This is a genomic window from Winogradskyella sp. SM1960 (assembly GCF_020179375.1).
In the GTDB taxonomy this organism is placed as follows: domain Bacteria; phylum Bacteroidota; class Bacteroidia; order Flavobacteriales; family Flavobacteriaceae; genus Winogradskyella; species Winogradskyella marina.
The window spans coordinates 230,686-288,356 of the sequence record NZ_JAICBG010000003.1 but is presented as its reverse complement, the minus strand read 5'-3'; the positions used below and the strand labels follow the sequence as shown (position 1 = coordinate 288,356).

The window sequence follows — 57,671 nt, the reverse complement described above, 5'->3', positions numbered from 1 at the left end:
AATAAAAGAAACAATAAAAAATCACGTATTTAGCAATAGGTAAATCTCATTTAAATAGTTGGTTTTATGGCTGTTTAAAGCAGAATACGAATTCAATTTCAGTACCAATGGCAAGGTTTTTTTCATTTTCTAAGTCATTGATTTTAAAGAAATAATTACATCCATATTTTTGATTGAAATGATTAAGTCGATCTTGGGTTATCTTCAACCCGATTGACTTCTTTTCAAATGATTTTCTTACAATGTTTTGCTTTGATTCTTCACGACCAATACCATTGTCTCGAATTAGTAAAATAACGGCGTTTTCTGATTGCGATAAAATTAGATCTATGTGCTTTTTACCTTTTCGCAACATTAGTCCGTGCCATATAGCGTTCTCTACAAATGGTTGTAAAATCATTGACGGAAGCCATATACTTTGGAGGTCTATATTTTCTGGATTTTTGATTGTAAAATTTATGTCTTCTTCAAAGCGAATATTCTCAATACTGACATAAAGTGCCAGGATGCTCAATTCTTCTTCTAAACTGATTTTTTCCACGTTACTGCTTTCTAAAATACTCCGAATAAGCTTTGAAAATTTGTTAAGGAAATAAACCGCTTTTTGTTTTTCATTATCAATCAAAAACACCTTAATGGAGTTAAGTGCATTAAAAATAAAGTGGGGATTCATTTGATTCTGTAGAGAGGTGAGATGCAGATGATGAATCTCATTTTCAAATTTAGACTTTAAACGTGAAACGCGTTCTTCTTCCGCTTTAGCCATCACGCTAATATTTTCAATTTCTTTTTCTTTTAATTTTTCTTCGAGAATTTTATTTTGCTCTTCTTTGATTTGTTCGTTTTCTATGGATTTTTGGAGTAATGTAAAATTGATTTCCTTAACCTTATAGGCCAAACCAAGAGCGAACACAAATTGCTCAACAAAAATGCCTATATAGAAAAACGTAAAGGGATTAATAGCAAAAAGCTCCCATCCCATAATTGGGAAGAAAAGCGCGATCATTGCTAAAACGATAAAAAATCCTCCGCCCATAATAAAAAAATATTTCAATTTACCTGGAATAGAACAGGCTCTAAACAGCGTATAAATCGCAAATAAAAACAGAATGGGCACAAACACATAGATATAAAAATTATCAAATAAACTAGAGTTATTGGTAACCATAGCGTAAACAAAAATAGAGGTACCTGCTAAGAAGGCGATACCAACAACTTTTCTGATAAATATGTAAAATGCGTAGAGGTACTTTTTAACATCTAAAAAGTAAAGGAAAAACAGAAAATAAGAACAATTATAAATCACTTGGGTGTACCAACGTAGCGATTTGAAGCGTGTAGCGAGAAGTTGATCTCGCCATTCAATATCATAAGGACTTATGAGTATAAAATAAAATAATAAGAAAAATGTGTAGATTGTATATAACAAAAAACTTTTCTCCTTTGAGTTATAGCCAATAATTAGACTCATTACACCAAGGATGGCTAAGGCGGATACCGTAAATTGCCAAAAGAAAAGTGAGGGTACAAACTCCATTCGTATTATATTTTATCCAAAAAAGCTAATTTTCTACTTCGTGAAACCGGAATTTTTTTATGATTGTCTAAAATAACATAGCCATCTGTTTTTAAGTATTCATTAACCTTTTTTAGATTAATAACATAGCTATTGTGGACCCGAAAAAAATCATCATCAGGTAAAATGGACACAATTTCTTTTAATTTTTTGGAAACAAACAAAGGTTTTTTATCTACCATATGGATTTTGCAGTAGTTGCCATCACTATTGCAATAAAGAATATTTTCTGTATTCACAAAAATTAACTTGCCTTCTGTAGGAATGGCAATTCTTTTTTTGGTGTTTGCACTCAAGCGTTCTTCCAGAGCGTCATAAGTACGCGTATTTAATTTATCAGCCTTGATCTTTTCAATCGTTAATACCAAATCATCAGAGTCTATGGGCTTCAATAAATAATCCATAGCATTCTCTTTAATAGCCTTAATGGCATACTGGTTATAAGCCGTTATAAAAACCACACGAAAGGTTCTATTTTTAAAGTAATCTAAAAATTTAAATCCATCCATTTCTGGCATTTCTACATCTAGAAAAACACAATCTGGATTATTCTTCTGTAAATAAGCAATAGCTTCGTTTGGTTTTGTAAAGGTCGCCATAACCTCCACGCCTTGGCAAAAATTAGCAATCTCCCATTCTAAACTTTTTATAGCCTTAGGTTCGTCGTCAACAAGAATTATTTTTATCATTTCGATGAATTTTTTAATGAATGGTTTTCTAAGTTACTAAAAAAATAGAGGAACCTAAATATAATTGTATGGCTTGCATAAAACACACTGTATTTAGCTTAAATCCGCGGATGTTTGGTAATCGTACAAATTAGACCAATAGTCGGTATTTCCAATTACATTCAAAATCATGTAGGTTATAAAGTTCTTAGCCCCATTGACACAATTCATCTTTGAATATCAGCCATATATATGAACATTTGCTTTTAAAACAATTATGGACACAAACACAGACACACCCCAAACACATTCTGTAGAAACTTCAAATGATATGAATGAATCCCTTAGCAGTGAAGAAAAAAATATTGCAGTCATCTCCTACATCACTTTAATAGGTCTGATTATCGCTTTTGTAATGAACAATGATAAAAAGCACGCTTTTCCTAGTTATCACATCAAACAATCTTTGGGTTTAGGCCTTACCGGATTAGCCTTAGGTGTGGTTGGAATGATCCCCATTTTAGGATGGATCGTCAGCTTCTTGGGAATGTTTATAATGCTTTATTTATGGGTTGTAGGGCTTCTCAATGCTATTAATGGAAAACAAAAACCAGTACCTTTTCTCGGTGCGAAATATGAAGAATGGTTTAAGAATATTTAATAACAACGCAATCCTTAAAAAATCATGTTAAAGAACTACAATACAACAAAACACATCAAAAATTTCTTCCATAAAAAGCATAAGTTATGCCTCATCTTGGCTGCGTTGTTTTTTGGTACATCATTAATAGCTCAAGCCCCTGAACTGGTTAGTTCAGAAGCATTCCATCCTAGATTTTTAACGGAATATGACGGATTATTGTTTTTCTGCGCTCAGGATGCCGATGGCAAAGAATGGTTGTGGAGTACTGATGGCATTACTACCGTTAAATATACAGGATCTGCAACAGAAGAACATCCTGGTACTCAACCTCATAGTTTAACTGTATTAAATGACCAATTAATTTTTAGTGCTGTTTACCGTGAAGAAGAAGAAGGCAATTGGAATAGAGAACTTTTTAAATTTGACGGAACAGAACCCGTTCTTATTAAAAACATAAACCCTAATGGAGCGAGCGCTCCTGGTTATGGGGATCCTGGTATATTTGATTTTGGAAAACTTAATGACAAACTTTATTTTACAGCAGACAATGGCAGTGTTGGCTCGGAACTTTGGACTACTGACGGAACAGAAGGTGGAACACATTTAGTAGCAAATATAGCTCTGCAATTAGATCACAGCTACGCTCATTCGTTTGTGGAGTATAACGGTAAGTTACTTTTTACCGCTAAATACTATTATTTCGATAGAGGACTTCATATTACCGATGGAACGACTGAAGGGACAAGCTTGGTCAAGGACATCAGTTCTGGATCTGGCACTACTCAAATTAGAGAGCTTACTGCATTTAACAATAAAATATACTTTGCAGCAACCGGAGATTCTTCGGGAAACGAATTATGGGTAACAGACGGTACGGAGAGTGGAACTCATATGGTCAAGAATATTGGTTCATTTAGCTCTGGAAGTAAGCCTTCTGATCTTACAGTATATAACGGAAAGTTATATTTTTCTGCTGAAGATGAAACTTACGGACGGGAACTTTGGGTATCCGACGGTACGGAAGCTGGTACGGAATTATTCATAGACTTTAACACAGGCGTAGGTGGTGCTGGTGAACCTCTATCTGGTGATCCCGTTAACTTCATAGAAAATGACGGCAAACTCTATTTTGGAGCAAGTAATGAAGAAGGCCATAACAGTGCGCTATGGGCAACAGATGGTACTGTTGCGGGTACGGTAATGGTCAACGAGTTTAATCATAACCCATTACCGGTATTTTCCTATGATGATAACGTGTATTTTGTAGGTCCTGGTGGTACTACCACCTACAGAAAAGACCTTTGGGTGAGTGATGGTACCTCTGCAGGAACCCAAATTGTTGAGCCAGATAATACCACATCGATTTATTCTCCAATCTATATTGGCAACAATGACCATTTGAAATCTAGTTATAAAATAGTCAATGGAGTATTTTATTTTACAGCTAATTATGGCACCACTGATTCTGCTAATCAAAACAGAAATAAACTTTATAAAATAGATGCCTCTAGTTTAAGTGTTAACACCCCTAAAATAAGTGAATTTTCGGCCTATCCTAATCCTGTGATTGACGTCTTGCATTTAGATATTAATGCCAACCATATTCAAAAAATAAATCTCTTTTCTATCACTGGTCAATCTTTAAAAAGTTGGGATGCACAATCCGAAATCGATCTATCTCAATTTGCATCCGGAATATATTTTGTAAAAATCACTACAGGTGATAACCAAACTATGATCAAACGGGTAGTTAAGAATTAATGCCACCTATATTAAAAGACTTTTCGCCAATTAAAAATCAATGTACTTAGCCAAAAATTAATATTATGGAAACTCAATTTTTTTATCACGTTAAGCCTAGTGTTTACTTGCCTCTTTTCAAATACCACAAATGCCCAAGACATAGATACCAACATTGGCGTAATGCCTGCTTACGGTACCGAAATTGAAAAACATTGGTATTGGTGCCAAGCTTAAACGCAATGGAAATATTACGCCGTTCGCAGAGCTCAAATACGTCATTATAGACGGAGGACAGCTTGTGCTCGCAGCCGGTGTTAGATTTAAGATATAAACTAATTAAGAATACAAATTAAAAAAAGTATAACCCCAAAAATTAAAAAAAATGAAAACAATTAACGTTAAATTCAAATCCTTATTAATGCTACTTTTTGTATGCTTTACCGTTGCCAGTTGCAGCAAAGACGACGACAGCGATACACCTCCCGAAGAAACAACCTTTCAGGTTAGCATAAGCGCTTCCCCTAGTGAAGGCGGAACCATTTCTCCAGAAAGCGGAGAATTTGAGGAGGGCCAAGAAATAGCTATTACTGCCACTCCTGTTGATGGCTGGGAATTTAAAGAATGGCAGGGAGATGTAACAGGCACCGATAATCCCATTCAACTTACGGTAGATGCCACTAAAACCGTAACAGCAGTCTTTGAGAGTCTGCCCTTATTTTATTTGGCCGATAATGGCGTAACCGTAATGGCGCCTGATGCGGCTGTGGGAGATACAGGTGTTATAAATGGGATAACGTATACTAAACGTACGGCTGACCAGATTACTCCCGGCAACGCCAATACTACCTGTACAAGTGGTATAGAAAGTATGAGAAATTTATTTATTGGTGATAGTAATTTTAATGAAGACATAAGCAGTTGGGATGTGAGCAGCGTAACAGTTATGGCAGCCATGTTTCACAATGCCAGGTCATTTAACGGAGATATCAGTCATTGGGATGTGAGTAACGTAACACTCTTAGACAACATGTTTTATGGTGCCGAAAGCTTTAACGGAGACATTAACAGCTGGGATGTGAGCAATGTAACAAGTATGATGGGCATGTTTAACGGAGCCAAGTCTTTTAACAGTGACCTCAATGACTGGGATGTGAGCAGTGTAACAAATATGGACGGTATGTTTCGTGATGCTGAAAACTTTAACGGAGACATCAACAGTTGGGATGTGAGTAACGTCACAACCATGAGAACTATGTTTAATTCTGACACTAATACCAGCGAATTTAATCAGAACCTCAATAACTGGGATGTGGGCAACGTAATTGATATGAGCTATATGTTTCGAGGTGCCATCAACTTTAATGGAAATATCAGCAATTGGGATGTGGGCAACGTAACGGATATGAATATGATGTTTCTTGGTGCTGGTAATTTTAACCAAGAAATCAACTATTGGAATGTTGGTAATGTAACAAATATGGATGAGATGTTTAGAGATGCCACCAATTTTAATCAAGACCTTAGCCTCTGGTGCGTAGCAAATATTGCATCCGAACCAAGTCTTTTTGCCTTGAACAGTGCTTTAAGTAATGAGCATATACCAGCATGGGGCAGCTGCCCGTAAGCCTAAGATAAGCTATGTGGCGCATCTTTATCCTTAGGTGCGCCCATAAAATAGCGGTTAAACTGAAGGCGCATCCATGTATATTCAACAGTCTTTATTTCTATTTATGCTAACTCGTTTTCTGTAAATATAAATGACATAAGACCGCTTTGCTGTTAGACAAAAGAACCAAGACCTAATTCTAACACACTGGTGGCAAGCTTTATTAAAATTAAAATTTTTCTGCTTTAAATTGAATTTTCCAGTAGTTTGGCCTTATGCCTCAAAACTCTTGAAACCAGAAATTTAAATAAGATTTTAGTAGCTTAATTATTTTTAGTCGGACACTAATAATTATAAAAATCATTATACATTTATTAGTAAGCTTGTACCTTTGTAACATGAATATAGGATTAGTACTTTCGGGTGGTGGTGCACGAGGAGCCGCTCATATTGGAGTGATTAAAGCTTTAGAAGAACACGGTATTTTTCCCACTCATATTGCTGGAGCAAGTGCAGGGGCTATTGTAGGTGCTTTATACGCCGCTGGTGTACCATGGCCGGAAATATTGACGTTCTTTAAAACAACACCGCTTTTTCATACCAAACGATTTGCTCGAAAAAAACCCGGATTTTTAAATTCCGACAACTTCTATAACGATCTTAAATCCTATTTGCCAGAAGATAGTTTTGATGCTTTAAAAAAACCCTTATTTATTACTGCTGCAAATATCGTTGATGGCACATCAAAAATTTTTAGCAAAGGGCAACTCATTAAACCGATTATAGCGTCCGCTTCTTTTCCTGGTGTTTTTACACCTACTGAAATAAACGGGAAGTTTTACGTAGATGGAGGTACCCTAAATAATTTTCCGGTAGAACCATTATTAAACACATGCGATAAAATTATTGGTGTCTGTGTAAACCCATTAAAAACGGTGAGTATGAAAGATTTGAAACATTCTTACTCAGTAATAGAACGTGCATATAAAATAAAAGTGGCGGCAGAATCCTCAACTAAATTTCCAAATTGTGATTTAGTTATCAATCCTCAAGAATTGGTAAATTACAGCACTTTTGGAATGAATAATATGGACGCCATTTTTAACTTGGGCTATACAGCAACACAATCTGCCCTTGAGGAAAACAAAGAATTATTCATATCGTAAAATAGGATAATCACTCTTATTATTTTCAAAGTAAACCTTTGAACACTGCCTGTATTAAAACGGTTTATGTCCTCATAATTTCAACTGAATTATAGCCTTTTTTTTAGGGGTCTAAACATTAAATCATAAGTTGAACTCAAGTTTAAATTATTTTAGAAAATCAGCATCCTTATACGCTGGGTTTGGATAGTTATAAAAGCCTTCATTGGTTGCAACTCCTAATTTATTTTTATCAATAAAATTTTCTTTTAAGTAGGCTACGGTTTTTAATTTTAAGTCGTCCTTCGTTTTTTCTGCCGCTATTTTATCAATATTATATGCTGTGGTTATACCCACAATGTCTAGTATACCAAATGGGCCAACGGGTGCTCCTGTAGCTTTCATCCAAGTTTTGTCAATGGTTTCTGGCTTAGCAACTTCATTTACCAATAAACTTGTAGCAGCATTTAACAATGGCACCAATAAAGAGTTTAGAATATAGCCAGGTTGCTCTTTATGTAAAGGTAATGCGAGCATACCAATCGCTTTTGCAAAGTCAACTACAGCATCAAAAACTTTAGGGTCCGTTGTGTTGTGTCCCATAATTTCTGCTGTATTATGAATCCAAATTGAATTCGCGAAGTGTAACGCTAGAAATTTAGAAGGTCTCCCTGTGGCTTCTGCAAAATGACTTGGCAATAGTGTTGAAGAATTGGTTACAAAAACCGTTTTATCAGGTGCTACTTTTGCTAGCTTGGTATAAAAATCTATTTTAATTTCTGGATTTTCTGGTACAGCTTCGATAAGTAAATCGGCATCTTTAACTGCCTCTAGCAAATTTGATGTGTAACTTAAGTTTTGAAATGTTTTATCTAATTGTTGCTGAGTTGCATTTAGGTCTCTTTTAAATGCTTCACCAAGGCTACTGAATTTTGCTTTTGCTTTACCTAAAACAGCATCATTAATATCATAAACGGTGACGTTAAATCCATGAAATGCAGTTTGAAATGCAATTTGATATCCTAAAACCCCACTTCCTGCTATGGTTACATTTTTATAGGTCATTTTTTTATCGTTTTTAGTGTATTTCGATTCTACGGAAAATAGATTTCGATGTCTATTTCTTGAGTCATTATATCAATAGATGACACAAAAATAGGACTCTCAACAATGTTGCGTTATGACTTAAGTCAGTTACCCCAAAAAAAAATGCCCTAATCTAATAGGTTAGATAAGGGCAATTTTATACAAGAAATGAACGTATCCATTTCATATTAGTTTTCAAAAAAAATAAAATATTACTAACTCAGTATTTTTAATTGATTTTATATTGGTTTGAAACTTTTAGTATTATAATTACTTATTTCAAATCTTTAAACGATTAATTATAATTAAGACCTTCTAAAGGACTGATAACAATTGTACCAGAGCCTTGATAGATATTATCATCTTCATCTATAAAATCACCTGAAAAATTGAGTGTAAAACTAGTTACACCAGTAGCAATTGTAGTACCTGACAATTTAACATTTGAAAAATTTAAAGTACCAGAAATAGATTCATATATTGCTGAAGACCCGCCAGGTATTATAATCAACCCTGTCTCATTATCACCGCTGTTATCATCAGGGTGAGCAAAAGGATACAATGCCTCTCGGTTATCACCTAAATTAAACAAACCATAAATCATTTCCGATGAGGTATTATTAAGTATCGACATCGATATCACCATATTATCATCACCATCACCATCATCAGGATTTGATCCATATACTGCCGACACATTAAAAACGTCCTCTTCACCTTCTTGAGGAGGGTTAGGTATAGATGCCGAAAGCTCAATAGTTTCAGAAGCACCCACCAACTCTATATCATAGGTGTGGTTGCCTCCAATTGTTCCACCATTATCATCATTTGGATTATCATCATCACTACTACAAGCTGCAAATGAAAACATTAGGCTTATAAATAGGACTTTTAATACATTATTTTTTACTTTCATCATAGGTTTTTTTTTTAAATATTAAATTTTACACCAGCAGCAATAACTAGTTGACCGCCATCAATTATAACATACTTTAGCTCTGCAAATGGCAAGATATTACTACCAATTTCGAAGTTAGCACCTCCTCCTAAATTAAGCCCAAAGCGACCATCAGAAGCCGAAAAATCACCACCAAATCCAACAGCGTCATCGTAAGACACCTTAACACTTGAGTAGTTAAGTCCGCCTAGACCATAAACACTAATGTTTGATGAGTCTACAAAGTAATAATTGACATTTCCGTTTAGTTCAAACCAATTAACTTTTACTCCAAATTCATCTTTAGGTAAAAAATAGGTAAAGCTTGGTGCTATAGTTAATTGGTCGGCAATAGGAAATTCTGCATTGACACCTATACCAATATTTTCTATCTCAGTACCATAAGCTAAGTATCCGCCGAGTTTTGTTTGGTCTTGTGCATTAGAAACGAATGGAGCGAGAACCGCAATAAACACTCCTAAACAAAGTGATTTTAAAGTCATAATTTTAAAGTTTAATTAAAAAGATTTACAGCGATAAACATGAACTAACATACAGTTAAACAACTAATTTTTAGACTCATAATAAACGCCAATTAATATTTGTTTTACGTTCAAATATCTAATTTATAACTGTACCTATAAAGAACCTTTGTATAAATGACTTAAAATAGTGTACTAATAGTCGTATTTTGGATATACTATGTATTTTTCTACAATTCGAATGGAATACACCTCTCAATACAATGCTTAAGCAATTAAAATATAAACACCTATATTGAATGTGATTGTTACAGACAACAACCCTAAGTCCATTATCAGTTTAGAATAGAGTATTACTAACTTTAGTACCGAAATATCTTCTGGGCATTCCACTTGGCAAGCTTCAGTATTGGTGCAATGCCCAAAACCTTCTTCTTCCATTTGAATTACCATGGCAACCACGCGTTTGCTCGTTTCTGTTTGTCCTCGTTATTCTGGCATTGCTGTTTTGGGATTACGCTATTATGAAGTGATTGAAGAGGTGACTTGCGAATTAGATCACAAGATTGGAGGCTGTGTACTTAAGTTACAAAGAACTATATGGCTTGTTTTATTGTTCATTACATTGCATCTGCTTTAATAACAACGCTTTTATTTCAGTAGACGGGATGTCTTGGTTAAACTTTATCTGAATGGTCTTTTTACCTGTTTTGTAGCCTTTATCCTCAATGACTTTACGTAGCTCCTCCGTTAAGGCATCAATTCCAAAACTCACATGTTTTTTAGCTAATGAGAATCCTGCCACAATACCGTGATATTTATAAATTGGTACGTTCCAACTGATACCACCTTCGGCTTTAGGGACTGTGGTTTCAATAAGGGTTTTAAGATTTATCATCACCTCACGGGATTCTTCAGGAGAATTATCTATGAACTCATTTATTGTACTTGGTTTATTCTCTTTCATCATTTATGATTTTAAGCCATACGAAGTTATTGATTTTATTTTGAAGCCTTTGGTGCTTTAAGAGCTACCTCGTATTTTTTTTGTAAATTTGTGTATGCTTTAGGGGTATTCTGAAAAGAATTGAGAAAGACCCTTTGAACCTGATACGGCTTACACCGACGTAGGGAAAAGCAGAAAAAGACTTCTTTTCTAAAAGGTGGTCCTTTTTTGTTTTCAGTTTTTTCTTAAAGCTATTTTAATTTTAAAAAAAATAGATCACAATGGAAAAATCACTTTGGAAACATATTCAATCGGTTAAAAAACAATCTCCTCTAGTCCATAACATCACCAATTACGTGGTAATGAATACTACCGCTAATGCATTGCTAGCTGTAGGAGCTTCACCTGTTATGGCTCATGCTAAAGCTGAAATTAAAGATATGGCAGGCATTGCAAATGCTATATTAATTAATATCGGCACATTAGACGAATATTGGTCTGAAGCCATGCTGATGGCTGCAGAAACTGCCCATTCACTTAACAAGCCATGGGTACTTGACCCGGTAGGTGCAGGTGCGACACCATACAGAGATGAAATAATTCAACAATTATTACAATTTCGCCCCACGGTAATTAGAGGTAATGCATCTGAAATTTTAGCCTTATCAAAATCCAACACCGCTGCGACCAAAGGTGTAGACAGCACCGCCTCGAGTAATGCTGCCATTGATGAAGCACGCAAATTGGTGGAGCAGTATGGTTCTGTAGTTTGTATTTCGGGCGAAACAGATGTCATTCTAGATGCTAACAAGCAAATATTATTAAAGAACGGCCATGCTATGATGACTAAGGTGACTGGCTTGGGCTGCACAGCTTCAGCACTAATTGCCGCTTTTGCAGCCGCCGTAAATGATAAGACAGCAGCTACTACCGCTGCCATGGCTTTACTAGGAATAGCGGGAGAGCTTTCTGAAAAACAATCCTCAGGTCCAGGCAGTTTACAAATGCATATATTGGACAAGCTTTATACTATCACGGAAACTGAGTTTAACGCTCATCTAAACATTTCCATATCGTGAAAACACCGTCCACTTTTCCATATCAACTTTATCTCGTTATTTCCCAAGCAGATTGCAAAGGTCAAGATTTTCTAGATGTAGCAGAGCAAGCTATTTTGGGAGGTGTAGATGTTATTCAATTAAGGGAAAAGAATGATACACTGGAAACGTTTGTTCATAAAGCCACGCAATTAAAAGCATTAACCGATAAGTATCGTATTCCCCTAATCATCAACGATAATCTTGAAGTTGCCCAAAAAGTTGATGCCATAGGTATACATGTCGGTAACACGGATATGAATCCCTCAGTAATTAGAAATCAATGGTCTACCTCCAAATATATAGGCTATTCTGTAGAGTATCTTAAGCAGCTTGAAACCGCTCAAGTGGCCTTTTCTGATTACTTAGGCATTAGTCCTGTTTTTAGAACACCAACCAAGACGGATACTGTCACCGAATGGGGACTTGACGGTATTAGAACCATTAAGCAACTTACAGATAAACCTTTGGTTGCGATAGGGAGTATTAACCTCGGCAATGTAAAATCGATAATAGAAGCCGGTGCGGACTGTGTTGCCGTGGTTTCCGCTATATGCAATGCACATGACCCTCAAAAAGCCGCATTTGAATTAAAAACTGAAATCTTAAGATGAAGACTCATAAATACCCATCTGTATTAACCATCGCCGGATTTGATGGTAGTGGCGGAGCAGGAATCCAAGCCGATATTAAAACCATTTCCGCATTGGGCTGTTATGCCACCTCTGTATTAACGGCTTTGCCTGTGCAAAACACTCAAGGTGTAAAAAACATATTTTCTATACCTATAGCAGCCGTAGCCGAACAACTTAACGCCATTATGGAAGACATTGTTCCAGATGCCATAAAAATTGGTATGGTACACACCCCAGAACTTGTTGAGGTTATTGTAGAAAAATTGGAAAAACACAAAGGGATTCCTATTGTATTTGACCCTGTGATGGTCGCTACAAGCGGGCATCGACTTATTGAAGAAAAGACAATAAGCACCATCATTGAAAAGCTGTTGCCTATGGCAGACCTCATTACCCCTAACATGGACGAAGCGGCTATTCTTTCAAAAGTAAACGTAGAGACCTTAAACGATATGACGTTGGCCGGAGAACGTATAAAGAAATTAAACTGTAAACATATTTTATTAAAAGGTGGTCATCAACAAACAGAGGTGATTACATCACTGTATTTAGACGCATCGGATACCAGTCATTCTTTTGAATTTAATAAAATTAAAACCCACAACACTCATGGTTCTGGTTGCACATTGTCGTCAGCCATAGCTTCATATCTCGCTATAGGAAAAAGTATGTACGAAGCGGTGGCTCTTGGACAGCAATATGTCTATAATGCTATAAAACACGGTGCTGACACTAAAACAGGACAAGGCAACGGTCCTTTAAATCATTTTTTTAACCCTCAAATACTTATTAAGAATGAAATGGTCTGAAAACACGTGGCAATCTATTGATGAGATTTTTAAGTCTATTATAGATATGCCCTTTGTAAACGAATTAGCAGACGGCAGTCTACCCCTGGATAAATTTCAGTTTTATATGCTACAAGATTCCTATTATCTAGAGCATTTTGGAAGAGCCCTTGCCATAATTAGCTCTAAAGCCAACACTGTTGAAGATACTTTAGCCTATCTGCGCTTTGCGGAAAATGCTCTTGTTGTAGAAAAAGCCCTACATGAATCTTATTTTGAAACCTTTGGATTGGAGGATAAAGGAATCATACAACCTGCTTGTCATCATTATACTCATTTTCTAAAAAGCACAGCAGCACTAGAGCCTGTTGAGGTTGCCATGGCTGCAACACTACCATGTTTTTGGATATATAAAAAAGTCGGAGACTATATAATTACCAATTATAAATCTGAGAATAATCCTTTTAAGGAATGGATTGCTACCTATGGAGGAGACGATTTTGCTAAAGCGGTAAAAAATGCGATAACTATATGTGATAAAGCTGCCGCAAATACAACACCCTCTATACGACAAAGTATGACTGAAGCCTTCATTACCGCATCTCGTATGGAATATCAGTTTTGGGATGCAGCTTATAACATAAAAACATGGGACCAATTCTAATTTTCCGCGTGTGCTTTTCTTTTTATTTCAATGAATGAAAACCAATTGAATTTCCTTCGGTATCCATAACAACAGAAATAAAACCGTGTTCGCCTATAGCCATTTTTGATTGAAGAATTTTACCTCCATTTTTTTCTACGCGAGACTCTGGCTCTTTACAATCTTTACAACCAAAGTACACCATACTACCATTGGCAGATGGCTCTGCGCCTTCCATTTTTACCAAAGCTCCAGCAGCTCCGTAATTTTCCATATCGCTAGGAAAGCTTTTCATCGTTAAATCATCTGATGTTGGATCTTTTAGATCTTCTAAGGTTATTTCTAATACGGCTTCATAAAAAGTAGCAGCTCTATTAAGGTCGTTTACATTAATTTCGAACCATACTACAGGATTGTGATTTTTCATGATAATCAAATTTTAATTATGAGTCTCACAAATTTCAAGAAATGTGCGCACTAAAAACTTGTCATAAGGCAAGTTTTATTTCGAACTTGAAATTTCTTTTCTAATTCTACTCAAAGAGGTGTCTGTAATACCAAGATAGGTCGCAATATATTTAAGCGGAACTGCTTTAATAACCTGAGGTTTGACTTTCATCAGTTCTAAATAGCGCTGAGAGGCACTTTGGGTATGCATGTTTACGGCTCGATTTTTTGCTTCAAAAAGTTGGCTCGTCATCCACATTCTGCCCCATTCTGTAAATCCTACAATGGAAGTAAACAGTTTTTGAAACGTATTAAAATCAATTTCCCATACTTCTCCATCCGTAAGTGCTTGCAATGTCTCTTTTGATGGCACTCGAAGGAATATAGATGCCACTTCAATTAAAATGTCGCTAGAGCCAAAAAAATCAGTAGTGATTTCATTTCCGTTATAATCCACAATATACGACCTAAACACCCCTTTTTCGATTAAGTAATAGGCATTGCTCGTTTTTCCTGCCTGTAGAACAACCTCATTTTTTTTTAAATGTGATTTTTTTATGTGCTTGAGCACTAGTTTTTAAATCGTCCTTACTCATAGCAGGATGTTGGTATATTTTTTCAAAAAAGGAATCGAGCATTATGCTATAATTTCTTTAAAAATACGCAAAATGAAGGTGTTACCACCTAAGATTTCTTTTTTTACAGGAAGACCTTAGTTAAAACTATAAGATTATAGTTGTGATTTATTGGCAGCTCGTTTAATTTCGATTCCAAATACTGATCCCTATTTTTAAGCGCTGTAGGAAACCTAGCTTTGACACCTTAATTGGTTATAATTTTTTAGATCCTTGCGACTATTACAATTGTAGCGCCATTGACTTTTAAAACCCATCTATCTTATAACATCCACAATGTTTCCTTTACACCTCGCAAGGCTCTTTCCGGATGAGCTAAAAGATATAAGGTCCGTTTTATTGAAAGAAGTCGCTTCTAGGATGTTACCCTTTTGAGTATCTACACGCTTAAATTTCTTGTTTTCTAACAACCAGAGTTCATCTTCGGTTGCAGCAAAACTTTTTAAATTCTTAGTAGAAATGGTTCCGGTTATATTTCCGCTAGTGTCTATTAAACCTACTCCTTTAGTACCAAACACAAGCAGTCCATTAGGATAAAACTCGCTAAATTTTATAGTCCCTATTCCTAAGTCTTTCGTAGAGAGGTACGATAATTCTTCTCCTGTTTTTGCATTAAAAACATAGATTCCTTTGGATACAATATCTACTAGTTGGTTGTTATTTTTATCAATCATAAATGGATTGAATTGTTTAGAAATATCAGCGCTATTTTTAGCCTTATCAGTTTCAAAAATAGTTTCACCGGTACGTACGTCTATTGCTTTGATTATAGTGCGATTTAAATTACCTCTTGCTTTTACATAAAAAATATCCTCGAACATGTCATCTTGAAGGGTTGTCCATTGTGCCCCTAACACATTGTGCACCTGAGTATCAATTTTATCTTGGTGAATATCAATAATCATATACCCTTTTTTACCTCCAATTCCCCATACGCCTTTTTTATTGAACATTGTAAAATAGCACAGTTTACCATCTTCGTTAAAATGAAGTTGACGAGGAATTAATCGATTGTATTTATTTGAAGTCTCCTTTGAATTGCCAAAATCTCCACCTACTGCTTTGTCCAATGCCATTAAACCTCTCAGTCCTTTAGATACATTTTGGGCAGTAGACAAGCCTTTTTTTACATGGCCATCGCGTTCTTTTCCGGTCTGTAAATCAATAAGTGTAAGTTGTAAATACGGAAGTACTAAAGTATTATCTACAACAGTGGCATAGTTAGGGATGAAGTCTCCAGAATATTCTACAGTCCACATTAGTTTGCCTGAATTGCCATCTACTGCCACTACTTCGGGTGTGGTGGTTAGTAAGTCTAACCCTCCTTCCGTTGCTGGTATCGTAATTGCTAGCAACTTGTCGGTTTCGGCATTATATAATACCTCGCCTATACCTCCTTTAAAATTCTCTTGTGTCCAAAGGATGGTTCCTTTTCGAATATCAATTAAACTCAAGCCATTTTTTCCATTTATGATGATGGCATTTTTTTCAGGAATATAGTTAATTAATCTATCAAGAAAGCGATCTTTGGTAAAGAGGTTATTGGCACCAGAGGCTGCATCTCGTGTAGTGGTTTTATGCACTCCCTCACCTACGGCTCCAGTGGCGTGCGCGTTTATAACCGTTTCGGCTACGCTAACTCCAATATCTAATTGGTCACTTTCCCAAATTAGAGAACCATCGTTGAGGCTAAATGCCTTGATTTCTGTTTTCTTATGCTGATAATCTACAGTCATAAAAACCGCTTCGTTGCCAAAGAGAAAATAGCCACTTCCTGTTGGGATAGTTACTTTATTTAAAAAGCGGCCAATTTTGAATTTATATCTGCCTTCTAACACCTTGCTATTGGTCGTTGTATTCCAAACTGAATAGCGATTTACGTTTTCGGCAATCATATATTGGTCGTCATATGAAAAGTCAATAAACTCAGGAGAAAATCCAAGGTCAAACTGAGTCGATTTCATCACACTTTGACCGAAAACAAATGATAGTGACAAAAATGTAAGACCTATAATATGTAGTATTCTTATTCTAAAATTCATATAATTATTGTTTTTTATATACAACGTACATTCGATTTTCTGATTTTGGCCGAACTTGGACACCAACAGTCATTTTGTCGTCTTCTATACTATGTATAAGCCAATTTATACTTCGGTCTCCCTTAGAAAGTGTTAAAGTATCCCCATTCAACTCCCACTCAAAAGTGTTTTCTTTGGCTTCACAATCTTGATTATATCTTACTTCTTTTGCAACATGCTCTTCAGTAAATACGCTGTGGTTTGGTTTACAATCTGGGTTCGCTTGTTTATGGGGAGCCAACCAGCCTTCGCCGTTATCTCCCATTAATGTCCCTTGAATTTCCCAAGTCCCTATAAGTTGCTTTTCATATGGCGACTGTGCAACACCCTTATACGAGGCCATCGCAAACACCAAAAGACAAAGCTTTATTATGTTTCTGTTTTTATTTAAAGTTTCCATTTTTTATTAAGATTTGTGACATTAAAAGCCTGTTTTTAAGGTGCTGCAATCGTAATGGTTCCTGAACCTGATACGATTTCATCATTTAAAGAATTAGAGAAAGTCCCTTCAAAGTGAAGTGTAAAAGAAGCGATTTGATTATCCTCACCATAAACGTTGACAGAATGTTCTTCAAAGTTTTCTAAGGTTGCTGAATATTGTTGCGCTGTATAAATTTTTTCTGAATTCCATGGTTTAATTCTAATACCCGTAGGGTTAAACGTTGTATTGGGTTGATTTTGTGTATCAAGAATAAACGCTACTCCTAAGTTAACTTTCTGTGTTTCATTAAGTAGTATAGCTAGATGCTTCTGATTTGTATCTTCATCAGTATTGATAAATGAAGCATAATAAAATGTATCTCCCGTATATTTTGGTAGTTCTCCTGTAAATGTTTCTCCGTTTTCTAGAGTGATGTTGTAGGTATGGTGTTCTGTAGAACTTAGATTGGGATCACTGTTTCCATTGTCATCACTATTGCAAGAAAAAAGAAAAAGTGAAACAATTAAAATTGTTGTAACAAAATATGTTTGTTTAAAGATTTTCATAGGTTTTAAGTTTTATTTAAATTTTGAAGAAAACCGGCAAGCAATAGACTAATTCAACACAGGAATGCCTGCCGTTTATCTTTCTTTTTATGTTTGGTGAAGTTCCCGGACTCTACTATTGGCGTTGTTTATGTTTTGCTTAAAAAACGGTATAATTACTTACCCACATAGCACAAACTAAAAACGTATGTAGATGCAACGTTTGTAGTACCACCTTACGATGTTCTTCTTGTTATTTTCTGTGAGGTCGTTTCCGTTTTAGCGTTACCAAAAAGAATTCTCTGGTGCCACAAATTGTCCGTTGGTTACAGTGATTTTTTCTCCTTCAGGATTATAAGCCTCAAAACTGAACGTACCTTTAATGACGTCATCTGTATTGCTTACTATTGTTAGCGTACCGTTTATCTCGGAGTTATTGCCACCAAAATGTGTACCTGAGTCGGTCATTTCATCTGTATGCATAGAGATCGTAGCATTAAAAGCATCTTGATTATAAGTGTTTGTTAGTCCTTGAACAATGGGATACTCACCTGGTTCTGGTAAGGCCAATGTTTCGTTAGAGTTTTGTTCAATAGAGATTCTCCATATATTATCATCTAATACAATGGCTTCATCAAGTGAAATCTTAAGGTATTTAATATTGTATTGGTTATTGAGGTGATAGACAACCTCCCCTTCCATTGCGGTGTTTTCAAAATCTGATACATCAAAAGCAATACGACCATCATTCACCGTTATAGTGGTATCTGAATTATTGTTACCATTGGCGTCATCGTCTTTACTACAAGAATAAATAAAAAGTGATGCGACTATAAGTAATGCATAAATGGGTGTGTGTTTAAAAAAATTCATAGGTTTTAAGTTTTGGCCTCTTTTGAGGATTTTATATATTAAAATTGGATTAAAAGATTGATTTAAATTTACGGTAAGCACTACGCTGATTTGTTTAGAATAGGAGTGCTTACCGTATATCATTATTCTGGTAAACAATATATTTCTCCTGCTACATTATCAAACGTAACATTAGATACGGTGACGTTGTCAAAATCGTAACCTGTTCCGTCATAGAACGCACAATTTTGCAAATCCTTAAAAATGGTATTAGACACCGTTAGATATGGTTTTGCCCACATATATATGGCTCCTGTATTTTCGATATTGCCTACTGGAAAATCTCCTTTTGCTTTTTCAATTATCGCATGGTCAATACTGCTCATTTCATCGGTATAGCCCCAATAAATACCTCCCCAACTTTCGTCATTATAAGGTTTTAGGTGTACCGGATCTGACGCTGTTCCTTGTATTTTAAAGCTTGTACTTTGCGTAGGTAACATCGGGGAAAATTGTAAATATGCGCCAGGTTTAAATAGCATCTCTACACCTGCCTCAATGACTAAATGACCATCTTTTTTACCATGAACCCTACCCTCTACCAAATATGGCACGTCTAATTTTTGCCATGTAACTGATTGCTCTTCAATCTCATAATAAGATGTTGTGACATTTAGAAAGTCTCTTGCGTTACCTGCATACGAAGATGTATTATTAAAAATATGAGCCATCTCTGCAGTAACTTTTACCGGTACATCTGCATTTCCTGTAATAACTAAGTTTGAAGTCTCTACATTAAAGTCTTTAGTAACGCCGTGATAGTCTAATCCGACACTACCACCATGGCTTATTTCCACATGGTTTAGTGTTAGTGCTTGAGGATCAGTTCCCGAAACTCCTCTTAGTGCCAAACTTCCTTCATAAATAGGAGAGGTAGTGGTGAGGTTCTGCGAGCCTGCATATTCAATTATAGTATGCTCTATGAGGTTATTGGGATTGTGAGCATCAGCGAAAAATACACCTCGCCAATAGCCATTTTGCTCAGATGTGCCCGTTAAGATAACTGGATCCGTTGCAGTTCCCTTTATTTCAAATAAATTATCATCGAGATTCACATATAGTCCAGCATGATTTTCAAAAGCAATTACCACACCGGGTTCAATTTTTAAGCTTCCCTCTACACTTGACCAGCAACTAATGACATAATCTAACGGACGTTGTAAATCGTTGGTTAGCACTCTGTCTTCATTAAAATAGTCACAATCCAACATAATGGGAGGTAACTCTACTAATGTGTCATCGCCTTGGTCATTAACTGCGTCGTCGTCGCTGCTACATGCAAATAACATTAGTCCCGTAACCACAAGCGTTGCTAATCTAGAAGATTTTCTAAAATATCTTTTCATAATTCTAATTTTGATTTAAGGTTTGCCTATTTATACTTTTAGAAAAGAGAAGTAAACATGAAAAGGAAAAAAATATTAAAGTTTTTTAATACGCACCTTAACTTATAGACAAGCCAAGCGGGTTAATTATGTGCCTCTACTAAAAAAGTTTACCTTTGTAAGGTTTACTTTTTCATCAATGACGCATTAATGGTTAAAGATCAGTATTTAGTTGATAAGCTTAAGCAAAATGATTTGAAGGCTTTAGATAGCATCTATCTTACATATAAAGAAGAGTTTTTTTTATTTGCTCGTACATTTTCTATCGCTTCAGAAGATATTTCAGATCTTTATCAGGAGACTATTATAGCTTTATATGAAAATGTCCAAAGTCAAAAATTAGAACGCTTAAGTAGTTCTTTAAAAACCTATTTATTTGCTATTGGGAAGTTTAAAATCTACAAGCATTTAAAAAAGAGTAAAAAGATTTATCACGAAGAAAATATTATTCATGTTTCTGAAGAAATGAAGGTCTTTGAAACAGAAACAGCGGACGAACAACAGTTAGTATTGCGAAAATCTTGGAAAGAACTAGGAGATAAATGTCAACAAATTTTAGATCTCTATTACTATAAAGGTATGGTCTTAGACGACATACAAAGCACTTTAAAGTACTCATCAAAAGATGTGCTAAAAAGCCAAAAATCAAGATGCCTAAAACAGCTGAAAGCATTAGTGAGAAAAAGATATGAATAAGGAAGAGTTAATAGAAAAATACTTCAGTCATCAACTCTCTGAAAAAGAATTTGAGCAATTGCAACACTATTTGCAAGACGATGCCGAATTGCGGAATGAGTTTTATCAGGAACTGAACATTAAATCTGCCATTGCACAAGAAAAGCACGATGTTTTAAAGGGTAGATTACAAAACCTTGATAAAAAGCCCTCGGGCATACCTCAATGGTATTTATATGCTGCTGCGATTGCGATTTTTGTTGCAATTGGTTCGCTCTTTATTGATACAACATCCAATGATTACCATACCTTATATACAGAAAATTTTGAGGTTTATCCCAACGTCATAGATTTAAACACTCGAAGTGATGTGCCATTAGAGCGTGCCGAAAGTTCAGCTTTTGCCCTTTATGACGACAAAAAATTTAACGAAGCTGCAATCACTTTCCATGAGCTCTATGCGACTAATGAAAAGGATTATTTTAAGTTCTATGAAGGGGTTAGCCTTTTGGCAAACCATAAAATTTCTGAAGGTATTACTGTTTTAGAAAGTTATGCATGGGAGGCGAATGAAAGCAATTTTTCTATACCTGCTTTTTGGTATTTAGGATTGAGTTATATGAAACTGGAAAACGTATCAGAATCTGAAAAGTGGCTTACGAAAGTTGCACACTCTGAAAGCCAATTAAGCGCGTCTGCACAACAATTAATCGAAACCTTAAATTGATGCTTCTCTTTGCTTATGACGTCTGTAGAAAAACGCAGCTAATCCCAAAATAAGTCCAGTAGCCAACAGCATATACTTTATCCAATTATCATTACCTGTTACTACGGGAAGGGTATCACCATTTACAACAAAACCGGCCCAATAATAAGGGTGTGATTTCATAGGGTTATTTTGCATAAAATCTCTTTTAGCATAAGCTAAAGCCTTCGTTTTATCTTTCCCACCTTTTAGATAGTGATAAAAAGACACCATTATTTCTGAAGTCTCTTCATCTGGGACGGCCCATAAACTATAGACACTCGATCGCACTCCAGAATACGTTAAAGCTCGCGATAAACTAAGTAAGCCTTCACCGTTAGATAATTTACCTACACCAGTATTACAGGCACTCAACACCACTAACTCGGCAGGAAAATACATGTTGTATAGCGCAGAGAAATTAAAGAAATCGTTATTATGAAAAACCAGACTTGATTTGGTATGCTCGTTTTCATTTAAAACAGCGTGCATGGCCAAATGGTAAATTTTATAGGCATTTGTATGGTTCATAAAGTTGTCAATGGAAGCTTTATCATCTAAAAACAAATCGCCTTCAAACGTGGCTGAAATATTTTTAGCTTCATTTCTGGCTCCTTGTATTTCTTTAAACCTATGGTCTCGTAAATTTACTTGATCGTTATTATTTGATTCATATTGCGGTGCAAATGCAACGAGTAAGTTTTTATCGCCTTTAGATTGATTTGGGTTTGTCTTAAGAAAATACCATAATGCCAAGGAATTTGCATATTGAATTTTATGCGAATTTAAAAGTAAAGCAGTCTTATTTTCAAGCACTTCAAACGGCAAATAATGTAAAACATCATCAGGTATAATGGTAAGGGTTTTATAGCGAGCAACCTCGTCTTCCAAAGGTTGTATTAATTGCGAATACAGTTCCCGCGCCTGCGACACTGTATTCTTTTGCGGGTTTTGCAAAGCCCTATTAAATTTATCTAGTTTTGCCTTTAGTGTGTCTGTTTCTGATAACTGAAATAATTGAACGCCATTCTTCGAAATACCTATGGCATAAGCGAACTCAAAACCTAAAAAATATTTTATGAGCAACTCATCTTCAGAAAGGTGATTCTGTACCTTTTTCAGACGTATTTCTTCTTTATAAAAAGACTGAAGAAATGGATGCTCGGCAGCTAAAGTTGCATCTATTTTTGCTATTGCATCTTGAAGCTCTTGTGGTGTTGTCTTTTCAGTTTTGTTTTCCTGAAAATTTTCAAGCTGAAATTTCAATAAGTTATGTTGGTCTAGTAAACTATCTTCTACAGCTATAAATTGAAAATGCTTCCGTTCAAACTCATTTCTCAATACTTGCGAATTATTACCTTCTATCTTAGCAAGTATCGTTCCCGACAACGGTATTTTTAAAGCTTGATGCATTTCATAAATACCTTCATTAATAGCCTTATTATAAAAATTTAAGTTGGTATTATATTCCCCATTTTGATAGTACAAACCAAAAACTTCAGCAGCCAACTCATAGAGATATTTGGCTTGTTGAGCATCTGCTTCTTGTTGGGTTTTGTAAAACATTTCCTTGTAAAAAGCTGCCGAATTTTTAACTGCCATAACAAAAAAAGAGCTGTGGTGCTGTTCAAAAATTTCAATCGTTATATCTTCTACTGAGTTCACCTCTTTTTTAGCCAAAACTGTTAAAGCTTTACGTATGGTTTTATTGGCCTCTTGTAGCTGGTTTAGTTGCACTTGCAAGTTCCCCTTTTTAATCAAAATATTAACTACGTTTACCATTCCGATAGGCGTGGTATTGTTTATATCCAACGATTTATCTAGATAAGTAATTGCTGCTTTATATTGCTTATTTTGAGTCGCTAATTTTGCTAAACTGCTATTGGTTAGCATCTCATAGTAGGGTTGTTGATACTTTTGTGAAATCTGTAAGGCACGTTGGAGTGTTACATTAGCATTTTGATCTAATTTTTCTAGAACATACGCATCGCCCAACTCAATTAATGTCGCTAAGTAATGATGGCTGAATTGTTGTTTTTCTTTTGCAGATAACGCAGAAAAAAAGGACGTGAACTGCGCTAATTGCTGTTCTGCTTTAGTCAACTGCTCAGAAAAGGTATAATAAATTACACTTAACCTAAATTTACTAACCCTATTGGCAACTTGCCGCTTCGTATTTGGCAGCTTATTTAAGGTGGAAAACAACGCTTCTGCCTTACTCGCATCACCATATTCTATATACATCTTCATCATGTTCCCATAAAGGGTTATAAGATATGACGGGTCAATATCTCTATCTTTTTCCCAATATTCTTTAGCTTTTTCATAGCTTTTTAGACGTTCAGAAAAAAAACCTATATGTTTATAAACGGTAGCTAAATTGTTATAAGCCAAACCTAAATCAAAATTTTTATCGGCTTCAAATGTTTTATAACTTGCAATAGATTGTTGATATAGGTCAATTGCGTCGGTGTAATTCTTTAAGCGGTCATTAATATATCCTAAGTCGTAAATGTAATCTGCTTGTACTTCTTTATCTACTCTTGTATTCATAAAAGCCAAGCCCTCAGTTCCTTTTTCTAGCGCAGCTTGCCAGTTGCCCGAATAGGCTAACGAATGGTATATACGGCTAAACAAGGTTACTTTATAGGTGTCTTCAGCAGAAGTTTCATATGTCCCTAAAGCGTCTTGCGCCTGTTGATATAAAACGATAGCTTTTGCATATTTTTCTTGCTCCTCTTCTAAAAGACCTTTGCAGTAAAATTGTTTACTTTGAATTAAGTGAAACAACTCATTAATTTTGGGTGTTTTTTGTTGCAATTCTTCTATAACCTCATAAGCCTGTTTGTATGCTTTTTCTGATACTAAGCTATCCACTTTTTTCAGTGTTGTGTGACTAGTAGTATTTTGAAAAGCGAATAGACTTTGGGTAAAAAGACCAATAAGGAGTAGGGAAAGTTTTGTTTTCATATATAACATTTAAGCCTTAGTAAACACCAAGAATTTATAGCTAACAATAAAACAAATATAAAAATACAGGTTTATTAACTCTCAAATTTGCAAATGATTATGAAAAATATATTAATAAAATAGAACCTAGTTTATTAAACTCATAGCTCTATTTAAACCTAGCGCTAACCCTATTGTACTTTTACAGCTCTAGGATTGGGTGGTGATGATAACTGTTATTAGTTTACCATTCTAAAACTTCTCGTTTTAACCGTGATTTATCTAAATCAAAAACCATACTGCTAAAATGACAATGAAAATAGTTGTTAAAAAGCGTCCAACTTATTTCTGGCCATTCGTTTTTATCCGTACACATTTCGGTGAGCTCATTCTCAAAAATGGTTTTCCAATAGTTCTTCAATGCCTCTTTTGGTTCTTCAAAATATAAATAGGACTCTAAGAGGTAACTGTTGTACTCAACTACACTATTTGGAGTCATAGGATCGTCCTCTGGAAAGACTTTGTTAACCCAATCGTAAAAAGGTTGTTTTCCTACAATGATTACGGCGGTTCTATTTATGTTTGGAAAGGTTGTCATTTACTTAAGGATTTAATTAGGGCTTGTGCGCCTATTGGTTTTCAAATTTTTGTTTCATTGTGGGATTGCCACGCGTCAACTTTTTAATGGTTAAGTCTTCAGCTTTGTTGTTGGCCAAACGCAGATTATTTACTGAGGACAGCAAATTATCTTTGGTTTTTTGCAGGTGGTTCATGGTTTTATCAATCTCTTTAATAGCTTCCCCAAATTGACGACTAGCCAAATCGTAGTTTCTTGCAAAACCAGTTTTAAAATCGTTTATTTTTTCTTCAAAATTAGTGATATCTACATTTTGATTCCGCATGAGTGTTAGTTCGGCTTTGTACTGTAATGATTTCATGCCTGCATTACGCAACAAGGATATGATAGGGATAAAAAACTGCGGACGTACCACGTACATTTTGTCGTATTTGTAAGAGACGTCTACAATCCCTGTGTTGTAAAATTCGTTATCGGCTTCTAATAAGGACACTAATACGGCATATTCGCAGCCTTTTGCTTTTCGGTCTTTGTCTAGTTTGGCAAAGAAATCTTCGTTTTTCTTTTTGGTTGCGGTTTGGTCGTTTTCGTTTTTCATTTCGAACATAATAGAAATGACTTCGTTGCCATTTATATCTTGTTCTTTGTAAATATAATCGCCTTTGGTACCGCCAGAGGCATCATTATCTTTTTCGAAATAGGCATTTTGAAAGGCGGTTGCTCGTAATTTATTGAATTCGGTTTCGCAGTGCTGCTCTAGTGTTTCGCCAATCATTTTGGTGGATAGCTTTTGCTTGTAATCTTTAAGGCGTTCTATTTCCTCTTCTTTTAGTTTTAAGGCCTCATCTTTGTGTTCTAATTTATTTTTGAATTGTTCTACTAAAGACTTTTCTAAAAGTTCTTTTTCGGTGTCTTTGCTCTTTAAATCGTTTTTGAGCTGGTCTCTTTCTTTTTCTACCTCTCTAACGGCTGTAGACAGTTCTAATGTTTTTTGGATGTTGGTGTTTTCTATTTTAGCTTCTAAGGCTTTTATTTCGGCTTCTTTTTTAGATAATGCTTCAGCCGCATCCTTAACTGCATTAGATAATTCTAATGATTTCTGGGTTTCTGAATTCTGGATTTTAGATTGTAAGTCTTGAATGAGTTTCTCTTTTTTAGAGACCTCATCGACCAATTGCGCTTTACTTTTATGGGTTAACTCTTCTATTTCGCGCTGTTTTTGAGCTAATTGGCCTTGAAACTCATTTTTTAATTCCGCGGCTTTTAATTGAATGGCTGCTTGCTTTTCTCTTTGAGCGACTTCTAAACGGTTGTTGACTTCCTCTTGAAATTGTTGGTCGCGCACTTGTTTTACAATGTCTGTATACACCGAATCGTCTACTTTAAAAACTTCTTTACAGTTGGGACATTTTACCTCAGCGTTTTTACTCATAATGTTTATTTTATAATTCCTTATTAAAGGGGGTATTAGGTTTGTGATGCTTATGTCTATAATACCACTTCTGTTTTAATATTCTTGCTTCTTTTATACGAATAGTACAAAAGTAAAGTCTAAAATGGATAAAACCCTAAGCATTGTGAACGTATTATTATTTCCTTTTAGTAGCTCTATTTGAAAGCGATTTTTTTGTTTAGTAGTGGCACTTCTAATGGTTGAGACTTCTCGACTGCGCTCGAAGTGACAGCTTCTGCAAATTGTTTTACTATCAGTTTAAGTTGCTGTTTTACTACAGATACCTGATATAGTGCCATTAGTAACTTTAGTTTATTGAAAACTTAAAAATAAGTATAACTATTGTTATTTGAATACTGATTTCCGTAATTACTTTTAAAAGCTAATGTATTATTATAGAAAAAAGGCCTTTTACACTTTTTTAGTGTAAGAGTTTTTTTGTGTTTTAAAGATTTTGAAAGAAAATATAATATCTTGGCAGTAGAAACAAATGACCTTAACACTAGCTAAACATGAAAGCGACTATTTCACAACCTAAACACAGCACCTTAGTTCCTATACTAATTATTGCAGGCTTATTCTTTATTTTTGGTTTCGTTACATGGATTAATGGTGCTTTAATCCCTTTTATGAAAACCATAAACGAGCTAACAGATGCACAGTCATATTTGGTGGCATCGGCATCTTATATATCGTTTGTAGTGATGGCCTTGCCAGCGTCTTATATTATAAATAAAATAGGATTTAAAAAAGGCATGTCTTTAGGTTTAGCCATTATGGCCATAGGTGCTTTGGTTTTTATTCCTGCGGCTAATGCGAGAACTTATTGGATGTTTTTAGCCGGAATTTTTATACAAGGGATGGGAATGACCTTATTGCAAACGGCATCTAACCCATATATTACTATACTTGGTCCTATAGAAAGTGCCGCAAAGCGTATTGCTATTATGGGTATTGCGAATAAAGTCGCAGGAGCCCTTGGTTCGGTTATTTTTGGTGCCATTTTATTGTCGGGAATCGACGATATGAAAGCCCAATTAAGCACTGTAGATGCCGCCGAAAAAGCAAGTATCTTAAACACCATGGCAGATAGTGTTATCACACCATACATTATTATGGCTGTTGTGTTATTTATACTAGGTATTTTAATACGAAAAGCTCCGTTACCAAATGTAGAGCCCGAACCTATAGAGGTTCCAAAAGATGGTGAAAAATCTAAAACCTCTATTTTTCAATTCCCGCATTTATGGTTAGGCGTTTTAGCGCTATTTCTTTATGTTGGTGTTGAGGTTATCGCTGGAGATACTATTATAGCTTATGGGATAGCCTTGGATATTCCTGCTGAAACGGCTAAATTTTTCACCTTGTTTACTTTAATGGCTATGGTAGGCACATACGCCCTGGGTGTCTTTTTAATCCCAAAATATATAAGTCAGGCATTGGCACTAAAACTAAGTGCTGTATTAGGCATTGTATTATCGTTTTGTATTGTGTTTACCACTGGATTTACGTCTGTTCTTTTTGTTTCGGCATTAGGAATCGCGAACGCTTTAGTTTGGCCTGCCATTTGGCCTTTAGCATTAACAGGCTTAGGGAAGTTTACAGAAACGGCTTCTGCCTTATTGATTATGGCTATTTCAGGTGGTGCTATTCTACCTCCTTTATATGGAGCTATTGTCGATCATAAAAAAGAGGAACTTATAACCAATGGAATTTTGGAAACATCTGCCATAGCTGAAGCTTCATCTTTTGGCTATTGGATCTTATTACCTTGCTATGTCGTTATTCTATATTATGCTTTTTATGGGCATAAGCTTGGTCTGAAGAAGAAATAGGATTGGTTTGGTGTGCTTGTTTTAGAACTGTGATTGCTCAGCTTTGGTTATCTACTTTTTAAAGGTGCAGGAGAATTTAATCTGACTAAGGAATAATAAGCCCTTCCACATTACACTTTTTTATAAGATATCAAATTTTATACAATCTGATTAATTACTTGTTTTATTTGTCTTTTATGATATGACAGCGCCTGTTTACCTTAGGTTTAGTGGGCTATTTATGTATTTTTGAGAGGAGTCGAAGTTTATTATACACGTATAAATCGACACTTTTTTAACATATAAAACCCACTAACATGTCAATAAAAAATTACCGTTATGTAGATTATCTATGGGACGACACTAAAGTAGAAAAGATAAAAAATGATGAAGTCGCACTATTCTTATATCGCTCTAACATCTTAGGTCGTGATCTAAGAATTACCAATTACGGAGGAGGAAATACAAGCTGCAAAACTATTGAGAAAGACCCTTTAACAAATAAAGATGTTGAAGTTATGTGGGTAAAAGGATCTGGAGGAGATATTGGCACTCTGACAAGAAGCGGAATCGCAGGCTTGTACACCGATCGCTTAAGAGATTTAAAAAAAGTATACAGAGGTGTTGCCTATGAAGACGAAATGGTGGCGCTTTTCAATCACTGTATTTTTGATTTGGATAGCAAAGCACCATCAATTGACACTCCGCTTCATGGATTGTTACCCTTTAAACATATTGATCATTTACATCCTGATGCTTTAATTGCCGTAGCTGCTGCAAAAGACAGTGAAAAAGTAACCAAAGAAATTTGGGGCGACACCATGGGTTGGGTGCCTTGGAAAAAACCAGGTTTTGAATTGGGTTTAATGCTCGAAAAATGTTTAGCAGACAACCCAGGCATTCGAGGTATTGTTTTAGGTTCCCATGGTTTATTCACTTGGGGAGATACCTCATACGAATGCTATATCAACAGTTTAGAAGTCATAGAGATGGCATCTGCTTATATCGAAAACAAAATTTCTGAAAATGGAGAGGTTTTTGGCGGCCAAACAGTTGAAAGTCTTCCCAAAGAAGAACGCCTAGAAAAAGCAGCTGTATTGGCACCAATACTGAGAGGCTTATGTGCCTCAGAAAACAGAATGATTGGCCATTTCACAGATGACGACAAAGTTTTAGACTTTATAAATAGTAAAGATCTACAGCGATTGGCCCCCATGGGAACATCATGTCCAGACCACTTCTTAAGAACCAAAATTCAACCATTAGTACTCAATTTAAGTCCTTCTGAAGATGTAAATAACACCGAACTCATTTTTGAAAAATTAGAGCCGGCATTTGATAACTACAGAAAGGAATATGAAGCTTATTACGAGACTTGTAAAAACGACACAAGTCCTGCAATACGAGATGCAAACCCAGTCATTATTTTGTATCCAGGTATTGGCATGTTCAGTTTTGCAAAAAATAAACAAACAGCTCGTGTAGCAAGTGAGTTTTATATAAACGCCATTAACGTAATGCGTGGTGCTGAAGCCATTTCAGAATACACATCATTGCCTAGACAAGAAGCCTTTGATATTGAATATTGGTTATTGGAAGAAGCTAAACTACAACGCATGCCAAAAGAGCAATCATTGTCTAGAAAAGTAGCCTTAATTACAGGTGCTGGTGGAGGTATTGGTAAAGCTATTGCCGATAAGTTAGCAGCAGAAGGTGCCAATGTTGTACTTACAGATTTATCAGAAGACCGACTAAAAGAAGCCATCACAACCTATAAAAACGATACCGCAATTTATGTTCAAGGAGATGTCACAGACAGCAAATCTATCGCCAACACCTATAAGCAGGCTTGTTTAGCCTTTGGTGGTGTAGATATCGTAGTGCACAGTGCTGGTTTAGCGATTTCAAAACCATTAGAAGAAACCACGGATAAAGATTGGGATATTCTGCAAAATGTATTGGTTAAAGGTCAATTTGAATTAGCAAAACAAGCCGTTACAATTTTCAAAAAACAAAAATTAGGTGGCGATATTGTAAATATAGCGAGCAAAAACGGTCTCGTTTCAGGGCCTAACAATGTAGGTTATGGTACAGCAAAAGCCGCACAACAACACATGTCTAGATTATTAGCTGCTGAATTAGGAACTGATAAAATAAGAGTGAATGTTGTGAACCCAGATGGTGTTATTGTGGGTAGTAAAATATGGGAAGGCGAATGGGCAAAAGGACGCGCTGAAGCCTATGGCATTACAGTTGAAGAATTGCCTGCACATTATGCCAAAAGAAATTTGTTAAACGAAATAATTTATCCTGCTGATATTGCAAATGGCGTATTTTCTTTAGTTGCTATTTTAGATAAAAGCACAGGAAACATTATTAATGTAGACGGAGGGATGGCAAATGCCTTTGTACGATAATCAATCTTTGAAACTATAACTATGCAAATACATCAAGAAGAAATAGTAGCCTTAAATAAAGATTTATTAGTTGAACATAAGGAAAATCTAACCCAATTATCTAGAAAACATAGTAACTTAGAAGATATTATAGATACCATTTCAAACTATAATATTGCCATACCAAGTTGGGCATTAGGCGCAGGAGGCACACGATTTGGAAAATTCGGATTTGGCGGAGAACCCAGTACTTTAGAACAAAAATTAGAAGATATTGGTGTTATTAATGCTTTAACCAAATCTGCAAATGCAGTGTCTTTACATATTCCTTGGGATATTCCTAAAAATACTAATGCCATTAAAGAAAAAGCAACACATTTAGGGCTTCATTTTGACGCCATGAATTCCAACACGTTTCAAGATCAAGACAACCAAGAATATAGTTATAAGTTTGGGTCTTTATGTCATACAGACAAAAACGTGAGAGATCAAGCTGTGGCACACAATAAAGCGGTTATAGATTATGGAATTGCCTTAGGTTCAAAATCTTTGACGGTATGGTTAGCAGATGGATCTAATTTTCCTGGTCAGCTCAATTTTAGACGTGCTTTTGAAAACACCTTAGCAAGTTTAAAAGAAATTTATGCCCATTTACCAGCAGATTGGAAACTGTTTATAGAATACAAGCCTTACGAGCCAAATTTCTATTCTATGGTGATTCAAGACTGGGGAACGTCTCATATGTTAGCTAAAGATTTAGGTGAACAAGCCTATACTTTAGTGGACTTAGGACATCATTTACCAAACACAAATATTGAGCATATTGTTGCCACATTAATGACAAGAGGCATGTTAGGTGGTTTTCATTTTAATGATAGTAAATATGGTGATGATGATTTAAGTGTTGGCGTCATGAAACCCTATCAATTATTTCTAATATTCAATGAGTTGGTTTTTGGAATGGAAAATAATCCTGCAAATAACCCAATTCCTGCATGGATGATCGATGCAAGCCATAATTTAAAAGATCCTTTAGAGGATTTAATTCAATCCATTGAAGCCATTGAAACGGCTTATGCAAAAGCATTATTAATTGACCAAAAAGCGCTCGAAGAAGCACAATTACAAAATGATGTGGTAACGGCACAACGCATTTTACAAGACGCTTTTAACACGGATGTAAAAACAATTTTAGCCGAAGCCAGATTAAGAAATAATGGAGCCATTGATCCTATATCTGCTTACAGGCTTTTAGATGTAAGAAATGTATTGATTAAAGAAAGAGGAATGAATTCTACAGCAACAGGTTTGTAAAAACACTATGAGTACTCCAATAAAACAAGAGGTTATAGCAATATTCGATATAGGAAAGACTAATAAAAAGTTTTTCCTATTCGATACTAACTATAACGAAGTCTATAAAGAGTACACTACGTTAGAAGAAATTGTTGATGAAGATGGGTTTCCAACGGAAGATATTCATGCGCTTCAAAAATGGGTACAATTAGTATTTAAAAATATTTTAGATTCCAACACCTACACTATTACAGCTGTTAATTTTTCTACATATGGAGCAAGTCTTGTTCATTTAGATAAAAACGGAGATCTACTAACACCACTTTATAATTATTTAAAGCCTATTCCATCAGATATTTTAGAACAGTTTAATAACACGCATGGAGATATTTCTACTGAAACGGGATCTCCACAATCTGGTATGCTAAATTCTGGAATGCAGTTATATTGGTTAAAATATAAGCAACCAGACGTATTCAAAAACATAAAGTATTCTTTACACTTGCCACAATATCTTAGTTATATGTTTACAGGTGTTCCGCTTAGTGAATTTACAAGTATTGGCTGCCACACTTCACTTTGGGATTATGGTAAAAAAGATTATCACAGTTGGGTTTACAAAGAAGATATTGACCAAATACTTCCGCCAATTGTTTCAACCGAAACATGTATTTCTAAATATTATAATGGAAAACGCGTAAAAATTGGAGTGGGTATTCATGATAGTTCTTCAGCGCTAATACCTTATTTAAAAGGGTCTAAAAAACCATTTGTTTTGGTTTCAACGGGTACTTGGAGTGTATCGCTAAATCCGTATTCCGACGTTTCCTTAACTAACGAAGATCTTCAAAATGACACCATTAATTACATGAAAGTTAATGGCAAGCCTGTGAAATCGGCAAAATTGTTACTAGGAAAAGAATACATACATCAAATTACACAATTAAGTCAATATTTTGACGTGCCATTAGACCGACACAAATCAGTAACATTTAATAGTCAAATTTTCAACAGATTATCATATAATTTCAGTCCATGTTTTAGGTGGAAATATTTGGTCAACACAGAAGCACCAGAGAAAACGAACCTCAAACATGACAATTATCAAGACGCTTATCATCAATTAATGATAGAGCTTATCGATATACAAATACAAAGTATAAAAACCACATTAGGCACTAACAGTTCAATAAAACGATTGTATATTGATGGAGGGTTTAGCGATAATGACGTCTTTATAAAATTATTGACTCATCGTTTAAGTAAGCTGAAAGTGAGGTCAACCAGTTCTTCATTAGGTTCGGCGTTAGGAGCTGCTATAGTAATTATGGATGGAAAATTGGCTTCTAATTTTTTAAAAAAGAATTATGGCTTGAAAAAACATATACCCTTTATTCTAAAGTAAAACCTAATGACTTTGAAGATAAACACAAAATATCCGTCGGTTACTGATTTAAGATCAAGGGCGCAAAAAAAAATACCAAAATTTGCTTTTGAGTATTTAGATGGAGGCTGCAATGAAGATATTAACTTACATCGGAATACCGCTGAGCTTAGAGACGTACAATTAAAACCTAATTATTTAAAAAATCATTCTGGCGCGTCTTTAAAAACAAATCTCTTTGGAATAGAATATGACGCTCCTTTCGGAATAGCACCTGTTGGCCTTCAAGGCTTAATGTGGCCAAATTCCCCTGAAATATTAGCAAAAGCGGCATTTAACCACAATATTCCGTTTATTCTCAGTACAGTTACCACAACAAGTATTGAGCGTGCTAGTGAACTTACGGAAGGCAAAGCATGGTTTCAATTATATCACCCAACAGAAGATCGGTTGCGAGATGATATTATTAAACGTGCGGAAGCTGCACATTGCCCAGTGCTTGTTATTTTATGTGATGTTCCAACCTTTGGTTTTAGACCTCGTGATATCAGAAATGGCTTGGCCATGCCACCAAAAATGTCTGTTAAAAATATTTTACAAATTTTAGGTAAACCACATTGGGCTCTAGAAACTTTAAAATACGGGCAACCCAGTTTTGAAACGTTAAAACCTTACATGCCAAAAGGCTTAGATTTAAGACAATTAGGTAAGTTTATGGATCAAACCTTTAGTGGACGATTAAATGAAGAAAAAATAAAGCCTATTAGAGATATGTGGAAAGGAAAACTCGTATTAAAAGGTGTCGCCTCTGAACATGACACTGAAGAGGCCATACGCTTAGGATTAGATGGCATTATAGTCTCCAATCATGGTGGACGCCAATTAGACGCAGGACAATCCACTATAAAACCGCTAAAAACTATTGCTCAAAAATATGGAGATAAGATTGAGGTTATGATGGACAGTGGACTTCGTTCTGGTCCAGATGTGGCTAGGTCTTTAGCATCGGGAGCCAAATTTACATTTTTAGGACGTTCATTTATGTATGGTGTTTCGGCATTAGGAAAAAAGGGAGGAGACCATACTATATCTTTATTAAAAACGGAATTACAACAAGTCATGGAACAATTGAACTGTGAAAAAACAGAAGATTTTCCGAATTTTTTAATCAACCAATAACGTTTAATTACTATGAAAACTTACGGCTACTTCTTTCTCTTTTTCTTATTCGCACAAGCGATCTACGCAACTGATTTCTATTGTGACCCAGTAAACGGGAATACAAATAACGACGGAAGTAAAGCTAATCCATGGGGAAGCTTAGAAAGTGTTTTTGAAAAAGGAATAGAATTTAAAGCAGGTGATGTGATATTCTTACTTTCCGGAAATCATGGAAACGTCAAAGTTATAGGCCAAAACGAAAAATACATTACTATTTCTGGACTTACAGACCAAAATCCTACGATAAACTCTATAATATTTGGAACTGAAGAATCGCCTGCATCCAAGTGGATATTCAGTAATATTACTTTTAATGGAGCCTTCAATTCAAATACTGTTTTTATACATCAAAATAGTTCGAAAATCAGATTAACGGAAAATAATTTTATTTCAAATACTAAGGATGATACTGCAATCGATATCAAAGGAACGCAATGTAAAATAGAAAGTAATGTCATTTCTCATTACAAAAACGGTATTATAGTTTCTGGTGAAAAAACTCAAATCAGGAATAATCGTATCAATTTTTTTAGCCATAATGCCATTACTATTTTAGGAGATTATAATTTATTAGAATACAACTTAATTAAAGAAAGTATAGCCACAGATGCTGAAGTAAACTCAGGCATATACTTTACCGAGAAAGAAACAAAAGGTAACATTTTTAGAGGTAATACAATTATCAATTTCACCAAATCAAATAGAGCGCAAATAGGCGTGTTAAACGGTATTTACGGGTTGAAAACCATTATTTCTGAGAGTATTTTTGAAAACAATATTGTTATTACAAATGGTAAAAAAGGGATATCTCTCACTGGTCAATTGAACAATCTAAAAATTGTTAATAATACAGTTGTAAATCCCTATTTTGGTTTAAATTTCACCGATAAAAGCGAAACAAATGCACCACTTGCCATACAGATCATTGGCGAAAATGATTCTTCAAATCTGTTTATAAGAAATAACCTGTCTAATGATGTCCTATTTAAGAACATAAAAGGGATTGCAGATTATAATCTAACGCTTCCTGTCTCCGTACATGATTATGACAAATGCTTTAATAATTGGGCTCTGTTTGATTTCTCTTTAGGCCCTAATTCAAAAGCTCTGAACAGTGGAACATCAGATATGGCACCAAATTTAGACGCAAGTCAAAACAAACGGTCCTTAGGTAACTTTGTTAATATTGGAGCCTTTGAATATACTAAAATTGATGAGGCTAATCAGGTTTTTGAAATACCTTCGGAAGCTTCAGATAGACAGATTCACTCCAAAGGTAAAGGAGACTGGGATGGCCAACCACAAATTCGTATTGGAGGTGTTGGCGAAAATATTGACGGTGCTGGAGTCTTTCCATTTAAGCTTCCAGAAATCCCTGGAGGCAAAAAAATTCTATCTGCTAATTTTAAAGTGTATTTATCTAAAGTAGATAATCAACCCGAAGGAGGCATTGATTTATATGCATTGCCTCCAAAATCGAACTTTTGGGTCACTGAAGACCTTTATTATCAAGGAACTTTTGGACAAGATGTTTCGGCAAGACCCATTCAGAATAATTTTGTAGACCCTAATATGTATTCCGGAGACATTAAAACAAATAACATTGGACAAAAAGGACTCAAAGATTACTTGAACACCATTTTTGAAACAGAAACAAACTCTACGGGTTATATCTTTTTAAGAATGAACCCAAACTCTAAAGATGTTTCAGATTATAATAGATGGAACTTTGTAAGTGCCAATGGTAAGAAAAAAGAAAACCAACCAACGCTTGAAATTACTGTTGGATATCCTGAACTTAATGAAGGTAATATTAGTAACATAGAATCTATTAAAAACAATATTATTATTGCACCAAACTCTATGCATAATGGAGAATTTAACGTGTACTTCTTAGGTTTTAAACAAGGTAAAACTGTACAACTTAAATTACTGAATTTTTCAGGTGAGCAGGTTTTTGAACAGACTATAAATCCTTCTGACTTATCAGATCATGTTTTTCGAAGTGAAAATTCAAAACTACCTACTGGGAAATATTTATTAGAATATACTACTGAAGGTGAAACAAAAAAGCAAATTTTCTTCGTTTGGTAATTGGATTATTTTACACCATCAGTTTTTAACAAATTACAGTTAATCACACTTTAAAGTTATTAAATTGATAACTGAATTCATAAAATTTAAATTTCTCACAATAATCACCTTAATTTTACCCATTATTCTCAAAAAGCGCAATTGAAGTTTATACTATCTGTTTAATTGTTTGTTAGTTTTGTCTGTTTTATTGAGCTAAGCACTGAAAACACTAGGATTAGTCAGCTATTTGTATTTATATTTGAGAATAACGCTTTCTATTTTTCAGCCTTATCTGTATCAAATACAGAAACAAATAACAAATCCCAATAAAAATCAAATGTTTAAAAAAAGTACTACCCTTTTCGTCTTCTTAATGATTTTCATACAATCGATTGGACAAAACACTTTTAATCTTGATCCGACTGTCGGAACAAGGTTTACAGTAACAGATAAAGTTTGGCCAGAAGTCGTAGGTGAAGGAGATGTCTGCTTATGGAATGACGATAAATTAGCCGCATTCACAATAACCATTGATGACAATAACGAACAGGATATCCCTTTTTGGACATCGATGATTGCTGAATATGGTTTCCATTTTTCTTGGTTTGTGATTACTGAGGCAGATCCGGCATATAATGTTCAAGATTGGAGCCTTTATAATAACCTTGCGGCTTTAGGAAGTCAAATAGATGGGCACGATGATAGAAATTGGTATACTAACCCAGCAGAAGGTGAAACCAACCTTTCTGATGCGGATTATCTCGCAAGATTACAAGCCACAGTTACAGTTATTGATACAGAAGTAACCTCTGGTTCAAATAATTGTCTAACCTATGCCTATCCCTATGGTGAAGGCAACGAAACCATTGCTAGAACACAATTTATAGGAATTAGAGGCACCCAAGGAATTCTAAATCAATCCAACACCGTCAATTATTTAGATGTTAATAGCGTTTCCAATGTTCATATTTATGGTAATGATTCGGACAGAGATCAATATATCTTACCACTATTAGACAATGTCAATACATTATATGGCACCAATTACTATCGTGGTTGGGGAAGTACACATTTTCACGGCTTAGATGAAGCGGGTGAAACTACCACTAACGAATTTTTACAATACTTAGCAGACAAACCAGAATTGTGGGTAGCCGGATTTACAGAGGTCACTCAATATTCTCAATCCTTTGCAACGCATAATTTAACCATAGATAATGTTTCAGAAAGTGAAATAAAATACACACTAACAGATGATATGTTAGACTCCGCTTTCTATTTTCCTCTAACCGTTAAAATAAGAATTGACAATAGTTGGGTCAATGTTACCGCCATTCAGAATGGAGAGCCTGTAGATTCTGAAATCATAACACATAATGGTAAAAAGTTTACGCTAGTAAAAACTGTACCAGACGCAGGTCAAGTTACAATAGCAGGTGTTGCAGATTCTGACCCAGCAATAATTTCTCCATCCTTAGCAAATCAATCTATGGTTGAAGAAACTACGTTACAAATAGATTTTTCAGCAGCTACTATCGGTAATGATGCCATTTCTTTTACAACATCTAACCTGCCTAATTTTGGAGTCTTAACTGACAATGGAGACAATACAGGAAACATTGTATTTTCACCTGCACTTTTAGATGCTGGCGATTATCAAAATATTACAGTTATTGCAGATAATGGAAGAAGTATCACATCACAGTCTTTTAACTTAACGGTTAGTCCTGATTCTGGTGGAGAACCAACGACAGAATATATAATTACTCCTACAGGAGATGGTATCATATCTGATGTTCTTAATTTAGAAGAGGGTAGTACAAATCCTTGGTTAAATGGTAATGATATCGATGGCACCAAAGTCTTAAAAGTTGGAGCTAGTGCATCAACTGGTGGTGGATTTACAACAAATGCAATTATTCCTTTTCAATTACCAGTACGTCCACCAGGTAAATTAGTGACGGCTGCAAATTTAAATGTGAACATTGCCTATATAAGACACTGGATTTCTTCTGATATCGATTTATACGGATTACCATATAATGCCTCAAACGCTATATCGCCAAATGATTTCTATGATGGCGCTTTTGCTAACGTTCAAGGTACAGCAACAGGACTACAAGATGGATTTGTTGTTAGAGATGTAGATGGTAATGAACCTGTAGGCACTTTGATTTTAACAGACCGACAAGTAGATACGGATTCAGAAGGTGACACTAACCTAGCAGCATACATAAATGCACAATATGATGCAGGTGCCGTTGCAGGAGATTACATTTTTTTAAGGTTAAGTGTAGATGCTACAACAGGTTCTACAAGTGCCCATTATTACGGTATAAGTGACGAATCAACAGAAGAAGCACCAACTTTAACGTTAGAAATTGAAAATATTTTAAGCGTTGATGCTTTCGATCAATCAAATGTAAGCCTTTATCCAAATCCAGTAACAGAAGGCAAATTAACCATCGTATTAAAAGGATTTAAATCAGAAAACACGAAACTAAATATCTATTCTCTAACAGGTAGTTTAGTTCATAGTGAAATGATTACAACCAATTCAAGTTCAAATTTTGAAACAAATTTGAATTTAAATGCTGGGCTATATCTTCTTAAGATATCGGATGGGATAACCTTAAAAACACAAAAATTAATCGTACAATAAACTAAATAAACTAATTCTTTAAAACAATACAATATGAAAACAACGCTACTAAATTCTTTATTGGGAATTGCATTAGGTGTGACACCATTTGCATTACAAGCCCAAACAACATCTTATGATGTTACACCAGAAATTGTTACAGATCAATCCTATCATGTCGATGGTATTGTTTCTGATATAACTGCTATGCCTGCAAATAACCCTTATTTAAATGGAAATAATGTCGGCGGAATAAATTCGTTAAAAATAGGGGCAAGTGCTGCAGACGGAAGCCCAAATACAACAAGTGCCATCATACCTTTTAAACTACCTGTACGCCCAGAAGGAAAATTAGTAGTTAATGCGAACTTAAAAGTACATGTCAATTATGGTCGCGAATGGATATCTTCCAATGTCGATTTATATGGACTTCCTTATAATGCGGCTAGTACTATTTATCCTGCGGACCATTTTGATGATGCCTACCCGGATGCTACAGCTGATGTTACAGGAATTCAAGATGATTACTTTTCAAAAAATGTTGACCCTGGATCTTTAGATACAGCACGTTTTGAAGAGACAAATGCTGGTGGAGATACCGCTTTAGTAGACTACTTAAATGCACAATATGATGCTGGAGCTGTTGCAGGCGACTATGTGTTTTTAAGACTAAATGTAGATGACCCAGAGACTACTGGTGCTCATTATTTTGGAGTTGATGATGGTTCAACTGCAAACGCACCAACATTAACTATAGAAGTGGAAGATGCTGAGGCAAGTCCAACAACAGATTATGACTTAGTGCCAGAGATGGTATTAGATCAAGCTTACCACGTTGATGGTATTGTTTCTGATATAACTGCTATGCCTGCTAACAATCCTTATTTGAATGGAAATAATGTAGGCGGAATAAATTCGTTAAAAATAGGAGCAAGTGCTGCAGACGGAAGCCCAGTTACAACAAGTGGTATTATTCCATTTAAATTACCTGCGCGTCCATCAGGTCAGTTGGTAGTTTCTGCGAATTTAAAAGTACATGTCAATTATGGTCGCGAATGGATATCTTCCAATGTCGATTTATATGGACTTCCTTATAATGCGGCTAGCACTATTTATCCTGCAGACCATTATGATGGCGCGTATCCAGATGCTACAGCTGATGTTACAGCAATTCAGGATGATTACTTCTCAAAAAATGTAGATGCTGGATCTTTAGATACTGCACGTTTTGAAGAAACAAATGTTAATGGAGATAATGCTTTAGTAGACTATTTAAATGCGCAATATGATGCTGGTGCAGTTGAAGGTGATTATGTGTTTTTAAGATTAAATGTAGATGACCCAGCAACTACTGGTGCTCATTATTTTGGAGTTGACGATGGTTCAACTGCCAATGCGCCAACGTTATCAATTTCTATAGATGGTGAATTATCTGTAGATAGTGTAGAAAAATCAACTTTAAAATTATATCCAAACCCTGTAACTTATGGTAAGTTAACAATTACGTCAAACGGATTTAGTAATGATTCTAAATTGACTATTTTCTCAATAACAGGTCAGTTAGTCCACTCTGAAAAAGTTGAAGCAAATTCAGCAAATTCTTTTAACACAACATTAAATTTAAAATCAGGTGTTTATATCATTAAACTTCAAGATGGAACGCGTTCTAAAACACAAAAATTAATCATTCAGTAATTAATAGCAATTTTTGAAAACGAGGGATTAATACATGCCCTCGTTTTCTATTTAATAATTATTATTTAAGTAATCTAGTACTTCCATGTTCTAAAATAGGAACTTCTCAAATAACCGTTTAAGGATTAAAAAGTAAATGCAGCAAACAAATTGACTTAATTAAACTTATGTAACCTCATAATTAAGTGAAGTATTGGCCTAAAATACAAAAGGGATTAAGAAATATTACTATTGATAATTTAGTGCAGCCTCAAGCAAAGTGTTATCAAATTTTTAAAAGCATTTTCACAATAATACAATCAATTGTCTAACTAAAAATAGATTATTATGAACATCATAAAATTTCAATTTGCACTTATAATGATTTTAATAGGAATTATATCTTCAGAGGCACAAAATTCTCAAATTATTCCAGCGCATTCAGACGATATTACCATTAAAAACGATAACACCTCTTGGGGATGGATTGGTCAAACAACCGCAAGGTTAGGCCATAGTAATGCACAAGCCTATATTATTCCATTTCAATTACCTGTTTTACAACCTGGAGAATCTATCACAACTGCAGATTTAGCAGTTCAAGTTATTTCATATAGTAACCAACCAAGTAATACAAATATCGATTTGTACGGTCTACCCTTTAGAACAACATCTACCGTAGATTTAAATACTGATTATTTTGTGGGAGCATTAGATACTTCAGCAACATTAATTCAAGACAATATATTCGAAGATAATGTCACTGGATTGGTAAATTTAGACTCCAATACTCAGCAAAATTTAGTTTCATATTTAAATGCTCAATACTCAGCTGGTGCTGTAGGAGGGGATTTTGTTTTTATTCGTTTTAGTGCAGACGCTAATAGTTCAGAAACATGGAATTTAGCTTCGCAAGACAATGGAACTACTAGTAATAAGCCTATTTTGGATATCGCTATTTCCAATACCTCGAATACAACACCCACACTTACTTTTATTGGCAATCAAAATGTTCAAGAACAATCAACTTTAAATGTAAACATTAGCGCAAGTGATATGGATGGTGATGCACTTTCCATAACGTCTAGCACCTTACCAAGTTTTGCAACTTTAATCGACAATGGTGACGGTACAGCTGTCATGTCTTTAAATCCACAACTTGGAGACGCATCAACATATTCAGTAACCATTATTGTTAGTGATGGTATTGAAATGGTTACTGAAACTATTTCTATTGTCGTATCAACATACCAAACACCTGTGGCTGGAGTTTATTATTGTGACCCTATAAACGGAAATATCAACAATGACGGTTCACAAGCAAACCCATGGAGCACGCTAGCTGCAGTAGTGTATACAAATAAACCCCTTAATTCTGGTGATATAATTTACTTAATGTCTGGTGATCATGGAGATCCATATATTAACAATATGTCTTTTAACGACTACGTTACGGTAAAAGCTTTAAGCGGAAATGCTCCAGTAATTAAGTCAATTCAATTGGTAAATTCCTCGTATTGGGCTTTTGATGGTATTAAGATTGATGGTACAAACAATACTAAAACTAAAGAACAAGTTTTATTTTCTTCGGACGTAAATTCGCATCATACTAAAATCATAAACTCAACAATATCATCCGCAGAAAATATAGAAACGTGGACCAAAACGGATTGGTACAATAATGTGACCAGTGGTATTCAAATAAGAAGTGACTACGCTTTTCTAGAAAATAATGTAATAAAAAATACGTACCACGCTTTAGAAGTGAGAGGTGAGTTTACAGAAGTACATAATAATTTAATTGATAATTTCGCTGGAGACGCTATACGTGGTTTAGGTAGTAATTCTACATATGAAAACAATACTGTTAGAGATTGTTATATTAACGATTACGCTATTCAGCATGATGATGGTTTTCAAGCTTATAACTTACAAAGTGATCCGAAAATTTCAAACGTCACACTTCGTAACAACGTGTTTATGTTATTTGCAGATCCAGTAACTCCTTTTGTTCAATCAAATAACTTAATTGGAGATTTAATGCAAGGAATAATAATTACCGATGGTTACGCTGATGGTTGGATTGTAGAGAATAACATCGTTAGTAATAATCAAGATCATGGTATATCATTATACGGCGCGCGTAATTGTAAAGTACAGAATAATACTGTGGTTCAATCACCCCTATATTCTGATGCTGATCATGTCCCGTGGATCATGTTAACAGATCAAACCAAAACAGGTCAGACTAATTTTAATAATGTCATTAGAAATAATATTTCAGCAAAATATACAACATGGACGTATGACACAACCTCAACAGTAGAACATAATATAACCATAGATGGTAGTAATTATGCTAACTATAGTAATTATTTTGTTGATTATGTAACTAATGATTTTCATTTATCAGCTACGAGCCCTGCTATAGATGCAGGTGTTGATACAGACCTGGCTGTAACAGATTTAGAGGGCAATCCTAGGTCTATGGGAACTAGTGTAGATGCTGGAGCTTACGAGTATACAGGCACAGTAGCTCCTCCAGCAAATAATGCCCCTATTTTAGCTTCAATTGGAGGCAAAACAATGAACGAACTTGAAACCTTAGAAGTCTCAATTTCTGCTACTGATTCAGATAATGACACCTTAACTTTGTCAATATCAAACGCACCAAATTTTACAACGTTTCTTGATAATGGAGATGGTACTGCTTCATTAACTTTATCTCCACAAATAGGAGATGCTAATTCTTATAATATCACCGTTTCTGTAACCGATGGAATGGATTCAATTGAAGAAATTATTCTAGTAACTATAAACCCAGAGGGAACGACTCCCTTAAATAATGCTCCTATAATTGCTAATGTAACAAACCAAACTGTCGAAGAAGATAACATACTTAATGTAAATATTTCGGTAACCGACAGCGATAATGATACCTTAACAATAACTTCTACAAGCTTGCCAAATTTTGCAACATTTACAGATCATGGTGATGGTACGGCTTTATTTAAATTTACACCTTCTGAAGGTGATGCAGGGACTTATACCATTGATGTTCAAGCATCAGACACTATAGATACTACCACATTGAACTTTGTTGTTAGTGTTTCTGAAATAACTAATGTTACCGGAACGGCCTATTATTGTGATCCAATTAATGGATCTATGAGTAATCCTGGAACACTAGCTAGCCCATGGAAAAGCTTACAAGACGTATTTACTGCTCAAAAAACGTTTAATTCTGGTGATGTAATTTACTTACTCTCAGGGGCTCACGGAAGCCCTTATATGACAGGTACGCATTCAGATTATGTAACTATAAAGCCATTAAGTGGAGAGCATCCAGTTTTAGCCTCTGTCCAAGTTGAAAATGGATCTTATTGGGCATTTGATGGATTAACATTTTCAACTGATGGATCTGGCGGTAATTTCGTAAGAGATTACATGTTCTTAACAAAAGACGATGCCACCTATTTAAAAATTGAAAACTGTACGTTCTCTAGTGCAAATGATTCTTCAACTTGGTCTAAAAACGATTGGTATGCAAATTCTGAAGATGCTGTTATTATTCGTGGGGATAATATAATCTTTAATAACAACACCATCAAAAATGTGTATTTTGCATTACAAATAGAAGGTGATTATGCTGAAATTAGAAATAACTTAATTGATAATTTTGGCGCAGATGCTATTAGGGCATTAGGTTCGCACGCTATTTACGAAAATAATATTATTAGAGATGCTTATATCGAAGATTACAATATAAATCATGATGATGGTATACAGATGTACGACAAGGATAATGTTGCAGCAGGGATTATAGACGATGTCGTTATTAGGAATAATAAAATATTCAACTTTGCAGACCCTATAACTCAGGCGATGGTTGATGATAATTTAATAGGGTATTCCATGCAAGGTATTATTATTACCGACGGCCATACCGAAAATGTCATTGTGGAAAATAATTTAGTCGTTTCCGATCACTATCATGGCATTACCCTTACAGGAGCTATTAATTGTAAAATCCAGAATAACACAGTTTCTAAAACCCCTACGTCCTACAATCCTGTAACTGATGCCATTCCTTGGATACAAATAAAAAATGATAAGCAAGGTAACGGAAGTACAGGGAATATTATAAGAAATAATATAGCCGCAAAATATACACCATGGACTTATGATGAAACAACTAATACAGTAGAATATAATATTGTAGTATCTGCAATTGACGCTATCAATACTTATGAAGATTTTAATAATTGGGACTTTAATCTAAAAGCCGGAAGTTCTGCAATTGATGCTGGTGTAAATACAGGTCTTACTACTTTAGATATTAACGGAGACCCAAGATCTGTTGGTGCAGCAGTGGACTGTGGCGCATTTGAACTTCAAGCAAGTGCAGATATAACTTCGCCAGTTATTGTAAGTGCAAATAATACGTTTTTTAATGATGAATTTGTTATTGTTTTTAGCGAAAGTGTGACTAACATTTCTTCAGAGTTGCCAGGAAATTATACTTTAAGCGGAGGTGCAACTATAAGTTCAGCCTCTTTATCAGCAGATAATAAAACGGTAACATTAACCTGTTCTGCTTTAAATGGGAATACATCCTATACAATTACGGCCAACAATGTAGAAGACTATGCTGGAAATACAGCTTCTAATTCTTCTGCCACTTTTATTTATGAATGCGATACCAATTGGGCAAGTACTTATCAAGATGACCAATGGGGATATAACCCTCCATCAAATGCTTTTGATGGAGATAACCAAACAAAATGGGCTGCTGAGGGTAATCAGTGGATACAAAAAAGCTTTTGCGAAATTGTTACGGTTCAATCGGTAGATATTAGCTTTGGTTTAGGTGATGAAAGAGCTTATAGTTTTGTAATTGAAGTTTCAACAGATGGACGTAATTTCACTCAAGTACATTCAGATACGAGTACCGGAACTACAACAGCTGCGGAACATTTTGATTTTGTAGATGTCTCAGCAAAATATTTTAGAATAGTAGGTTCAGGAAGTGATGTTAATGGGTGGAATAATTATTCTGAAATTGTTATTAATACATCAGGGTATACACCGCCAACAAATACCGCTCCTGTTTTAGTACCAATTGGAAATCAAACCATCACTGAAGGTGACACTTTAAATATAATTGTTTCTGCTACAGATACCGATGGAGATACATTAAGTTTTACAGCAAACAATTTACCTTCATTTGTAACCTTTATGGATAATAACGATAATACGGCTACATTAACTATTGCTCCAGCTATTGGAGATGCTTCAACAAATAGTATTTCTATTTCTGTAAACGATGGTACTACAATTGATACTGAAACCTTAAATATTGTAGTTAATAATGACTCAACCACGGCTAATAATGCACCTGTATTGTCAACTTTAGTAAGTCAAACTCTAAATGTTGATGAAGTTAAAATCATAAATATATCTGCAACAGATGCGGATGCTGATGCATTAACTTTTGCAATCAACAATGCACCTAGTTATGCTACTTTTGTTGACAATGGAGACAGAACAGCAACAATAACACTATCTCCTATTTCAGGAGATGAAGGTACTTCAAACATAACTGTTACAGTTTACGATGGGGAATTAAATGATAGCGCTATATTAAATATACAAGTTAATGCTTTACCTCAACAAAATAACTATATCGTAGAGGCGGTTATGGATGACCAAACGGTTTATGATAATGGAGGAATGCAGTGGGTAGGATATCATACGCATAGAATAGGATCAAACAATAAAACATCTGCTATAATTCCTTTTCAAATTCCAACGTTAGCACAAAACGAAAGGCTTACCTCTGCTACCTTAAATTTTCACCTATTACAAAATGGTGGAAACCTAGCGCATAAAGTCGATCTTTATGGGTTGCCGTATAGAAGTAGTAGTACTATTTTAAGTACCGATTTTTATGCAGGAGTTTACGATACAGACCTAACAGCTACGGCAATAGAAGATGATATTTTAGATTTAAATTCACCACAAGGGAATCTTCAAAGTTCATCGTCTCAAAATATTGTTAACTATATCAATAATCAATTAGATAACGGAGCTGTTACAGGAGACTTCATATTTTTCAGATTTAGTTTAGACTATAATGGGTCAGGGAATTATAACTATTGGGATATCGCATCTCAAGACCATACAACATCAAGTTATAGACCTGTTTTAAATTTTGATACAGCCTTAACTCTAGGAAAAGCTTATAACAATAACACAAAAGAAATACTTGAAATAGAAAATTCAACTGTAAGTGTTTACCCAAACCCTATTAATGAAGGTAAAGTTACTATTTCTAGTCGTATGTTAAATCAGAAATCTACTCTTGAAATTTACTCATTAACAGGTCGTTTAGTATTTAAACAGCATGTGCAGCCAACACAATCTAATACAATGCATGCCGATATACAATTGAATTCTGGAGTATACATTCTAAAATTAAGAAATACATCAAAAATATTTACTCAAAAATTAATCGTTAATTGATTAAGAAGTATATTTAAAAATGAAACAAACCCCTAATAACGCTTTAATTTCATCTCAAGAAGAGAGAAATATTAACCACAAGACTGAAAACGAATTAGCTATACCTTCTACAATTTCAGAAGAAGCTAAAACGATGTTAAGCAATTGGACAATTGAAGGTAGAAATGCTGGAGCAAATTTACCAAAACATGATGCTCCAATTTCGGTGTGGGAAGAGAGACAACGGGAGTTTCAAATTGAAGCAGAACAACCTTTAGCTAAGTTATTAGAAGTATATCAACCTAGTGTAGAAACCATATTTCTTGATGGCATTAGAGCAATTGACATTAAACCAAAGAATTACCAAGAATCCGACAAAGTCATTATCTACATCCATGGAGGAGGTTTCGTTTTTTATCCTGCCGATGTCACTTTATTATCAAGTGTTCCGTTAGCAGACACAAGCAACTTAAGAATCATAGCCATTGATTATACCTTAGCACCACAAGCCAAGTTTAGTCAGATATTAGAAGAAGTCATTACGGCTTATAAAGCATTATTAAAAACTTATAAAGCAGAACATATTGCCATATATGGTGATTCCGCTGGAGGCACAATTACTGTCGCTTCAATTTTAAAAATGCGAGATTTAAAAATAAATTTACCAAGTTCCGTTGTATTATGGTCGGCTTGGTTAGATTTAGATGAAATCGGAGACTCCTATCATACATTAAAAGACACAGACCCTACGTTAATTTATAAAGGATTTTTAGAAAATTGTGCAGAAGCTTACGCACCAAGAAAAGAATGGAAAAATCCGTATGTTTCACCAGTGTATGGAGATTATTCAAAAGCCTTTCCCCCTACTCTAATTCAAGTGGGATGCAAAGAAATATTTTTAAGCAATTCTCTGAGAATGTATCGACAACTAAAAGAAAACAATAAAGACGTGGAGTTAGATGTTTATGAAGGGATGTGGCATGTTTGGCAAGGCCATTATGATATTCCAGAATCAAAAATAGCGGTTAAAAACACCAAAAACTTTATGTATAAACACTTAGGGATTACCAAATAGTAGAATTATGAAAAATACAATCTTATTTATAATATTCTTTAATGGCATTATGCTGAATGCTTGTGCTCAGGAAAGCGTTGAGGATAGTAATGAAGACCCACAAACACCTATTGCTGAAAATATAATTTTTGAATTAGATTTTGAAACCGCAGCGCAAGGAACCTATACAACACAAAATTTAATAAGCGAAGGTGGAGATATCCGTTGGTCTTTACTTGGTGATAACGCCAATATTGTTGCTGATCCTGAAGGAGAAAAAGGACACGTTTTAAAAGTAGATTATCCTGAAGGCACTGTTGGACCAGAAACTAATGGTGTTCAATTTATTAAAACCTTACCAGCTTCAAATGAATATTATTTGGACTATTATGTATATTTCGAAGAAGGGTTCGATTTTAGAGAAGGCGGTAAACTACCAGGTTTGACTAGTGGTGGTTCTACGTATACGGGTGGAAATCACCCCGACAATGGTGAAGGCTGGAGCGCACGATACATGTGGGTCAATAGAAATGCTGGCGTTGAAGCCATAGTCTATTTTTATTATATGGATATGACTTCAGAATATGGAGATTCTGTCGATTCTGGAATATATTTTGAAACCGGAAAATGGTACCGCTTAACCCAAAGAATAAAATTAAATCAAAACAACTTACCAAACGGCATTATGCAGGTTTGGATCGATGGTGTAAAAGTAATTGATGATACAGAAGTCCGCTATCGTTTATGGGATCAAGGTGATATTGATTCTTTTTACTTTTCAACATTTCACGGAGGCGCTACAGAAGATTGGGCTCCACAAAACGATTCCTTTGCGTTGTTTGATAAGATAAAAGTGACAAAATTAAAACCCGAATTTTAAGTAAGACATATTCCCCTATTTTATGAAAATTAAAAATGTTTCTTTTTTCATTTTTCTAACGTTTTACTCCATTTTTTTAAGTGCGCAAAGCAACTTGAATGTGGATCCTGTTTTTTCTAGTCATATGGTGTTGCAAAGGCATCATGACATCCCTATCTGGGGAACAGCAAAGCCAAACACCAAAATAGTAGCAACTTTAAAAGATATCACAATTCATACTATAGCTAATGGTGAAGGCCATTGGAACGCTAATTTTGAAGCATTAGAAGCTGGAGGTCCATATCGTTTAAATATTGAATCAACAGATGAATCCATTCAGCTCACAGATATTTTAATAGGTGACGTTTGGTTGGCTTCTGGGCAATCTAACATGCATCTCGATCTAAAACGCACTTTAAATGGAGATAGTGTTGCAAAAAAAGCAAATAATCCTAACCTAAGAATTTACAACATGAAACCCACTTACCCAACCGGTAAAGAGGGTGTTCATACCTTAGAGGAGTTAAAAAAGATTCAAAACAATCACTATTTTAATACTAAAGGTTGGGTAAAAGCAACACCTGAAGAGGTTTTGTATTTTTCTGCTGTAGGATATTATTTTGCGGAAAAACTACAAAGTGAATTGAATATTCCCATCGGTATTATTCACAATGCCGTTCCAGGTTCTCCCATTGAATCTTGGTTGTCTAAAAAAGAAATTGAACAAGATTCTACTATAGCAAACTTTGTAAAGCAACGCTGGAAAGCTAAAGAAGACGAAAAGGATGCGATGATTTCAGTGGCAAAACATCAAATATCATTAAGTGAAGATCCTAACCAAAAACACCCTTGGATGCCGAGTTATAATTATGAGAATGGCATATTACCAATAAAAAACGTACCAATCAAAGGTATTATTTGGTACCAAGGAGAGTCCAATGCAGAAGCACCTATGTTGTACAAAACCATGTTTAAAAAAATGGTGGCTTTATGGCGTTCAGATTTTAATGACGATTTCCCTTTTTATTCTACGCAATTAACTAGTAGAGAAGATAGACCTGCATGGCCAGAGTTTAGATTTGCGCAAAGCGAATTATTAAATGAAGTCCCAAATTCTAAAATGGTTGTTATAACTGATGTCGGAGATCGGCAAGACACACATGCAAAAAACAAACAACCTGTTGGAGAACGATTGGCGTTATTAGCGCTTGGTGACACCTATAAAGTAGCTAAGGATTATGAAAGTCCTGTGTTTGATAAAATCACCTATTCCAACAACACTTATACGATTCATTTTAATGGAGAGTTTAGTAGTTTAAAAACAAAATCATCAGAAACTATTATTGGTTTTGAAATAAGTACTAACAATATCAATTTTGAAAAATTAGAACCTCATATTGAAGGCAAAACAATAACGTTTAGCTTACCAAATAAACACAAAAAACCCTTTTACATAAGATACGCCTGGAAACCTTATACAGAAGCTAATTTAACCTCAAATAAAGGATTGCCTGTATCAACTTTTCGAACGAAAATAGATTAATTACAATCATCAATCAGGAACTTTAATAAAAGATAATTTTTAACATAAATATGAATAGACCAGAGTCAACAGTAACGGTTAATGGGTCCGGTAAAGATATTAACTTGCTTAAGCATACATGGAAAGCACAATGGATTACTCACCCAAGTGCATCAACACTAGACTATGGTGTGTTCCTTTTTCGCCATGTATTTACTCTCGAAGAGAAAATGAGTGAGTTCATCATTTTTGTGTCTGCCGATAACCGTTATAGACTTTTTGTTAATGGAGAACGGGTTTGTTACGGACCATCCATTGGAGATACAGCACACCAACGCTATGAAACACTTAATATAGCGGACAAATTAAACGTGGGTAAAAACGTTATTGCTGCTGAAGTCGTGAATTTTGGAGAGTACAGAAGTGTGTCACAAGTGACTTATCAAACAGCTTTTATTTTACAGGCAGACCGAAACCTCAACTTAGATATTAATACTGGAAGTGCCGATTGGAAAGTGATTAAAAATCATGCGTTTTCACCAGTTAAGATTACGAGCGAGATGATGAATGCTTATTATGCAGCTGGTCCACGTGACCATGTTGATGACTCAAAATACCCTTGGAACTGGAACCAGTTACAGTTTAATGACAACAACTGGTTGAATCCTAAAAGTACAACAACAGAATTCGCGGTTGGTAGAGGTTTTTTATATGGAGGAGCTTGGCATTTAGTACCAAGAACCATCCCTTTTATGGAAGAAAAAATAGAACGATTTCCTGAAATTATTCGGGTGAGTGGTATTGAAAAGAATGACGGATTTTTAAATGGTAAAGCCACTATAATCCCTAAAAATTCAAAAGTAAAAATTCTAATCGATCAAAAATATCACACTACAGGATATCCAGAATTAACCTATAGCCATGGAAAAAACAGTGAACTAAAAATAACCTATGCTGAAGCTTTGGTCAAAGATATAAATCCAGATGAAACAGTTTCTGACGGTAATTTAAATCTCGTTGATTTAAAAGGTAACCGCAATGATTTTGAAGGCAAATCCATATTCGGGTATTATGATATGCTCTTACCAGATGGTGGAGACCATAGATTTTACAAGCCCCTTTCAAGACGAACGTATCGATTCATTGAACTAGAAATAACGACCAAAGAAGAAGCTCTGGTACTTGAAGATTATCATGGTGTTTATACAGGATATCCATTTGAAGAAAAAGCAAAAGTGGAGACAGGCGATCCCTTTCTAAGTAAAATTTGGGATGCAGCATGGAGAACCTTACGCAATTCTGCAGACGAGATGTATTACGATTCTTATTATGAGAATTTACAATATATAGGCGACACCAAAATTGCATCGCTCATCTCAATTTATGTATCTGGTGATGATCGATTAATGCGAAAAGCCATACAACAATTTGACGACTCGCGCACTTCAGAAGGTTTAACCCAAAGTCGATATCCATCAAACATAATTCAAATTATACCACCTTTTTCATTGATTTGGGTCGATATGATTTATGATTATTTCATGTATAGAAATGATCCTGAATTTTTACGTCAATTCATTCCAGGGATAAAATCAGTTATAGACTGGTTTGCCTCTCGTGTTGATGAAACAGGTATGGTTACCAATTTAAAATGGTGGAATTTCACAGATTGGACAATTGATTTTCCAAGTGGCATACCTCAAGGTGCAGACGATGGTTATTCAGCAAATATTGCCTTGCAGTTTGCAAAAACCTTAGATCATGCGCAAGCCGTATTCGGTTATTTTAATTTAGAACATGAAGTCGATTCGTATCAAAAACTGTCTAAACGTATTAAAAAGTCCGTTTTAGAACACTGTTTTGATACAAAAAAGGGACTTATTGCCGAAACACCAGATAAAAAAGAATTCTCGCAGCACACGAACATCTTAGGGATATTAACCGATACATTTAAACAAGATGTTCAATCTGACATAATGAAAAAAGTACTTGAAGACGAGACGCTTTTTCAAGCTACAATATATTTTAAATTTTACCTCTTTAGAGCGCTTCAAAAGGTAGGTTTAGGAGATTTATATTTCGATTTATTAGGGTCTTGGAAAGGTATGATTGATGATGGCATGACGACTTATGGCGAAACGGATATTAATCCGCGTTCAGAATGTCATGCGTGGAGCTCGAGTCCCAACTTCGATTTTCTTCATACTGTTGCTGGCATATATCCAGGCGAACACGGTTTCAAATCAGTTATAATAGAACCAAATTTAGGAAAATTAAAAACACTTAATGTCGAATTCCCGCATCCTCAAGGTATGATCACAATTCGCTATTCAAAAAATGATAATAAAATAAATGCAGAGATTTCAATGCCAGAAGATCTTAAAGGTGAATTTAAATGGCAAGGACAATCAGTTTCGCTTGTTGGGGGAAAACAAAACATAGCATTATAAAAATTTAGAAAACAGTAATATGAAATACGGTAGTTATATAAATAACGGACTTGAATATAAAATAACAAATTCACAACCGCCTCGCGATTGGTTTAACATGTTGTGGAACCCAAAATACTTAGCCAGTGTAGGACAAAACCTTAATGGCTTTTCGCTATATCAAAATGAAGCTGGTGTCCTAACTAATCTCTTTGGAAAGCAAGATGATAGAAGTGCGCCACGACATATTTACTTAAGAGATAATGAGACGAACGACGTATGGTCCGTAGCACCAAATACAACTGGTGTTGAATTAGATGACTATAGTTGTACTCACGGATTGGGATACACTGTTTTAGAGAGTAAAAAAAATGGCATCAAAGTATCATTTCAAATATTTGTACCTCGTAAGGAAGCCGGAGAAATTTGGTCTGTAAAGGTACTTAATGAGTCAGGTAGACCACGAAACATATCTGTATTTAGCGTAGCAAAAGTGATTTTAGATGGAGTAAATCTAACCTATGGTTATAATTCTGCCGTTGATGGTTATCACGATAGAGAAAAACAACGCTTGTTTTTTAGAAACCGATCGGTAAGTGTTATGACGGAAAAGTATCGCGCATTTACCTATACGGATGTACCTTTTGATCATTTTGATATTAGCAAAGATGTATTCTTAGGTCATAACCTCAGTTTTGAAATGCCAGACTGTATCGCCAAAGGACAATTAAGTGATAGTGATGCTTCAACAGAATATATGGTATCTGCCTTACAGCACAATTTAAATCTAGATGAAGGAGCGGAACAACGTATCAATATTGTTATGGGTATTGTATTTGATGAAGCTGAAGCCGATGAATTTACGGCCTCATATGCCAATAGTGCTCGTATTGATGCCGAACTTGAAACTATTAAAAAACAAAATATAGCCAGATTAGGCCTTTCTGAATTAAACACTCCCGATGCCGATTTTAATAATCTATTTAATGTTTGGATGAAACATCAGTTACATCTTATGGCAGACTGGGCAAGGTTTTATTTTAAGGGCTATCGCGATACACTTCAAGATGCCGCAGGTGTTGCCATTATAGATCCTGACCGTGCTTTAAAAATGTTAGAAAAAGCTCTGGAAAATCAAAAAAACAGTGGATTTTGTCCTAGAGCATTTAGAGTCTCTTCTATGGAGGTGGCAGCAGCAGATAAACATTATTCTGACTCACCAAGTTGGATCAGTCATGCCACATATTCCATACTTCGAGAAACCGGAGATCTTAACATGTTAGATAAAGTTGTCGCCTATTCTGATAACGGAGAAGATACCATCTGGAATCACAACTTAAAAGCTTTAGATTTTCTTTGGAATGACAGAGGAGAACATGGCTTAGCATTAATAAGACATGGTGACTGGAATGACCTAATGGATCGCGTTGGTGCTGAAGGAAAAGGAGAAGGAGTTTGGATGAGTATAGCTCTTGCTAAAGCGCTTAAAGTGGTTGAAGAAATTGCTGCTTGGAAAGGTGACACAACAATAGAGAAACAATGTGCAGAAAGATATCATGAAATTAAAGCGAATATCTTAAAATACGGTTGGGATGAAGATCACTTTATTTACGCTTACACAGATGCCGGAAATAAGGTAGGTGATAATGCTTCAGAAGAAGGGCAAGTTTTTATAAATCCGCAGTCATGGGCCGTACTTGCAGGAATTATAGATGCTGAAAAATATGAGGATATCATGAAAAAAGTGGAACCTATGGTAGATACACCTGTTGGTCCTGTTCATAATTGGCCACCATTTACAAAATACAATAAAGACATTGGCTCTATTACTGGAATTCCACAAGGTAATTTTACCAATGGAAATGTGTATTGTCATGCCGCATCCTTTAAGGTTGCCGCAGATTATGCTGCAGGACGAAACGATAAAGCCTTTGAAACCTTTAAAAGAATTCTACCTTCTGAGGAGAAATCAGAACCTTATGCCCAACCCAATAGTTATGTAGGACCTTCGGCATTACGAAAAGATAGACACGTCTCTGACGACCCATGGCGAACAGGTACTGTAGCTTGGAATATGCTCAACTGTTTTGATAACCTATTAGGATTTAAACGAACCTTAAAAGGAGTTACAATTGATCCTCAAATTCCTTCATTTTGGAATAATGTATCCTATACACGGATTTTTAGAGGTACTACATTCAATATCACCATAAAACGAGGTGAGGAACAAATGATGTTGGTTGACGGAAAAGAACAAACAGATAATTTTATTGAAGTATCTGAATCTGGACTAAACCAAAAGGAAATCACTATAGATTTTCAAATAGGAAAACCTAAAACGAATTAAATGGAGTTAGACAAACAAAATATTGGTGTAGAAGAAAATATATCGATAAAAGAAAAAATAGGTTTTAGTTTAGGAGATACAGCTTCAAATCTGGTATGGCAGACCTTAATGATTTTTCAACTGTATTTTTATACCGATATTTTTGGCTTACCAGCAGCTGTCGTAGGAACCATGTTTTTAATCACAAAAATATGGGATTCCATCAACGATCCGGTAATGGGACTTATTGCAGATCGTACCAATACAAAATGGGGAAAATTCCGTCCTTTTCTTTTGTGGTTGGCCTTACCATTTGCACTGGTAGGTGTACTCACTTTTACAACTCCAGATTTTAGCCTAACAGGCAAAATTATATACGCCTATGTTACCTATACCCTAATGATGATGGTATATACGGCTATAAATATTCCTTATTCTTCATTGATGGGAGTTGTTTCTGCAAGTCCTTCACAGCGCGCTAGTTTTTCACAATACAGATTTATGTTTGCGTTTACTGGCGGATTGCTTGTGCAAGCCTTAACGCTTCCATTAGTTAATAGTATCGGTGGAGATAATACCAGTGTGTTTTCAGCAGAATTAAATACCAATCAAATTGTGATTACGGAACATGGTGTTGGAGCTTCAAAATTAGTTTTAAATGCAGATTTAGGTGAAGACAACCTGTTAACTAAAAACGTTACCGTAATCGTTTATAAAAATGATTTAAAAAGTGAAATAGATGATACAACAGATATTTTATATCTCGAAGAGGGCTTTGGAACACATACTTTAAGTCCTTCAACCTATTTTGACGAAACTATTTCTTCGAAGAAACTATCAGTTGAGGTGGTTAATGAAGCTAAAGGGTTTCAAGGGGTCATGATTGTATTTGGAATTATGTCCATCATCATGTTTCTAACCACATTTTATACCACCAAAGAGCGTGTTTCGCCTCCTAAAGAACAGAAAACAAATATCAAAAATGACTTTAAAGACTTGTTTAGCAATAAGCCTTGGTTGGTGCTTTTAGTTATTGGAGTGATAAGTTTGGCGTATGTTGCCATTAGATATGGATCGGTTATGTATTATTTTAAATACTACATCGAAGATGAATCGCTAGTGAGTTCGTTTTTAGTTTCAGGAACTATAGTGACAATCATTGCCATTTCTTTTACTGAGAAACTCTGTAACCGATTTGGTAAAAAGAAAGTTGTCATTGCCTGCCAACTCATTGCTGGTACGTTTACAGCCCTATTCTTCTTTGTCGATAAATCTAATATTACGATGATATTCGCTCTTAATATCATTGTCAGTTTAGCTTCAGGTCCACCAGCACCAATCTTATTTGCGATGTATACAGATACGGCAAGTTATTCTGAATGGAAAAATAACAGACGTGCTACCGGCCTAATTATGTCGGCTTCTACCATGGCTCAAAAATTTGGACTTACTATTGGAGCAGCGCTAGCCGGTTGGATATTAGCTTTTTATGGATTTAAAGCGAATACAGTACAAACAACGGAATCTGCTTTTGGAATTCTTTTAATGGTAAGTTTAATTCCTGCTGCAGGTAGTTTTCTTGTTGCTGGTATTATGAGTTTCTATCCACTTGATAATAAAACCATGGATAAAATTGAGGGTGAATTGGAATCGAG

General features: G+C 35.2%; 41 protein-coding genes, 2 pseudogenes and 1 riboswitch (1 of these 44 running past the window's edge). Of the genes and pseudogenes, 26 read left to right on the top strand and 17 right to left on the bottom strand.

The features are described from left to right. Nucleotides 1-64: 64 nt before the first annotated feature. On the bottom strand, nucleotides 65-1,537 hold the full coding sequence (locus tag K1X16_RS10090) for a sensor histidine kinase (protein WP_225036030.1): 1,473 nt from the start codon (nucleotides 1,535-1,537) through the stop codon (nucleotides 65-67). Between the two features lie 5 nt (nucleotides 1,538-1,542). Beyond that, nucleotides 1,543-2,265, bottom strand: coding sequence for a LytR/AlgR family response regulator transcription factor (locus K1X16_RS10085; protein ID WP_195870404.1), 723 nt, complete (start codon nucleotides 2,263-2,265; stop codon nucleotides 1,543-1,545). A gap of 256 nt (nucleotides 2,266-2,521) precedes the next feature. Between K1X16_RS10085 and K1X16_RS10080 the strand changes: the two genes are divergently transcribed. The 5 genes and pseudogenes from K1X16_RS10080 (at nucleotide 2,522) to K1X16_RS10060 (ending at nucleotide 7,402) form a co-directional block, all read left to right on the top strand. Next, on the top strand, nucleotides 2,522-2,905 hold the full coding sequence (locus K1X16_RS10080; protein WP_225036028.1) for a DUF4870 domain-containing protein: 384 nt from the start codon (nucleotides 2,522-2,524) through the stop codon (nucleotides 2,903-2,905). A 24-nt stretch (nucleotides 2,906-2,929) separates the two neighbouring features. Then, nucleotides 2,930-4,648, top strand: a complete 1,719-nt coding sequence (locus K1X16_RS10075) for a T9SS type A sorting domain-containing protein (RefSeq protein ID WP_225036026.1) — start codon at nucleotides 2,930-2,932, stop codon at nucleotides 4,646-4,648. 364 nt (nucleotides 4,649-5,012) lie between these two features. Continuing rightward, nucleotides 5,013-5,324: pseudogene (locus tag K1X16_RS10070) on the top strand (InlB B-repeat-containing protein); the annotation flags it as partial. Nucleotides 5,325-5,351: 27 nt separating this feature from the next. Then, complete coding sequence (locus K1X16_RS10065) at nucleotides 5,352-6,254, top strand: BspA family leucine-rich repeat surface protein (protein WP_225036129.1); 903 nt, start codon at nucleotides 5,352-5,354, stop codon at nucleotides 6,252-6,254. A 380-nt stretch (nucleotides 6,255-6,634) separates the two neighbouring features. Beyond that, complete coding sequence (locus K1X16_RS10060; RefSeq protein WP_225036024.1) at nucleotides 6,635-7,402, top strand: patatin-like phospholipase family protein; 768 nt, start codon at nucleotides 6,635-6,637, stop codon at nucleotides 7,400-7,402. Between the two features lie 147 nt (nucleotides 7,403-7,549). On the opposite strand, the gene K1X16_RS10055 is transcribed toward K1X16_RS10060, so the two are convergent. From K1X16_RS10055 to K1X16_RS10035, 5 genes and pseudogenes are all read right to left on the bottom strand, one after another. Next, complete coding sequence (locus K1X16_RS10055) at nucleotides 7,550-8,446, bottom strand: 3-hydroxyacyl-CoA dehydrogenase (RefSeq protein ID WP_225036022.1); 897 nt, start codon at nucleotides 8,444-8,446, stop codon at nucleotides 7,550-7,552. Between the two features lie 316 nt (nucleotides 8,447-8,762). Then, a complete protein-coding gene (locus K1X16_RS10050; RefSeq protein WP_225036020.1) occupies nucleotides 8,763-9,386 on the bottom strand; it encodes a hypothetical protein in 624 nt (207 codons plus the stop codon). Between the two features lie 11 nt (nucleotides 9,387-9,397). After that, nucleotides 9,398-9,907 (bottom strand): outer membrane protein, encoded by a 510-nt coding sequence (locus K1X16_RS10045; RefSeq protein WP_195870396.1) that lies wholly within the window; start codon nucleotides 9,905-9,907, stop codon nucleotides 9,398-9,400. A 246-nt stretch (nucleotides 9,908-10,153) separates the two neighbouring features. Then, a pseudogene (locus K1X16_RS10040) lies at nucleotides 10,154-10,339 on the bottom strand (hypothetical protein); the annotation flags it as partial. A 157-nt stretch (nucleotides 10,340-10,496) separates the two neighbouring features. Next, nucleotides 10,497-10,853 (bottom strand): iron chaperone, encoded by a 357-nt coding sequence (locus K1X16_RS10035; RefSeq protein ID WP_225036018.1) that lies wholly within the window; start codon nucleotides 10,851-10,853, stop codon nucleotides 10,497-10,499. 91 nt (nucleotides 10,854-10,944) lie between these two features. Beyond that, nucleotides 10,945-11,037, top strand: a riboswitch (TPP riboswitch). 76 nt (nucleotides 11,038-11,113) lie between these two features. Here K1X16_RS10035 and thiM point away from each other — a divergent pair. From thiM to tenA, 4 genes are read left to right on the top strand one after another with little or no spacing between them, the layout of a single operon-like run. Next, on the top strand, nucleotides 11,114-11,911 hold the full coding sequence (gene thiM, locus K1X16_RS10030; protein WP_225036016.1) for a hydroxyethylthiazole kinase: 798 nt from the start codon (nucleotides 11,114-11,116) through the stop codon (nucleotides 11,909-11,911). Then, complete coding sequence (gene thiE, locus K1X16_RS10025; protein ID WP_225036014.1) at nucleotides 11,908-12,543, top strand: thiamine phosphate synthase; 636 nt, start codon at nucleotides 11,908-11,910, stop codon at nucleotides 12,541-12,543. The genes thiM and thiE overlap by 4 nt, the downstream gene beginning before the upstream one ends. Next, nucleotides 12,540-13,373: a bifunctional hydroxymethylpyrimidine kinase/phosphomethylpyrimidine kinase gene (gene thiD, locus K1X16_RS10020; protein ID WP_225036013.1), complete on the top strand. Its 834-nt coding sequence runs from the start codon at nucleotides 12,540-12,542 to the stop codon at nucleotides 13,371-13,373. Before thiE ends, thiD begins: the two co-directional genes overlap by 4 nt. Then, on the top strand, nucleotides 13,360-14,016 hold the full coding sequence (gene tenA, locus K1X16_RS10015) for a thiaminase II (RefSeq protein WP_225036012.1): 657 nt from the start codon (nucleotides 13,360-13,362) through the stop codon (nucleotides 14,014-14,016). The genes thiD and tenA overlap by 14 nt, the downstream gene beginning before the upstream one ends. A 22-nt stretch (nucleotides 14,017-14,038) precedes the next feature. On the opposite strand, the gene K1X16_RS10010 is transcribed toward tenA, so the two are convergent. The 7 genes from K1X16_RS10010 to K1X16_RS09980 all read right to left on the bottom strand — a co-directional run bounded on the left by K1X16_RS10010 (nucleotide 14,039) and on the right by K1X16_RS09980 (nucleotide 20,382). Continuing rightward, nucleotides 14,039-14,422, bottom strand: a complete 384-nt coding sequence (locus K1X16_RS10010) for a VOC family protein (RefSeq protein WP_225036010.1) — start codon at nucleotides 14,420-14,422, stop codon at nucleotides 14,039-14,041. A gap of 75 nt (nucleotides 14,423-14,497) precedes the next feature. Further along, nucleotides 14,498-15,013 carry a Crp/Fnr family transcriptional regulator gene (locus K1X16_RS10005; protein ID WP_317196432.1) on the bottom strand — a complete coding sequence of 172 codons (516 nt, stop codon included), beginning with the start codon at nucleotides 15,011-15,013 and terminating at the stop codon, nucleotides 14,498-14,500. Nucleotides 15,014-15,334: 321 nt separating this feature from the next. Continuing rightward, complete coding sequence (locus K1X16_RS10000; protein ID WP_225036008.1) at nucleotides 15,335-17,119, bottom strand: PQQ-binding-like beta-propeller repeat protein; 1,785 nt, start codon at nucleotides 17,117-17,119, stop codon at nucleotides 15,335-15,337. Between the two features lie 4 nt (nucleotides 17,120-17,123). Beyond that, a complete protein-coding gene (locus K1X16_RS09995) occupies nucleotides 17,124-17,558 on the bottom strand; it encodes a lipocalin family protein (protein WP_225036006.1) in 435 nt (144 codons plus the stop codon). A gap of 35 nt (nucleotides 17,559-17,593) precedes the next feature. Then, entirely contained in the window at nucleotides 17,594-18,145 is a 552-nt protein-coding gene (locus K1X16_RS09990) for a hypothetical protein (RefSeq protein ID WP_225036004.1), read from the bottom strand. A gap of 264 nt (nucleotides 18,146-18,409) precedes the next feature. Continuing rightward, the gene (locus K1X16_RS09985; RefSeq protein ID WP_225036001.1) at nucleotides 18,410-18,997 is read right to left on the bottom strand and encodes a hypothetical protein; all 588 of its coding nucleotides are present in this window, start codon (nucleotides 18,995-18,997) and stop codon (nucleotides 18,410-18,412) included. 122 nt (nucleotides 18,998-19,119) lie between these two features. Further along, complete coding sequence (locus tag K1X16_RS09980; protein ID WP_225035999.1) at nucleotides 19,120-20,382, bottom strand: hypothetical protein; 1,263 nt, start codon at nucleotides 20,380-20,382, stop codon at nucleotides 19,120-19,122. 189 nt (nucleotides 20,383-20,571) lie between these two features. On the opposite strand from K1X16_RS09980, the gene K1X16_RS09975 reads away from it, so the two are divergent. Further along, complete coding sequence (locus K1X16_RS09975; protein WP_225035997.1) at nucleotides 20,572-21,117, top strand: RNA polymerase sigma factor; 546 nt, start codon at nucleotides 20,572-20,574, stop codon at nucleotides 21,115-21,117. Beyond that, on the top strand, nucleotides 21,110-21,823 hold the full coding sequence (locus K1X16_RS09970; protein WP_225035996.1) for a tetratricopeptide repeat protein: 714 nt from the start codon (nucleotides 21,110-21,112) through the stop codon (nucleotides 21,821-21,823). The genes K1X16_RS09975 and K1X16_RS09970 overlap by 8 nt, the downstream gene beginning before the upstream one ends. Here K1X16_RS09970 and K1X16_RS09965 read toward each other — a convergent pair. The 3 genes from K1X16_RS09965 to K1X16_RS09955 all read right to left on the bottom strand — a co-directional run bounded on the left by K1X16_RS09965 (nucleotide 21,815) and on the right by K1X16_RS09955 (nucleotide 26,799). After that, nucleotides 21,815-24,811, bottom strand: a complete 2,997-nt coding sequence (locus K1X16_RS09965; RefSeq protein WP_225035995.1) for a CHAT domain-containing protein — start codon at nucleotides 24,809-24,811, stop codon at nucleotides 21,815-21,817. The genes K1X16_RS09970 and K1X16_RS09965 overlap by 9 nt on opposite strands. 223 nt (nucleotides 24,812-25,034) lie before the next feature. Then, nucleotides 25,035-25,388 (bottom strand): hypothetical protein, encoded by a 354-nt coding sequence (locus tag K1X16_RS09960; RefSeq protein ID WP_225035994.1) that lies wholly within the window; start codon nucleotides 25,386-25,388, stop codon nucleotides 25,035-25,037. Between the two features lie 31 nt (nucleotides 25,389-25,419). Beyond that, the gene (locus tag K1X16_RS09955) at nucleotides 25,420-26,799 is read right to left on the bottom strand and encodes a DUF2130 domain-containing protein (RefSeq protein ID WP_225035993.1); all 1,380 of its coding nucleotides are present in this window, start codon (nucleotides 26,797-26,799) and stop codon (nucleotides 25,420-25,422) included. Nucleotides 26,800-27,332: 533 nt separating this feature from the next. Between K1X16_RS09955 and K1X16_RS09950 the strand changes: the two genes are divergently transcribed. The 15 genes from K1X16_RS09950 to K1X16_RS09880 form a co-directional block, all read left to right on the top strand. Next, nucleotides 27,333-28,655, top strand: coding sequence for a sugar MFS transporter (locus K1X16_RS09950; protein ID WP_225035992.1), 1,323 nt, complete (start codon nucleotides 27,333-27,335; stop codon nucleotides 28,653-28,655). 296 nt (nucleotides 28,656-28,951) lie between these two features. Then, nucleotides 28,952-31,051: a bifunctional aldolase/short-chain dehydrogenase gene (locus tag K1X16_RS09945; protein WP_225035990.1), complete on the top strand. Its 2,100-nt coding sequence runs from the start codon at nucleotides 28,952-28,954 to the stop codon at nucleotides 31,049-31,051. Nucleotides 31,052-31,072: 21 nt separating this feature from the next. Further along, a complete protein-coding gene (locus K1X16_RS09940) occupies nucleotides 31,073-32,344 on the top strand; it encodes a sugar isomerase (protein ID WP_225035988.1) in 1,272 nt (423 codons plus the stop codon). 7 nt (nucleotides 32,345-32,351) lie between these two features. Next, nucleotides 32,352-33,731: an FGGY-family carbohydrate kinase gene (locus K1X16_RS09935; protein WP_225035986.1), complete on the top strand. Its 1,380-nt coding sequence runs from the start codon at nucleotides 32,352-32,354 to the stop codon at nucleotides 33,729-33,731. A 6-nt stretch (nucleotides 33,732-33,737) separates the two neighbouring features. Further along, entirely contained in the window at nucleotides 33,738-34,889 is a 1,152-nt protein-coding gene (locus tag K1X16_RS09930) for an alpha-hydroxy acid oxidase (RefSeq protein ID WP_225035984.1), read from the top strand. A gap of 12 nt (nucleotides 34,890-34,901) precedes the next feature. Beyond that, on the top strand, nucleotides 34,902-37,025 hold the full coding sequence (locus K1X16_RS09925) for a right-handed parallel beta-helix repeat-containing protein (protein ID WP_225035983.1): 2,124 nt from the start codon (nucleotides 34,902-34,904) through the stop codon (nucleotides 37,023-37,025). Nucleotides 37,026-37,380: 355 nt separating this feature from the next. Further along, complete coding sequence (locus K1X16_RS09920; protein ID WP_225035982.1) at nucleotides 37,381-39,669, top strand: T9SS type A sorting domain-containing protein; 2,289 nt, start codon at nucleotides 37,381-37,383, stop codon at nucleotides 39,667-39,669. A 33-nt stretch (nucleotides 39,670-39,702) separates the two neighbouring features. Beyond that, complete coding sequence (locus K1X16_RS09915) at nucleotides 39,703-41,343, top strand: T9SS type A sorting domain-containing protein (protein ID WP_225035981.1); 1,641 nt, start codon at nucleotides 39,703-39,705, stop codon at nucleotides 41,341-41,343. Between the two features lie 327 nt (nucleotides 41,344-41,670). After that, nucleotides 41,671-47,847: a choice-of-anchor Q domain-containing protein gene (locus tag K1X16_RS09910; RefSeq protein ID WP_225035980.1), complete on the top strand. Its 6,177-nt coding sequence runs from the start codon at nucleotides 41,671-41,673 to the stop codon at nucleotides 47,845-47,847. A 19-nt stretch (nucleotides 47,848-47,866) separates the two neighbouring features. Beyond that, entirely contained in the window at nucleotides 47,867-48,901 is a 1,035-nt protein-coding gene (locus K1X16_RS09905; RefSeq protein ID WP_225035979.1) for an alpha/beta hydrolase, read from the top strand. Between the two features lie 7 nt (nucleotides 48,902-48,908). Continuing rightward, nucleotides 48,909-49,760, top strand: a complete 852-nt coding sequence (locus K1X16_RS09900; protein ID WP_225035978.1) for a polysaccharide lyase — start codon at nucleotides 48,909-48,911, stop codon at nucleotides 49,758-49,760. A 100-nt stretch (nucleotides 49,761-49,860) separates the two neighbouring features. Beyond that, nucleotides 49,861-51,282 (top strand): sialate O-acetylesterase, encoded by a 1,422-nt coding sequence (locus K1X16_RS09895; RefSeq protein ID WP_225035976.1) that lies wholly within the window; start codon nucleotides 49,861-49,863, stop codon nucleotides 51,280-51,282. A gap of 50 nt (nucleotides 51,283-51,332) precedes the next feature. Beyond that, nucleotides 51,333-53,711, top strand: coding sequence for an alpha-L-rhamnosidase N-terminal domain-containing protein (locus K1X16_RS09890; RefSeq protein WP_225035975.1), 2,379 nt, complete (start codon nucleotides 51,333-51,335; stop codon nucleotides 53,709-53,711). 19 nt (nucleotides 53,712-53,730) lie between these two features. After that, nucleotides 53,731-56,037: a GH36-type glycosyl hydrolase domain-containing protein gene (locus K1X16_RS09885; protein ID WP_225035974.1), complete on the top strand. Its 2,307-nt coding sequence runs from the start codon at nucleotides 53,731-53,733 to the stop codon at nucleotides 56,035-56,037. After that, nucleotides 56,038-57,671 carry the 5' portion of an MFS transporter gene (locus tag K1X16_RS09880; protein ID WP_225035973.1) on the top strand. Its footprint extends 25 nt past the window's final position, so only the first 1,634 of its 1,659 coding nucleotides appear in the window; it begins with the start codon at nucleotides 56,038-56,040; its stop codon lies off the right edge, out of view.

Coding starts and splice junctions, on each gene's coding strand:
- K1X16_RS10075 (WP_225036026.1), top strand. CDS start 2,930: ATGTTAAAGAACTACAATACAACAAAACACATCAAAAATTTCTTCCAT.
- thiM (WP_225036016.1), top strand. CDS start 11,114: ATGGAAAAATCACTTTGGAAACATATTCAATCGGTTAAAAAACAATCT.
- K1X16_RS09950 (WP_225035992.1), top strand. CDS start 27,333: ATGAAAGCGACTATTTCACAACCTAAACACAGCACCTTAGTTCCTATA.
- K1X16_RS09960 (WP_225035994.1), bottom strand. CDS start 25,388: ATGACAACCTTTCCAAACATAAATAGAACCGCCGTAATCATTGTAGGA.
- K1X16_RS09900 (WP_225035978.1), top strand. CDS start 48,909: ATGAAAAATACAATCTTATTTATAATATTCTTTAATGGCATTATGCTG.
- K1X16_RS10085 (WP_195870404.1), bottom strand. CDS start 2,265: ATGATAAAAATAATTCTTGTTGACGACGAACCTAAGGCTATAAAAAGT.
- K1X16_RS10045 (WP_195870396.1), bottom strand. CDS start 9,907: ATGACTTTAAAATCACTTTGTTTAGGAGTGTTTATTGCGGTTCTCGCT.
- K1X16_RS09970 (WP_225035996.1), top strand. CDS start 21,110: ATGAATAAGGAAGAGTTAATAGAAAAATACTTCAGTCATCAACTCTCT.
- K1X16_RS09985 (WP_225036001.1), bottom strand. CDS start 18,997: ATGAATTTTTTTAAACACACACCCATTTATGCATTACTTATAGTCGCA.
- K1X16_RS10000 (WP_225036008.1), bottom strand. CDS start 17,119: ATGAATTTTAGAATAAGAATACTACATATTATAGGTCTTACATTTTTG.
- thiD (WP_225036013.1), top strand. CDS start 12,540: ATGAAGACTCATAAATACCCATCTGTATTAACCATCGCCGGATTTGAT.
- K1X16_RS10090 (WP_225036030.1), bottom strand. CDS start 1,537: ATGGAGTTTGTACCCTCACTTTTCTTTTGGCAATTTACGGTATCCGCC.
- K1X16_RS09935 (WP_225035986.1), top strand. CDS start 32,352: ATGAGTACTCCAATAAAACAAGAGGTTATAGCAATATTCGATATAGGA.
- K1X16_RS10035 (WP_225036018.1), bottom strand. CDS start 10,853: ATGAAAGAGAATAAACCAAGTACAATAAATGAGTTCATAGATAATTCT.
- K1X16_RS09940 (WP_225035988.1), top strand. CDS start 31,073: ATGCAAATACATCAAGAAGAAATAGTAGCCTTAAATAAAGATTTATTA.
- K1X16_RS09965 (WP_225035995.1), bottom strand. CDS start 24,811: ATGAAAACAAAACTTTCCCTACTCCTTATTGGTCTTTTTACCCAAAGT.
- tenA (WP_225036012.1), top strand. CDS start 13,360: ATGAAATGGTCTGAAAACACGTGGCAATCTATTGATGAGATTTTTAAG.
- K1X16_RS09910 (WP_225035980.1), top strand. CDS start 41,671: ATGAACATCATAAAATTTCAATTTGCACTTATAATGATTTTAATAGGA.
- K1X16_RS09920 (WP_225035982.1), top strand. CDS start 37,381: ATGATTTTCATACAATCGATTGGACAAAACACTTTTAATCTTGATCCG.
- K1X16_RS10055 (WP_225036022.1), bottom strand. CDS start 8,446: ATGACCTATAAAAATGTAACCATAGCAGGAAGTGGGGTTTTAGGATAT.
- K1X16_RS09930 (WP_225035984.1), top strand. CDS start 33,738: ATGACTTTGAAGATAAACACAAAATATCCGTCGGTTACTGATTTAAGA.
- K1X16_RS09905 (WP_225035979.1), top strand. CDS start 47,867: ATGAAACAAACCCCTAATAACGCTTTAATTTCATCTCAAGAAGAGAGA.
- K1X16_RS09925 (WP_225035983.1), top strand. CDS start 34,902: ATGAAAACTTACGGCTACTTCTTTCTCTTTTTCTTATTCGCACAAGCG.
- K1X16_RS09990 (WP_225036004.1), bottom strand. CDS start 18,145: ATGAAAATCTTTAAACAAACATATTTTGTTACAACAATTTTAATTGTT.
- K1X16_RS09995 (WP_225036006.1), bottom strand. CDS start 17,558: ATGGAAACTTTAAATAAAAACAGAAACATAATAAAGCTTTGTCTTTTG.
- K1X16_RS10050 (WP_225036020.1), bottom strand. CDS start 9,386: ATGATGAAAGTAAAAAATAATGTATTAAAAGTCCTATTTATAAGCCTA.
- K1X16_RS09915 (WP_225035981.1), top strand. CDS start 39,703: ATGAAAACAACGCTACTAAATTCTTTATTGGGAATTGCATTAGGTGTG.
- K1X16_RS09885 (WP_225035974.1), top strand. CDS start 53,731: ATGAAATACGGTAGTTATATAAATAACGGACTTGAATATAAAATAACA.
- K1X16_RS09955 (WP_225035993.1), bottom strand. CDS start 26,799: ATGAGTAAAAACGCTGAGGTAAAATGTCCCAACTGTAAAGAAGTTTTT.
- K1X16_RS09975 (WP_225035997.1), top strand. CDS start 20,572: ATGGTTAAAGATCAGTATTTAGTTGATAAGCTTAAGCAAAATGATTTG.
- K1X16_RS09890 (WP_225035975.1), top strand. CDS start 51,333: ATGAATAGACCAGAGTCAACAGTAACGGTTAATGGGTCCGGTAAAGAT.
- K1X16_RS10080 (WP_225036028.1), top strand. CDS start 2,522: ATGGACACAAACACAGACACACCCCAAACACATTCTGTAGAAACTTCA.
- K1X16_RS09980 (WP_225035999.1), bottom strand. CDS start 20,382: ATGAAAAGATATTTTAGAAAATCTTCTAGATTAGCAACGCTTGTGGTT.
- K1X16_RS10060 (WP_225036024.1), top strand. CDS start 6,635: ATGAATATAGGATTAGTACTTTCGGGTGGTGGTGCACGAGGAGCCGCT.
- K1X16_RS10010 (WP_225036010.1), bottom strand. CDS start 14,422: ATGAAAAATCACAATCCTGTAGTATGGTTCGAAATTAATGTAAACGAC.
- K1X16_RS09945 (WP_225035990.1), top strand. CDS start 28,952: ATGTCAATAAAAAATTACCGTTATGTAGATTATCTATGGGACGACACT.